We start from the raw sequence: 56,516 nt of genomic DNA on the forward strand, positions 1-56,516 counted from the left end.
GTGCGGAACGTCGTTGTGGTCAGGCGCAACGGCCAGGACGTGGACTGGCACGAGGGCCGGGACCACTGGTGGGCGGACACCGTCGGCGCCGCGTCGGCCGAGCACACCGCCGTCGGGCACGACGCCGAACACCCGCTCTTTATCCTCTACACCTCCGGCACCACGGGAAAGCCCAAGGGCATCCTGCACACCACCGGCGGCTACCTCACCCAGACCGCCTACACGCACAAGGCGGTCTTCGACCTCCACCCGGAGACCGACGTCTACTGGTGCACCGCCGACGTCGGCTGGATCACCGGGCACTCCTACGTCGCCTATGCCCCGCTCATCAACGGCGCCACGCAGGTCATGTACGAAGGCACGCCGGACTCCCCGCACCAGGGCCGCTGGTGGGAGATCGTGGAGAAGTACAAGGTCTCCATCCTCTACACCGCCCCCACCGCGATCCGCACGTTCATGAAGTGGGGCAAGGACATCCCGGCCCGGTCCGACCTCTCCTCGATCCGCGTCCTCGGCTCCGTCGGGGAACCCATCAACCCGGAAGCCTGGATGTGGTACCGCGAGGTCATCGGCGCCAACGCCGGCAAGAACGGCGAACGGAAGGCGAACCCCGCACCGATCGTGGACACCTGGTGGCAGACCGAGACCGGGGCACAAATGATCGCCCCGCTGCCCGGCGTCACGGCCACCAAGCCCGGCTCGGCCCAAGTCCCGCTGCCCGGCATCGCCGTGGACGTCGTGGACGAGCTCGGCGAATCGGTGCCCAACGGCCACGGCGGCTTCCTGGTGATCCGCGAACCGTGGCCGGCCATGCTGCGCGGGATCTGGGGCGACCCGGAGCGGTTCAAGGACACGTACTGGTCCCGCTTCGAGACCATGTACTTCGCCGGCGACGGCGCCAAGAAGGACGAGGACGGCGACCTCTGGCTGCTGGGCCGGGTCGATGACGTGATGAACATTTCCGGCCACCGGCTCTCCACCGCCGAAATCGAGTCCGCCCTGGTGTCCCACCCCGCGGTGGCGGAAGCCGCCGTCGTCGGAGCCGCGGACGAGACCACCGGCCAGGCCGTCGTCGCCTTCGTGATCCTTCGCGGCGACGCCGTGGACTCCGGCGACGACACCGTCCAGGAACTCCGCAACCATGTGGGCAAGGAAATCGGTCCGATCGCCAAGCCCAAGACCATCCTCGTGGTTCCCGAACTGCCCAAGACCCGGTCCGGGAAGATCATGCGCCGCCTGCTCAAAGACGTCGCGGAAGGCCGCGAGGTCGGCGACGCGACCACCCTGGCGGACAACACAGTCATGGCCCAGATCGCCCAATCCCTGAAGAAATAAGCGCGCAACGCCGCGCACGCCCGACGAAGGCGCCGCCCACTTTTGGTGGGCGGCGCCTTCGTCGTCGTACGTGCTAGCGTCCGCTTGCGGCGGAGGCTTTGACGGGATGTTCCAGGCTGCGCATCACCCCGTCCGTGACGTCGTCGATCCCGCCCATGCCGTCAACCTTGGCCAGTATGCCGCGCTCGGCATACTTCGCCACCACAGCTTCCGTCTGCCCGTGGTACAGGTCCAGCCGGTGGCGGATCACGGCCTCGTTGTCGTCGCTCCGCCCGGTTTCCTTGGCACGGTGCAGGAGGCGGGAGACCAGTTCCTCGTCGTCGGCAGTCAACTGCAAGACGACGTCAAGAACCTGGTCGCCGGACGCCAGAATGTCGTCCAGCTCGTCAACCTGGCACGTGGTGCGCGGGTAGCCGTCCAGGAGGAAGCCTGACGTGGCGTCTTCCTGCAGCAGTCTGTCCCGCACCATCTTGTTGGTCACGCTGTCCGGGACGAAGTCGCCGTTGTCGATGTACTTCTTTGCTTCCAGCCCCAGCGGTGTTCCGCCTTTGACGTTGGCTCGGAAGATGTCGCCGGTGGAGATCGCAACGACGTCGAGGCGCTCGGAAATCCGTTGCGCCTGGGTGCCTTTGCCGGATCCGGGCGGGCCAATAATCAACATTCTCGTCATTTGTGGGTCCTTCGTGGTGCCGTCGTTGAAAGGGTGCGTCAAGGACCCGCCGCTGTGGCGGCGGGCCCTTGATCGGCTTTAGAAGAAGCCGAGCTTGTTTTCTGAGTGGCTGACCAGCAGGTTCTTGGTCTGCTGGTAGTGGTCCAGCATCATCGAGTGGTTTTCCCGTCCGATGCCGGAGGACTTGTACCCGCCGAACGCGGCCCCGGCCGGGTAGGCGTGGTAGTTGTTGACCCACACGCGGCCGGCCTGGATTTCCCGCCCGGCGCGGTAGGCGACGTTGCCGTTGCGGGACCAGACGCCGGCACCGAGGCCGTACAGGGTGTCGTTGGCGATGCTGATGGCGTCGTTGTAGTCGCTGAACCGCGCCACTGAGACGACAGGACCGAAGATTTCCTCCTGGAAGATCCGCATCTTGTTGTTGCCCTCGAAGATGGTCGGCTGCACGTAGAAGCCACCGGCCAAGTCTCCGTCGAGCTCAGTCTGGTTCCCGCCGGCGAGGATGTTGGCGCCTTCCTGGAGCCCGATGTCGATGTAGGAGAGGATCTTCTCCATCTGGCCTACGGACGCCTGAGCCCCGATCTGGGTTGTGGTGTCCAGCGGGTTGCCCTGGATGATCTGCTGCGTCCGGGCCACGGCGTCGGCCATGAAGGAATCGTAAATGCCGTCCTGGACGAGGGCGCGTGATGGGCTGCTGCAGACTTCGCCCTGGTTGAAGGCATACAGAGTGAAGCCCTCCAATGCCTTGTCGTAGAAGGCATCGTTGGTGTCGGCGACGTCGTTGAAGAAGATGTTGGGGCTCTTGCCGCCGAGCTCGAGGGTGACCGGGATCAGGTTTGCGCTGGCGTACTGGCTGATCAGTCGTCCGGTGGAGGTTTCGCCGGTGAAGGCGATCTTGCGGATACGCGGGCTGGAGGCCAGCGGCTTGCCGACCTCCGAGCCGAAGCCGTTGACGATGTTCAGCAGGCCGGCGGGCAGCAGGTCCGCGATGAGTTCGGCCAGCACCAGGATGGAGGCCGGGGTGTTGGACGCGGGCTTGAGGACGACGGCGTTGCCCGCGGCGAGGGCCGGAGCCATTTTCCAGACCGCCATGAGAATGGGGAAGTTCCAGGGAATGATCTGGCCCACGACGCCGAGCGGCTCGTGGAAGTGGTAGGCGGTGGTGTCGTCGTCGAGCTGGGACAGTCTGCCCTCCTGGGCCCGGATGGCGGAGGCGAAGTAGCGGAAGTGATCCGCCGCGAGCGGGATGTCCGCGTTGAGGGTTTCGCGGATCGGCTTGCCGTTATCCCAGGATTCGGCGACGGCGAGCATCTCGGTGTTCGCATCGATGCGGTCGGCGATCTTGTTCAGGACGGCCGCGCGCTCGGTAGCCGAGGCCTTGCCCCACGACGGAGCGGCTCTATGGGCGGCATCAAGCGCCAACTCAACGTCCGCGGCTGCGCCTCGGGCAACCTCAGTGAATTGCTTGCCGTTCACCGGGGAGACGTTCTCGATGTACTGGCCGGTGGTAGGAACCACCCATTCGCCGCCGATCCAGTTCTCGTAGCGGTCCTTGAACTGGACCTTGGATCCTTCTTGGCCTGGCTGGACATAAACAGTCATGGTTACTCCTCATGGAAAACAGACGTCTTCGTCCTGGCCGCAATCCTAGAACTTCATAGGTTGCGGCCACGCTGCAGCGGGGGCTGTCAGCTGCTCCTTGGCCCTCCGCTGAGCGGCATCTGCCGGCCATCGATAAGCTCGCTGTGTCGGCACGCGTTGGCGCCCATGCATCAGAGGAGGGGACCGTGATTCTGTTTCTGACGATTGTGAGCGGCCTGGCCTGGACCGTGGTCTACGTCGATGCCATCCGGATCGGCTTCAGGGACAGGAGCTACGCGATCCCGGCCGCCGCGCTGGCGCTGAATTTCTCTTGGGAGGCCATTTACGCCGCCCGCTCCATCGCGACCGGAATTACCGCGCAGGGTGTCTTCAACATCGCGTGGGGACTCGCCGACGTCGTGATTGTGTACACCTTCCTGAAGTTCGGCCGCTCCGAGCTTCCGGCTTGGGTGACCCGGCGGCTCTTCATCGGTTGGGCGCTCCTGCTGGGCGTCACGTCCTTCGCCGTGCAGCTGCTGTTCGTCGCCGAGTTCGGCTGGGACCACGCGGCCCGCTATGCGGCCTTCCTGCAGAACCTGCTGATGTCCGGGCTGTTCATCGCGATGTTCGCCGCCCGCGGCGGCACCCGGGGGCAGACCCTGCTGATCGCAGTGGCCAAGTGGATCGGCACGCTGGCTCCCACGGTGGCGTTCGGCTGGCTGGGGAACTCGGCGCTGATCCTGGGCCTCGGCCTGTTGTGCAGCGTCTTTGATCTGGCGTACATCGGGCTTGTCTGGCGGGCCCGGCGCCCCGTGCTCCAGGCCGGGCCACAGCTGTCCAGGCGGTGACCTTCGGCCCTTTTCCGGAGCAACCGGGACCTGCCAGAGTGGCGGTTATGGCCATGGACGCTGTCGTCAAAACCGTGCACGGCACGCTGCGCGGTGCGGAGGCCGACGGCGTCCGCACCTTCCTGGGCGTCCCCTTCGCGGCACCGCCGACCGGGGCGAACAGGCTCCTCCCGCCGCAGCCGGTGGAGCCGTGGACCGGCGTCCGGGACGCCACGGGCTACGGGGATTCGCCTCCCCAGGTTGCTCCGCCCGTCAGCGCGGGTTTCGACTGGGACACCGGCCTCAGCGGAGGCGACTGCCTGAACCTGAACATCTGGACTGCCAGTGCCGGCGCGGCCGGGCTGCCCGTGATGGTTTGGATCCAGGGCGGCGCGTTCGAATTCGGATCAACGGCGGCCTATGACGGCCGGAACTTCGCCCGCGACGGAGTCGTGTGCGTCGTGATCAACTGGCGCGTGGGCGCCGACGGGTTCCTTTACCTCGACGATGGGCACGCCAACGTGGGCCTGCTCGATCAGATTGCGGCCCTTGAGTGGGTTCGGGACAACATCGCGGACTTCGGCGGCGACCCCGGAAACGTAACTGTCTTTGGCGAGTCGGCAGGAGCGATGAGCATCGGCGTCCTTCTCTCCATTCCCCGGGCCGAGGGCCTGTTCCAGCGGGCCATCCTGCAGAGCGGGGCAGCCCACCATGTGCTCCCCTCCCCGGCCGCCGAACGGATCGGACGGTCCCTCGCCGAGAAACTCGGGGTTCCGCAGACCCGCGAGGCCATTGCCGCCGTCCCAGTCAAACGGCTCCTGACGGCGCAGAGGGAGCTCAAGGCTGAACTGCTGGCGCACCCGGACCCCGAGCATTGGGGCCACGACGTGGTGGCAAGCCTGATGCCGTGGCAGCCGGTGATCGACGGAGACGTCATTCCGCGCCGTCCGATCGACCGGATCGCTGCCGGGGCCGGCGCGCACGTCGGCATAATCGTAGGAACGAACACCGAGGACTGGAAACTCTTCCTGGCCATCACCGGCGTGCTCGCCAGGGTTACGGAAGAGAGCCTGGGCGGAGCGGACAACATTGAAGGGTTCCCCCCGCCCGCCGCCTACGGTCTCCCGGTCCAGGCTGCGCTTGAGGCGTATCGCGCCCATTACCCCGGCGCCGCCCCCGGCGAACTTCTGGCCGCGGTGCAGACTGACTGGTGGGTACGGATCCCGGCGATCCGCCTGGCCGAGGCTCACGCGAACGCGGCGCGCGCCGGCGCGGGAACTTACATGTACGAGTTCGCCTGGGCCGCGCCGGGCCTCGGCGCGGTCCATGCCGTGGAGGTGCCGTTTGTTTTTGACACCCTGGACACACACGCCCGGCTGTTCGGGCCGCTCCTGGGCGAGAATCCCCCGCAGGAACTGGCCGATGCCATGCACGCCGCCTGGGTGTCCTTCGCCACCACCGGCGACCCCGGTTGGCCGGAATACGAACCCGCCAGCAGGGTCACTATGCGTTTCGACGTTGCTCAGGGCGTGGTGAATGACCCCCGGTCCTGGGAACGCGCCCTCTGGGACGGCATCCGCTAGCCGGCCGCGCCCGTGTGCCCGGCCTCGCCTGTGACTGCTGCCGGGCCGTCGTAGGAGAGGTTTTCGTAGTCGGTGTCGTCCGCCTCGTCGAGCATGTCGTCGAGTTCCTTCAGCAGCCACGGATTGATTCGGGCCAGGATTTTCCGGGTTTCCTCGACAGGGACGGCGGCGTAGAGCACCGGCCGGGCGTCGTCGTAGCGGGTGACCGGGGGCTTGTCCGGCCACTTTTCGGCCAGCGCCTTGACCCGTTCGGGCAGCGAATTGTGCGCGTTGTCGGCAATCTTCACCAGCGTGGCGTCGTGGTCCTCGGCGATGTACCGGATGCCGGCCTGGTAGTCGTCCGGGTTCTCATGCAGGCGCTTCGTGACCCGTTCGATGATGTCCACGGCGCGCTCGGAGACACCCATGTCCAGCAGTGCCTGCCGTGTCACAGGGGTGTCCTCGGCGATGTCGTGGAGGTAACCGGCGATCCGGATGTCGTCGTCGAAGTCCGCCAGGGCATCCCCGACGGCGAGCACATGATCCCGATAGGGCCGCTTGAGCTTGTCCTTCTGCCGGTTGTGGGCCACCTCGGCCAGGACCTTGGCTGTCTCGACAGTGAAGCGGGGCTGGGGGTGTGCGGGCTCGGTCATGAATCCAGCCTACGCGCCGCGGCTGTCCGTCCGGGCCCCGATGCCGGTTCCCGGACGTGTTCCCGGATGCGCTCCCGGCATGCCGGGCCACACCCAGGGTTCGCGTGGCAGGGCGGCCGGGTCGAAGACGGCCAGCGCATGTTCCAGTGGGCCGGGCGGGAGGCCGACGGATGCCAGCAGCGTGTCCCGGACCTGGTCCGCGGTCACGCCGGCCAGCGCGAGGTCGGCGAGGGTGACGGCGCCGTCGCGCTTGGCCAGCCGGGCGCCGTCGGCGTTCAGTACCAGCGGCACGTGCGCATATTCCGGAACAGGCATATTCAAAAGCGACGCCAAATACGCCTGCCGCGGCGTGGACGGCAGCAGATCGTCGCCGCGGACCACCTGGTCGATGCCCTGGGCGGCATCGTCCACCACCACGGCCAGGTTGTAGGCGGTCACGCCGTCGTTACGCCGGAGCACGAAATCGTCAACCACCCCCGTGTAATTGCCGTGGAGCATGTCCCGCACAGTCACCTCAGCGACGGCGGAACGGAGCCGGACAGCCGGCGGCCGGGCGGCCCGTTTGGCCTCCCGTTCGGCGCCGGTGAGGTTCCGGCACGTCCCCGGGTAGGCGCCCAGCGGAGCGTGCGGCGCGGACGGTGCTTCCTGGATTTCGCGGCGGGTGCAAAAGCACTCGTAGGTCAGACCGGCCGCCGTCAGCTGCGCGATCGCCTCGGCATACAGGTGCTCGCGGTCCGTCTGGCGCACAACGCCGCCGTCCCAGCTCACGCCGACCGCCGCAAGGTCGCGGAGCTGCTCGGCCTCGGCGCCGGCCCGGGCACGGTCCAGGTCCTCCACGCGCATCAGGAACCGCCGCCCCGAGGACCGGGCGAAGAGCCACGCCAGGATGGCCGTCCGGAGGTTGCCCACGTGCAGTTCGCCGGAGGGACTGGGGGCGAAGCGGCCAGCTGAGGTCATGGGACAAGCCTATGCGGAACAGCACAAGAGCCCCTCAGCTACCGATGACTTCGGGAAATCCGACGTCGGTGGCTCAGGGGCTCTTGCCGCGTGGTGGCGCGTTGTGCGGAGTGACGATGCGTGAACAAGAGTCAGTCAGCGGCGGGTTCCTTGCGGGAGCCTCATCCAGGGTCCGGGTGGTGTGCCGGGGTGTCCGTAGCCTTCGGGATCGTGGCGGTGGTCTCGTTCCCTTTGTTGTCACCATTTGAGCAGAAGCCCTACAGTTGGTGCAACGGACCGGCGCTGGAGTAGCCAATCTGATCAACTACGCCCGGGACAGTGAACAGGAAGTGGTCATTTTGCAAGAACTCGACGCGACGGACCGGCGGATCCTCGCCGCGCTGGACGACGATCCCCGCGTGCCGGTCATGGTGCTGGCGCAGAAGCTGGGCTTGGCCCGCGGAACGGTCCAGTCCCGCCTGGAGCGGATGTCGGCGTCGGGCGCGCTCCGTCCGAACAGCAGCCGGGTGCTGCCGTCCGCCCTGGGCAGGGGCGTGGCGGCCGCGGTGAGCGCGGAACTGGATCAGAGCCACCTCAACGAGGCGATCGCTGCCCTGCGCAATATCCCGGAAGTGCTCGAATGCCACGCCCCGGCCGGCGACACCGATCTCCTGATCCGGGTGGTGGCCAAGAGCCCGGACGATCTCTACCGCGTGTCCGAGGAAATCCGGCTGTGCCCCGGGATCGTCCGGACCTCAACGAGCATGTTCCTGCGCGAGGTTATTCCCTACCGGACCACGGGACTACTCGGCGCCTGAACGCCTCGTCGGGTCCGGCACCCCCGGCCTACCAGTCTTGGTTTAGACCGGCGGCCCGGCGTTGGCCTTCAGGTTCTTCATGACCAGCGTTGACGTCAGGCGTTCGACGCCGGGCAGTGAGGTCAGTTCGCTGTCGTAGAAACGCTGGTAAGAAGGGAGGTCCTCCGCTATGACCTTGAGCAGGTAGTCCGGTGATCCGAAGAGCCGCTGGGCCTCCACGATGTTGGGATTGTCGGCCACCCGGTTCTCGAAGATCTCCATCGTGGAACGGTCCACCTGCCGCAGGGTCACGAACACGATCGCCTCGAAGCCGAGCCCCACGGCGGCCGGATCAATGTCCGCCCGGTAGCCCCGGATGATCCCGGCGGCCTCCAGATCCCGCAGCCGGCGATGGCACGGCGCCACGGTCAGCCCGACCTTGGCCGCCAGGGCCGTAGCAGTCATTCGGCCATCCGATCGGAGGTAACGCAAAATACTTCTGTCAATGTTGTCGATCACGCAATTATCTTACCCAAAAGCCGCGATTCTTCAGTAAATACGCGAACACTTCCGGGCCAAAATTGCCTAGAGTTTTCCTTGTACCCGCTACGAGGTGCCGCACCCCTGGAGCCCGCCATGAACCCCCAGCTTTTCCTCGCCTTCCTGGTTGTCGCCGTCGCACTGGCATGCACCCCCGGCGTCGACTGGGCCTATTCGATCGCGGCCGGGCTCAGGCAGCGCAGCTTCGCACCCGCCGTCGCCGGGCTCTGCGGCGGCTACGCTGTCCACACGGCGCTCCTGGTGCTGGGACTGGCGGCATTGCTGGCCGGGATGCCCGGCGTGCTCGGCTGGCTGACGGCCGCGGGCGCCCTCTACCTGCTCTGGCTGGGCTTCAGCACCCTACGGTCCTGGCGTGGCGCCAGCTTCAGCACCGGCACGGCTGCCTCCGGTGCGGCCGCGCCGGCGAGCCAGTTCCGGATCTTCCTCCAGGGCATGGGCATCAGCGGGATCAATCCCAAGGGCCTGTTGTTCTTCGTGGCCTTGGTGCCGCAGTTCGTCAGCCCTGACGCCGCGTTGCCGGTTCCGGTCCAGTCGGGGCTTCTCGGGCTGACTTTCGTCCTGCTCGTGGGCGTCATCTACAGCTGCGTGGCACTCCTGGCGCGGAAATTGCTGCAGGCCAGGCCGGGCGCAGCACGCCAGGTGACGCTGGCCAGCGGAATCATCATGCTGATCCTGGGCGCCCTGCTGCTCGGCGAACAGATCGTGCCCGCCGTCAGCGCAGCCATGAACCGAGCGTGACGGCAGGAATCCCGGCTACTTGCGCTGCATGTACCACTCGGTGAAGGACGACGCGCGGCCGTCCGCGGTCAACTGGATGACCCACAGGTTGTCGTAGCTTCGGCTGTTGCCCCGGTAGGTTGTCAGGCCCTGCACGAACGCCCGGCCGCCGTCGACCCCCAGCAGCTTCCACTCAAACGTCCAGTCATCCGGCTCATCGCGCCCGGCAAGCCAGTGCTCGACAATATCGTCCCGGCCCCGCCACGGTTCGGCTTCCTGGGGGCTGGTTGCATAGACGGCATCCTCGGTGAACAGGGCCCGGATGTCCTCGGGATCGTTCGTCGTCCACGCCGTGATGTAGTGCTGCATCCAGCGCTCCACCGCATCTCTCATGCCTCGGTTGTACTCCCCGCCAAAGGGGCCCGCAAGAGTAGTCGATACGTGTATTTGGCCACGATCGGGCGCGGAACATTGTCAGTGGTCGTCAGTGCGACCGTATTCGCGGTCCCAGAGTTCGTGCATTTCCGCGTCCTTGCGGATGGCCTTCACGGCCTCCAGCTGAGCCGGTTTGTGGCGCTGCCATTCCCGGGACCCGAGGGTTTTGCGGCCCGCGTCCAGGAGGAGCAGGGCAGTGTCCGTCAGCGCGTCACTGCGGAGGGTGAAGTCTGTCTTCCTGCGCCGCAGGACTTCCTGCAGGGCTGAACGGGAAGCGGTGTAGGCTCCGAGCCTGCGCAGGGAACGCGCGCGGACCAGCAGCAGCGCGGCGGCCAGATCGTCCGCGTTCAGCAGCCCCTCGGTCTCCGCCACTACGTCAACGTCGCGTCCCAGCTCAGCCTCAAGAGAACAGCGGGCCAGGGCCAGCGGCAGCGACGGCGGCAGGCCGGCAAGTGCCGCAAGCGCCGCCTCCGCCTGGCCGGTCTCGCGCAGTGAATGTGACAGGGCCAGGAACACGGCCTCCTCGCTGAAGAGCACCGGAACCTCGATCCGCTCCGCCACCTCCACCCTCGTGACGACGCCGGCCAGGTACGCGGCGGCATAGCGGTTGGCGTCCTCGTCGTTCCGCAGGCTCAGGCCATGCTGCAGCAGCTCGGACGCGCGCAGATGCCCGCCGTGGGAGTACGCCAGCAGCCCGGCCATGAGGTAACAGACTCCGGCCCAGCCGGGGTAGGCGCGGGCCAGGGTGATCAGGCGGTCCGGATCGGTGCTGCCGAAGACGGCGGAGTGCACGGCTTTCAGTCTCTTGGCGGACGCCCGGCCTCCCACCCTGCCCAGGCGGGGCACCCCACCCTCGGCGGCCAGCGTCCCTGGGGCCCGGCCCGCCATGAGTCCGGTCACCACTGAGCCCACGTTGCCGGCCAGGCCGCGGACGGGCGTCCGGACCACTGCCTTGCGGAAGGGCGTCAGGTCGCGGGTGTCCGTGTACGGCCTCCGCTGGTGGTCGGGAATTTGGCCGATGGGAATGCGGCCGTCGGGAATGCGGGGGGCGGATTCGCCAGGTCTGGCGCTCATGCCCCCATGGTAGTAGGCTCCGGCGGGCCGCTGCTAGGCGGCCGCAGCCACCCAGAGGCCGATCACCCAAGTGCTCGCGGCGAGGCACGCGAGGCCGAATTCCACGATCATGCCAAAGCCCGTGGCCTTCAGCGCGGCCCAGCTCGAGGCCACCGCCGTGCCGAACACGCGGGTGCGCTGCAGCTCGCTGAGCAGGAGTCCGGCGGCGAAGCCCACGAAGAGCCCCACCACGGGGATGATGAACATGCCGGCCACGCCCAGCACCAGGCCCACCACCACGGAACGGCTGGGGATGCTGTGCTCTTTTAGCTTCCGGCCGGTCAGGACGGCGCTGGCGGCCATGCCGGCCAGGACGAACACCAGTCCGATCCCAAAGACCACCCAGCCGGTGGTTCCGGCGCCGCCCCACAGTGCCCAGGCCAGCAGGCTCGCCCCGATCAGGATGCTGCCGGGCAGGACGGGAATGATGGTCCCGGCCACGCCCACCAGGATGGCGAGGCCGCAGAGCACAGTCACCAGAGTCTCGGGGTTCATTTGCCCAGTCTAGGCGGGGAACGGACCCACCAGGTTCGCCAACGGCGGCGCTCCACCAAGGGCAGCGCCGCCGTCACCGTGTGGGCCGCAGTGTGCGGATCTACTCGGCTTCGACCGCCGCGGCGACTGCAGCGGAGACGGCGGGGGCCACGCGCGGATCCAGCGGGCTGGGCACGATGTAGTCCGCGGAAAGGTCGTCCTCGGCCAGTTCTGCGATGGCCCGGGCCGCGGCGAGCTTCATGGCCGGCGTGATCCGGCGGGCGCCGGCGTCGAGGGCGCCGCGGAAAATGCCGGGGAACGCCAGGACGTTGTTGATCTGGTTCGGGAAGTCGCTGCGCCCGGTGGCGACCACAGCCGCGTACTTGCTCGCGACCTCCGGCAGGACCTCCGGGTCCGGGTTGGACAGGGCGAACACGATCGAGCTGTGGTTCATCAGCTTCAAGTGCTCTTCGTCCAGCTTTGCGGAGGAGACACCGACGAACACGTCGGCCCCGAGCAGCGCCTCACCCGGACCGCCGACCACTCCGCGCGGGTTGCTGCGGGCTGCGAGCTGGGCCTTCTTGCTTGCCGGATCGGCGGCGATGTCCGCGCGGTCCTTGCTGATCGTGCCGCGGGAGTCCAGGAGGACGACGTCGCCGATCCCGGCCGTCAGCAGGATTTCGGCGACGGCGATCCCGGCCGCCCCGGCACCGGAGACCACCACGCGCAGGCTGTCGAGCGTCCTACCTGTCACCTTGGCGGCATTGGTCAGGGCGGCGAGGACCACGACGGCGGTGCCGTGCTGGTCATCGTGCATGACCGGGCAGTCCAGTGCCTCGATGAGTTTTTCCTCGAGTTCGAAGCAGCGGGGCGCGGCGATGTCCTCGAGGTTGACGGCGCCGAAGCTGGGGCGGAGCCGGACAAGTGTCTCGATGATTTCATCGACGTCGGTGGTGTTGAGGACCAGCGGGATGGAGTCGAGTTCTCCGAAGGCCTTGAAGAGCGCGGACTTGCCCTCCATCACGGGCAGCGAGGCGCTGGCGCCGATGTTGCCCAGACCCAGCACGGCCGTGCCGTCGCTGACCACCACCACAAGGCGCTGGGCCCACGTGAGCGTCTTGGCGAGCTCCGGGTTGGCGTGGATGGCGCGGCTGACCTGGGCGACGCCGGGCGTGTAGGCAATGGAGAGATCGCGCTTGCTGGCGAGCGGGACGGTGCTGGAAATCGAAAGCTTGCCGCCCTCGTGGGATGCGAAGATTTCCTCGTCGCTGAGCACGGCTACTGCCTCAGCCGGGGAAGTGGAATCGGCGGGAATGATCGTTTCAGTGGACACGTCGTTGTCTCCTGGGACTCACCGTGGGCGCACGGCTCATGGAAGCTCAAGCAGGGGTGCTCAAGTTGGTCTGGCTGGGGCGGCGGCGACCAGAGGTGGCGGTCGCCGGTGGAGCCCCCCGATTTGCTGGCGTCAGCCGAATCCGGTCCAGCAATCGTAAACAAGGCATCGTGCCGGTTACGCCGCGCGGCAGACGTGATGCGCCGTGATGAAACGTTTCCCCACAGCTTTAAGTGACCCACATCACGCGCAAGAGGGACTTTTTCGGGTCAATGGTCTAGACCGGTTACGCGGCTTGCGGGGTTCGCTGCAGAAGCGAGCAGGCCTTCTTCAGGTCCCCCTCCGCTTCGAAGAGGGACAGCCGGCGGCAGCGGACGGCCTGGACCAGTCCCGTAACCGTCAGCAGCAGCACCCGGGCCACTGCGGCGTCGCCGCACGCTGCCGTCACTGCCTTCTCGGCTGTCGCATCGATCTCACGGAGCAGCCGCGTGGTGTCGGTGTCCTTGACGTAGACCGCGCGGTTAAGCGCCTGCTCCACGGCGGGCTGCATCAGGCGCATATGGAAGATCTCCATCACCACTCCGGCGAGGGCTTGGGCCGCCACTTTTCCCGCCTCCGGCGAACTCGCCGCGAGCAGTTCGCCCAATTGTTTGCGGTATAGCGCCAGGACCAGCTGGGTGGAGGACGGGAAATAGCGGTACAGCGTCCCCAGCGGCACGTCCGCTTTGGCGGCCACCTCGGAAAGGACCACGGATTCCAGGCCCTTGCGGGCAAACCCCGCGGCAACGTCAAGGATCCGCACGTACCGGAGCCGTTGCCGGGGCAGAGTAGGGGGAGGGGCCATCGGTGGAAGATCTGAGTGTAAATCAGGCATCAGCAGCGTTCCGGGGGGTCGTTTTTCTCGGCAGCCGGGCGCGATCCGCCCACCGCGCTGCCGCGGCAATTCCCGTCCACTATACGCCACGAAACCGGGCGCCCGGCTAGTCGGCCGGGGCCCCGGAAGCCCCTTGAGCGGGGACGCGCGGCTCAGTCCACGCCCTTGATCTTCACCACGAACACGGCGCCGAGAAGCCCAATTACGGCGGCCGCGACATACAGCGCAACATAGCCGCCCCAGAGGGCCACAAAGGGATACGCGATCAGCGGGGCAAGCACTTGCGGCAGTGAATTGGCGATGTTGATGACGCCCAGGTCCTTGCCCCGGTTCAGGGCAGTGGGCAGCACTTGGGTGATGAGGGCGAAGTCCACCGCGAGATAGCAGCCGAAGCCGATGCCGAGCACAGACGCGCCGATCAGCGCGCCCGGCCAGGTGGGGGCGAACGCAAGAATGAGGGAGGCCGCTGCGATCACTGCGGAGGAGATGATGACCAGCGGCTTCCGTCGGCCCATCCGGTCGCTCACCCGGCCGCCGATCACGCTGGTGACGATCACCATGACCGCATACAGGCCCGTGAGGATCAGGACGCCAAACTCGGGCTCGATGCCCTGGGTTTCGCGGACCCGGACGGCGTCGTTGAGGAAGAACAGCAGGTAGAGGGTGACCATGTGGTTGCCGATGTTCACCAGCAGCCGCGTCAGCCAGGCCCAGGCAAAATCCGGGTGGCGGGCCGGGGATATCCAAAAGCCCCGCACAAAACCGGCCAGGCCGAACCGCGGACGGGCCTGCGCGGGCAGAGGAATGTCGTCGTTCTTGAAGTAATAGAGCACGACGCCGGCCAGCAGCGCCACCGCGCACACCACGTATCCGGCGGCGAAGTTTCCCGTGACGGCGGCGGCGATCACCGCGCCGATGAGTATCCCGACCGTCTGGCCCATGGCGGCCAGTCCGCCCACCGTGCCGCGCTGCGGGACCGGCACCCGGTCCGGGATGGCGGCGGTGATGGCGGCGTAGGCACCGTTGCAGCCGGCCTGCACGAGGCACCAGAGCAGCGTCATGACGGCGACGTTCGGCGCCCCGGCCAGCGCGATAAGGGCTGCGGCGCCAAGGACCGCCCCGAACAGCACCCACGGCACGCGGCGGCCCATCCGGGAGGTGGTGCGGTCGCTGAAGGCGCCGAAGAGGGGGTTGGCCACGAGCGATACCGCGGCGCCGGCGCCCGTCACAAGGGCGAGGATGGCTTCCTTGTCCCCTTCACTGAACGCGGCCGCCTGTTGGCCGAGCAGCACCTGGATCGGGCCGAAGAACGCCGCATTGATGCCCAGGTTGACCAGGACCACGCCGGCGGTCCAGACCGGGCGGACACGCCGTTCCGGCTCGGCAAGCGCCGCCGACGTCGGAGCTGCGCTCGGTAGGTCGGACAAGCTCATGTGGTTCCCCCCCGGAACTGGCGACTCAGGCTGATGATCTGTCTGGGGCCAGACTATCGTGGGGATCAAGATCCGCCGTCTACGTTTCAGCCAGGGAGAACCAGTGAACGCATCCGCCGTCAACACCGCCGACCTCTACGATGAGCGCGGCGAGGAGCTCAGCTCCTTGGCCGTGCAGTTCCAGTCCCTCGGCGGCCGGTCGCACTTCAGCGGGCCGGTCCGGACCATTCGGTGCTTCGAGGACAACGCGCTGGTCAAGTCGGTGCTGGCCACTGCCGGCAACGGCTCCGTGCTGGTGGTCGACGGCGCCGGCTCCCTCCGCACGGCGTTGATGGGGGACATGATCGCGGCGAGTGCCGTCGCAAACGGCTGGGCCGGCGTCGTTATCAACGGCGCCATCCGGGACCGGCTCGCTATCGCGGGGCTGCCGCTCGGGGTCAAGGCGCTGGGCAGCAATCCGCGCAAGAGCGCCAAGGAAGGCGCCGGGGCCATCGACGTGCCCCTGGAGATCGACGGCGTGGCCATCCGCCCCGGTGCGATGATCTGGTGCGACCCGGACGGAATCCTGGTCGAACGCTGAGGACTTTCTTCTCTGAGGTCATTTTTCGCCGGGGACATTTTTCGCAGGCGAGGTAGTGGCGGGAACATTTGAGCCAGTAACATAGTTACTGAAAGCAACTATCCGCTTGATCCCCACCCTTCACCTTGGAGCAGTCATGTCCAAAGCCACCTCCGCGCGCGCCGCTGGAGAGGTCCTGACCCACCGTCAGACCATCACCGTCATGGTGGGACTCATGCTCGGCATGTTCCTGTCCTCGCTGGACCAGACGATCGTGTCCACCTCGATCTACACGATCGCCAACGACCTCGACGGCCTTTCCCTGCAGGCCTGGGCCACCACCGCGTACCTCATCACCTCCACGGTGAGCACGCCGCTTTACGGCAAGCTCAGCGACATCTTCGGACGCCGCCCGTTGTACCTCATCGCCATCCTGATCTTCCTCGTCGGCTCGCTCTACGCCGGCTCGGTCCACTCCATGACGGAGCTCGCCATCGCCCGCGGCATCCAGGGCATGGGCGCCGGCGGCCTGCTGGCCCTCGCCCTGACCATCATCGGCGACATCGTGGCTCTCAAGGACCGCGCCAAGTACCAGGGCTACTTCATGTCGGTCTTCGGCATATCCTCGGTCCTGGGCCCCGTGATCGGCGGCGCCTTCGCCGGCACCGAGACCATCCTCGGAATCGACGGCTGGCGCTGGGTGTTCCTGATCAACATCCCGATCGGCCTGGCCGCCCTGACGGTGGTCTTCATGTACCTGCACCTCCCGGCCAAGCATGTGAAGCAGAAGATCGACTACTGGGGCGCGGCCGCCATCACGCTGGCGATCGTTCCGCTCCTTCTCGTCGCCGAACAGGGACGCAGCTGGGGCTGGAGCTCCGCCAACTCCTACCTCTGCTACGGCCTGGGCGTCGTAGGCATCATCGCGTTCCTGCTGGCCGAACGGCATGCCGCCGACTACGCGCTGATCCCGCTCCGGCTGTTCCAGAACATGACGTTCGGCCTGTCCTCGCTGCTGAACTTCATCATCGGCATCGGCATGTTCGGCGCCATCGCAATGCTTCCCATGTACCTGCAGCTGGTCAAGGGCCTGACGCCCACGGAGGCCGGCCTCATGATGATCACCTTCACGGTGGGCATCCTTACGGGCTCCATCACGGCCGGCCGGACCATCTCGGCGTCGGGCACGTACCGGATCTTCCCGATCCTTGGCACGGCGGTCCTGACCGCGGCCGCCGTCGTGATGGGCCTTTCCCTCGGCGTCGACACGCCGCTGTGGGTACCGGGCGCCATCGCCGTGTTCTTCGGTCTGGGCCTGGGCTTCTGCATGCAGCCGCTGACGCTGGCCATGCAGGTCTCCGTTCCGTCGAAGGACATGGGTGTGGGCACCTCCTCCGCCGCGTTCTTCCGCTCCATGGGCGGCGCGGTGGGCACGGCGGTGTTCATCTCGATGCTCTTCAGCCTCGCGGCGGACAAGATCGCCACGGGCATGAAGGACGCCGCGCAGAGTGCGGACTACCTCAAGGTGCTCAAGGACCCGGCCGTGGCGGCAGACCCTGCCAACGCCAAGCTCTACGAGTTCTTCAAAAACGGTGCCAGCAACGATTCGCTGAACGACACCAGCTGGTTGCACACCGCCAACCCGACGCTGACCCGCCCCATCACCGAGGGCTTCGCGCAGTCGATCGACGCCGTCATGCTCACGGCCGCCGTACTGACCGGCATCGCCTTCCTGATCACCTTCGCCCTGCCGAACAAGAAACTCACGGACCCGAAAGTGGCCGCCAGGGAAGTCGCCACGGCCGCAGCCCACTAGGGCGGTTCCGACCGCTGGAACACGAACACGGCAGTACACGTCACGGCAGGCAGTCTTCTGGGCTGCCTGTCGCCGTCGTCTGCCGTAAAACCGGGCCGCCAGACCGGGCCGCCGGACGGGGTGCCCGACGCCGAAAGCCTGCTCTGCGTGACGCCTTCGGTTCCGGCCCGGCAGGCGCAGACGACGGCACCGGCAAAGTGTATGTTTCATCTCACTTTCCGGTGGTTGTGACAGGCGGCACGCCGGGTCCGGTGTAAGACTGGGTAGTTGCGGCGAAGGCCGTGGACCGCGAACTGCCAAGGGAGCCGTATGACCATCACCCAGGACCAGACCGCCGCCAAGATCCCGAAACGGGTCATTTGGCTGGCCGTGGCGGGCGCCGTCGGCGGCTTCCTCTTCGGCTTTGACTCCTCCGTCGTCAACGGCGCCGTCGACGCGATCAAGGACGAATTCGCCCTCAGCGAGGCCGTGACCGGCTTCGCCGTCGCCGTGGCCCTCCTCGGCTGCGCGGCAGGCGCCTACCTGGCCGGCAAGGTAGCCGACCGCTACGGCCGGATCCCGGCCATGAAGCTGGGCGCGCTGCTGTTCCTCGTCAGCGCCATCGGCACCGGGTTCGCGTTCGGCGTCTGGGACCTGATCTTCTGGCGCCTGGTGGGCGGGCTCGGCATCGGCCTGGCCTCCGTGATCGCTCCGGCCTACATTTCCGAGATCTCCCCCCGCCACGTCCGTGGCCGCCTGGCCTCGCTGCAGCAGCTGGCGATCACCACCGGCATCTTCGCTGCCCTCCTCTCCGACGCCCTGTTCGCGACGTCGGCCGGCGGCGCCGACCAGGCCCTCTGGTTTGGTTTGGAAGCGTGGCGATGGATGTTCATGGCCGCCGCCGTCCCCGCCGTCGTTTACGGCTGGATCGCGTACACCCTGCCCGAATCGCCGCGCTTCCTGGTCTTCCAGGGCAAGAACGAGGAAGCCCTCAAGGTCTTCAAGTCGATCGCCCCGAACGAGGACTCGGACCGGCACCTGCGCGACATCAAGAAGGCGATCGACGAGGACAAGCTCGCCGGCCAGAAGGGATCCCTGCGCGGCAAGGCCCTGGGCCTGCAGCCGGTGGTCTGGATCGGCATCATCTTGTCCGTGCTGCAGCAGTTCGTCGGCATCAACGTGATCTTCTACTACTCCACCACCCTGTGGAAGGCCGTGGGCTTCCAGGAAAAGGATTCGCTCACCATCTCCGTGGCCACCGCCATCACCAACATCCTGGTGACGCTCGTCGCGATCGCCCTGGTGGACCGGATCGGCCGCCGTCCCATCATGCTGGCCGGCTCCATCGGCATGGCCCTCTCGCTGGGCACCATGGCCCTCGCTTTCAGCTCGGCCACCGGGTCCGGGGACGCGATCTCGCTGCCCGGCGCGTGGGGTCCGGCCGCGCTGGTCGCCGCCAACGTCTTCGTCATCAGCTTCGGCGCCTCCTGGGGCCCGCTGGTGTGGGTGCTGCTGGGCGAGATCTTCCCGGCCCGCATCCGCGGCCGCGCCCTGGGCCTGGCCGCGGCCGCACAGTGGACCGCCAACTTCGCCATCACCCTGAGCTTCCCCGTCATGGCCGCGGCCTCGCTGCCGTTGACGTACGCCATGTACGCGCTGTTCGCGGCCGCGTCGTTCTTCTTCGTGATGTTCAAGGTGCCGGAGACCAACGGCATGTCCTTGGAACAGGCCGAAACCCTGTTCGTCCCGAAGGGTTCAGCCAAGGAGTCCGCCCAAGACTCCGCGAAGGAGTCCGCCAGGGCCTGAGCCGGCGCCGTGTGAGGTCGCCGCTGCACTCAGCGACGTGAGGTAGCGGCGGCCGCCGAAGACCACGGCAATCGCGGCAACCATGGCCAGCGCGCCGGCGAAGAAGGGCACCTGCGGGCCGAAGTGCTCGCCCAGCTGCGCGGCGGCAAAGGGTGCCAGGGCGCCGCCCATCCAGCGCACGAAGTTGTAGCCGGCGGAGGCCACCGGCCGCGGCGAATCGGAAACGCCCATGGCCAGCTCCGTGTAGATGGTGTTGTTGACGCCTAGGAGCGCACCGGAAATGACCACGAGGACGACGACGGCGGGCACCGAGTGCCCGGCGGCCAGGCCCAGTCCCACGAGGTCCAGCATCAGCAGGACCAGTGTGCCGATGAGGACCCGGACTGCTCCGAAGCGGTTCTGCAGCACGGGGGCGGCAAACACCGAGAAGACAGCGACGGCGACACCCCAGCCGAAGAACACGCCGCCGATTCCGTAGGCGTCCATGCCCAGGATGAAGGGCGTGAAGGCGAGGACGGTGAAGAAGCCGTAATTGTAGAACAGGCCGCTGGCCGCCGTCCTCCGCAGACCCCTGTGACCCAGGGCCAGCAGCGGATCCCGGAGCCGGACCTTCCGCTCGGGCAGCGGGGTCTTGGGCAGCAGCGCAATGAGCGCGATGAAGGCGGAGGCCATCAGCACGGCGGTGCCGAAGAACGGGGCGCGCCACTGCCAGCCGCCAAGCAAAGCACCCAGGAGCGGGCCGAGGGAAATTCCCAGGCCAAGGGCGGCCTCGTACAGGATGATCGCCGTGCCGGGACCACCGCTGGCGACGCCGACTATCACCGCCAGTGCCGTGGCCACGAACAAGGCGTTGCCCAGTCCCCAGCCGGCCCGGAAGCCGATGAGCTCAGCCACACTGCCCGACGTGCCGGACAGCGAGGCGAACACGACAATCACCGCCAGGCCAATCAGCAGCGTCCGCTTCCCGCCGATCCGGGAGGAGACGTAGCCGGTGATCAGCATGGCGACGGCGGTGACCAGGAAATAGCTCGTAAAGAGCAGCGAAACCTGGCTCGGGGAGGCGTCCAGGTTTTTGGCGATCGCCGGCAGGATGGGGTCCACCAGCCCGATGCCCATGAAGGCGAACACCGCCGCGAGGGCCGTCGCCCACACCGCCTTGGGCTGTTTGAGCAGCGAGGCCTTCTCGGCCTCGAGGGTAACTTCGGCTGCCGGCAAGGTGTCGGCGGGGTGGCCGTACATGGGGGCACTCCTCAATGATGGGAAGTTCGGTGGAATATCAGGCCTGGAGCGTCGCGTTGATCCTGCCGATGACCGGAAGGGCGGCGGCGAGGGCGGCACGGTCGTCGTCCGAAAGGCACGAGAGGACGCCGGCCATGACGGAGTTGCGGCGCTCATTGGCGGCGGCGACGGCGGCGAGGCCGGCTTCCGTGAGGGTCACGCGGACGGCGCGGGAGTCGTTGGGGTCCGGTTCCCGGCGGGCGAGGCCGGCACGCTCGAGCTTGATGATCTGTTCGGTGGCGCTGGGCACCTTAACGCCGAGGTTTCGGGCGATTTCGCCCACACGCACTCCACTGGCGGAGGAAGCACGGCCGCCTGTTGCGGGTCCGGCGTCCATCAGCATCTTGAGCAGGCTGAGCTGGGCGGCACTGAGTTCGCCGTCGGCATCCAGACGGCGGACGAGGTAGATGCTGTGGCGGAGGGCCTCGCGGAAGTCCTGGGCGAGAGCAAGAAGGCCGGGGTCAGCCGGTTCACTGGCGTTCATAGTTAGGTAGCCTAACAGTTAGGCAACCTAACGGTCAAGGAAGGCGAGTTGCCCTATCACTCTTGGTCGTTAAAACCGGCGAATGGGAACCATAAGTGATAGGGCAACGGAAAACACGCCGACGCCGGAACTCACGTGAGTTCCGGCGTCGGCCCAGCTAGGGCGTTGATCAGACGACGGCCTTGGCCTCCTCGATAAGGGAGGAGACAGCGGCGAAGAGCGGGTGGTCCGCTGCCAGGCCGGTGATTGTCTCCGTGGCCTCGTCCGGCGTGGACGCGGAGAGGATTTTCGCCAGCTCCACGGCCTCGGCGTCGGCCGGATCGTTGAAGCGCAGGGCCGCAGCAATCGCCCCGAGCAGCGCTTCGGGGACAATTCCGCGTTCGGCCAGCTCGGCAGCGGGGCCGATGAAGCGTTCGTGCCGGCTGAGTTTGCGCAGCGGGGCGCGGCCCACCCGGTTGACGGTGTCCGGCAGGTGCGGGTTGGAGAAGCGGCCCAGGATCTTCTCCACGTACGCCTCCTGATCCCCGCGGTTGAAGCCGTGCTTGGCCACCAGCAGCTCCTTGGTTTCGTCCAGGACGGCGCGCACGTCGGCTGCGACGTCCTGATCGGCCATGGCCTCGGAAATCTTGCCCAGGCCGGCCTCGAAACCGAAGTAGGCTGCAGCCGCGTGCCCCGTGTTGACGGTGAACAGCTTCCGCTCGATGTACGGCTCCAGATCGTCCACGAAGGTCGCGCCCGGTATCACCGGTTCCTTCCCGTCGAACGGCGTACGGTCGATCACCCATTCATAGAACGTCTCCACCGTGACGTCCAGGCCCTGCCCGGCTTCCTGGTTGGGCACAATCCGGTCCACCGCCGTGTTGGCAAACACGGCGGCAGCGTCCAAGGACCCGGCGGCCGGATCCCACTGGGCAGCAACTTCGGACTTGAGGATGTCGGTCGCGTTGATCGCGTTCTCGCAAGCCATCACCTGCAGCGGCGCCAGCCCGGGGGCGCGGGCCGCGATCCCCTTGGCGATCGCAGGCGCCACAAACTTCAGGATGTGCGGCCCGACGGCGGTGGTGACGATGTCCGCCGTGGCGATTTCGGCGACGACGGCGGCTTCCTGGATGCCGGAGTTCAGCGCACGGAAGTTATCGACGGTACGGACTGCGGGATTCTCTCCCACTTCGTGGACCTGGTAGCTGTCCGCGGCGGCCAGCTCGGTGATGAGGGCGTCCGCGACATCGGCGAACACCACCTCATACCCGGCCTCGTGCAGCAGCAGGCCCACGAATCCGCGCCCGATGTTTCCGGCTCCGAAATGAACAGCCTTCACTAGTCGTTGACCTTTCCAAAGAGGGCCAGCACTTCGTCAACCGTGGTGGCCGCCTCAAGCTGGGCCACCTGGGCCTTGTTGGTGAAGACCTTGGCGATCGAGGACAGGATGTGCAGGTGTTCGTTGTTGACGCCGGCCACGCCGACCACGAACTTCACTTCCTTGCCGTTCCAATCAATGCCGTTCGGGTAGCGGATCACCGACACCGCGGACTTCATGATGTGGTCCTTCGCGGCGTTGGTGCCGTGCGGGATCGCAAGGAAGCTGCCCATGTAGGTGGAGACGGATTCCTCCCGTTCGTGCATGGCGTCCACATAACCGGAGTCGACGGCGCCGCGGTCCAGCAGGAGCTGCCCGGCCTCGTCGATCGCGGCGTCCCGCGTGGTGGCGGTGCCGTTGAGGACCACGCTTTCGGCCACCAGGATGCCTGCGGGACCCGTCTCGGCGTCCGGCTCGGCCCCTGCGGGGGTTTCCGGCGTTTCGACGGCGGCAGCAGGGGCCGGGGCGCCGGCCGGGGCCGCTTCGCCGCTCGTGTTGCTTGCCTCGACCAACTCCACGATCTCGTCGTACCGCGGGCTGTTCATGAAGTTGTCCACGGAGACATGCACGGCGCTGGCGGTCGCGGGCTTGGCCCGCTCGGTCAGGTCCTGGTGGGTAATGACGACGTCGTACGTGTCGGTGAGGTTGGCGATGGCGGAGTTCGTGACCTTGACGTCCGGGAAACCGGCGGCCTTGATCTTGTTGCGGAGCACCGAGGCGCCCATCGCACTGGAGCCCATGCCGGCGTCGCACGCAAAGACGATGTTCTTGATCGGGGTTGCGAGGACAGCGACGCCGCTGGCACCCACGCCCTCACCGATCAGGGCCGCGGAAACCGAGCTCTTCTTGCCCTTCAGGGCCTCCATCCGGTGCGTGGCCTGGTCGAGGTCGTCTTCCGCGGGCGCCTTGCTGGCCTTCAGGATCACCGAGGCGATGAGGAAGGACACCGTGGTGGCGAACAGCACGGAGAGCGTCACGCCGACGTAGCTGTCGCGGGCTGTTGAGGCGTAGACCGCGATAATGCTGCCCGGGGCTGCCGGGGACCGGAGTCCGGCGCCGGTGACCACGAGCGTGAAGATGCCGGTCATGCCGCCGCCGATTGCTGCGAAGATCGTCATCGGCTTCATCAGGACGTACGGGAAGTAGATCTCATGGATGCCGCCGACGAACTGGATGACCGCCGCGCCCGGCGCGGACGCCTTGGCCAGACCCTTGCCGAAGATTGAAAAGGCGAGCAGGATGCCGAAGCCCGGACCGGGGTTGGCTTCGAGCAGGAACAGGATGGACTTGCCCTGCTCGAGTGCCTGCTGCGTGCCCAGCGGGGTGAGGATGCCGTGGTTGACGGCGTTGTTGAGGAACAGGACCTTCGCGGGCTCGATGAAGATGCTCGTGAACGGCAGGAGGCCGTTGAGGACGAGGAATTCGACCACGGCGCTGGCACCATTGCTGAATGCCTTCACCACCGGGCCGACCACCAGCATGCCGACGACCGCCATGGCGGCGGCAAGGATGCCTGCCGAGAAGTTGTCGATCAGCATTTCGAAGCCGGGCTTCACGCGGCCTTCCCAGATCTTGTCCAGCTTCATCATGATCCAGGCGGTGAGCGGGCCAAGAATCATGGCGCCGATGAACATCGGGATGTCGGTACCGACGATGACGCCCATGGTGGCCACCGCACCCACCACGCCGCCGCGCACGCCGTAGACCATCCGGCCGCCCGTGTAGCCGATCAGGAGCGGGAGCATGTACGTGATCATCGGCCCCACAAGCTTGCCGAGCTCCGCATTGGGGAAGAAGCCCGCCGGGATGAACAGTGCCGTGATGAAGCCCCAGGCGATGAAGGCGGCGATGTTGGGCATGATCATTCCTGAGAGGAACGTCCCGAATTTCTGGACGTGTACCCGCACGCTGGTGCGTGGTTTCGCAACTGTCTCTGTTGCCATGTGAATTCCTAACCGTCGTTCCCGCTGCTTTGCAGGATGGTCCGATAATTTCGCCGAGCTAGCTGGTGGAGATCCGGTGGAGCCATTCGAGGAAGAGCTTGAGTTCTGAGCTGGAGAGCTGGTCCGAGTGGGACGCCTGGAGTGCTGCGTTCAATGCGATGGCCGCCACAACCACTGAGGATTTTCCGCTGTCAACAGAGCCGTTGTCCCGGGCCTGCTCGGTGGAAACCGCAAAGATCATGGCGTCGCGGGTCATGGAGGAGAGCTCGAGGTTGCGCTCCGGCACCTTTTCCGCGATCAGCATGAGGGTCACGCCCACGTTGGCCGCCAGGATGGACCTGGCCGCCTCTTTGGGCGGGACGTTGAGCTGGCCGGAGACTGCCGCCTTGTTGAGCATCTCCTCCATGAGGGCCTCGGCATCGGCGACGATCGCCGGACGGCTCTCAGGGCGGATATTGCCAAACATGACGAGATACAGTTCCGGCTGTTTCAGCCCGAACTGGACGTGGTTGTCCCACATCCGGCGGATGTCCTCCAGCGGCTGGCCAGAGGGCGCGAAGTCACGTTCGCCCGCGACATATTCGTCAAAACCGGCTGCGACGACGGCGTCGAACAGCCCTTCCTTGTCACCAAAGTGGTGGTACAGGGTCGGTGCCGTAACACCGGCCAGCTGTGTGATCTGGCGGGTCGAGACTGCGGATCCGCCTGAGTTGGCCAGAAGCTCGGCAGCCGCGCGCAGCAGCCGGGCCTTGGGTGGTAGCTGGCCATCGATACTCATAACCGCTACCCTAGCACCTATAGCAACGCTATATGAACTGCATCACATACAATTTTTGCAGGTGCCGTGACCCGCCCGTTGACGTAGCCGTCAGCCGCAGGCACAAATGATCCCCAGGGTCAGCGGCACCTGATTTACCGGCTTAGTGGCCACTGGCCTACGACAGAGAATGAGGACCTTCAGTGCAGAACTTCCCAGGAGTAGGCGTTAGCCCCGGCCGCATCATCGGCACCATCCGGCAGATGCCCAAACCGATCAGCGAACCGCCCGCCGGAGAGCAGCTTCCCGCCGGCGTCACGGCGGAAGACGCGACGGCGGCACTGAAGGCCGCGGCGAAATCCGTCCACGACGAACTCAAGGCCCGCTCCGAGACCGTCACCGGCGACGGCAAGGCCGTCCTCGAGGCCACGGCCCTCATGGCCACCGACACCATGCTGCTCAAATCCGCCGCCAAACTGATCGTCCGCGGCACGTCCGGGCAGCGGGCGATCTGGGAAGCCGGCGCCTCCGTCTCGGAAATGCTGCACAACCTCGGCGGCTACATGGCCGAGCGCGCCACGGACGTCCTGGATGTCCGGTCCCGGATCGTGGCGGAACTGCGCGGAGTTCCCGCGCCGGGAATTCCCGTGTCCTCCGCTCCGTTCATCCTCATCGCCGAGGACCTGGCCCCGGCCGACACCGCCACCCTGGATCCGGAAAAGGTCCTGGCCTTGGTCACCGCCGGCGGCGGACCGCAGTCCCACACCGCGATCATTGCCCGCTCGCTCGGCCTGCCGGCCGTGGTCGCCGCCGTCGGGGTCGACGAACTCGCCGACGGCACGGAGGTGTACGTGGACGGCGCGGCCGGCCTCATCACCGCGAACCCGGATGAGTCCCAGCGGGCGGCAGCAGCCCACTGGGCCGCCACGGCGTCGCTGCTGTCCGCTTTTGACGGGACGGGCACGACGTCGGACGGCCACCTCGTTCCGCTCCTCGCCAACGTCGGCGGCGCCAAGGACGCCGTGGTCGCGGCCGGCCTGAACGCCCAGGGAGTGGGTTTGTTCCGGACCGAGTTCTGTTTCCTCGAGCGGGACACCGAACCGACCGTGGAGGAACAGGCCGCCGCCTACAAGGGCGTCTTCGACGCCTTCCCAGGCAAGAAAGTGGTGCTCCGCACGCTCGACGCCGGCGCGGACAAGCCGCTGCCGTTCCTGACCGACGCCACCGAGCCCAACCCCGCACTGGGTGTCCGCGGCTACCGGACCGATTTCACCACGCCCGGGGTCCTCGAGCGCCAGCTGCAGGCGATTGCGCAGGCCGAGAAGGCGTCCGAGGCCGATGTCTGGGTGATGGCCCCGATGATTTCCACCGCGGAGGAGGCGGCCCGTTTTGCCTCGCTGTGCGCCACGGCAGGGATCAGGACCCCCGGCGTCATGGTGGAGGTCCCCTCGGCCGCCCTGACGGCAGAGGCCATCCTCCGCGAAGTCGGCTTCGCAAGCCTGGGCACCAACGACCTCACCCAGTACGCCATGGCCGCCGACCGCCAGCTCGGCCCCCTGGCCGCCCTGAACACCCCGTGGCAGCCGGCCGTGCTGCGGCTCGTGGGCCTGACAGTGGAGGGTTCGGCGGCCGAGGGGCACAACAAGCCGGTGGGCGTGTGTGGCGAGGCCGCCGCGGACCCGGCCCTCGCCGTCGTCCTCACGGGGCTGGGCGTCACCACACTGTCCATGACCGCGCGGTCCATCGCGGCCGTCGCCGCCGTGCTGAAGACCGTCACCTTGGCCGAAACGCAGGAGCTGGCCAAGCTGGCCTTGTCGGCGCCGAGCGCAACCGAGGCCCGGGCATGGGTCCGGGCAAAACTGCCGGTCCTGGAGGACCTTGGGCTGTAACCGCTGGTCCGCAGGAGGGGCCGCGGGTGGGCCCACCGGCGGGCCCATCCGCTGCGATGCAGCCGCTAGGATGCACTCATGGCACTGATAGCTCCGCGGGTGACGGCCGGCCTCCCGGCCGAGGACGCGCAGAAACTCCGGTACGCCCTCGACGGCAGCGACGACATCACGGTGTTCGTCGACGGCACCGTCCACCGGCTGCCGCCCGCGGCGCGGGACGCCGTCGTTGATTTGCTGGGCCGCTTCAGCCGCGGCGAGTCCGTGACCGTCAGCAGCGTCGAGGAGATGCTGACGACGTCCCGGGCCGCGGAGCTTGCGGGGATCTCGCACACGTACCTGCGGAACATGACCGATCGCGGCGAGATCCCCGTCGAATACCGCGGAACGCACCGACGGATCCGGCTGGCCGACATCATGGCGTGGCTGGAAACTCAGAAGAAGAATAGTACGGGCGCCGGGACACCGGCCGGCCATGATGGCGAGGGCGCCGGTGTTTAAGGAACAGATGCTTCATGAACGGATGCTTCATGAAGCGGTGATAAGGATCAAGCAACGATCCCGCTTCTGGGCGGAAACACTTATATGCCGCGGGTTACGCTTGAATTGTGGGTAAATTCAGAGGGTGGCACATCATGGCAGGGATCGCCGCCATGCTGCTCGCTGGCATCCTCGGAACCGCGATGGGCCTGAACAACACCGCCACTTATTTGGCCAGCGGCGTCGCTTTCGTTGCGGTGTCACTCTGGGTGGACAGCCGGATTTCCCGCCACCGCACCGCCGTCCGCAAGACCGGTCCCGACGCCGGCCAGGACGCGAAACTGGCCCTCGACGATTCCTCCAAGCGCGAGGGCTGACCCGAGGGCTACAGCGCGCCGCTAGATTCTGGGCCGGCCCGCCCAGCGCCGCGCCTTGAGCGCAGCATGCAGTTCCAACCGCACCATTCCCTTCAACGGGTCCACGCCCAGCAGCTGGCGGATCCGGCCCAGCCGGTTGTAAATGCTGCTCCGGTGCAGGTGCAGCTTGGCCGCGACTTCCTGGACCGAACCGTCGTTGTCGTAGAACAGCTCCAGCACCGGCAGCAGCTCGCGGTTGCGGTCATGGTCCTCGAGGATGCGGAAATACACCGATCCCGCGTCCGCCCAGGCCCCCGCGCCGCCGCCGGCCGAGGCCAGCAGCTGGTAGACGCCGGTGGCCCGGCAGTCGACAAGCTCGCCCAGCTGCGGATCCACTGCCGCGGCCTGGGCCGCCTGCCGTGACTGCCGGTAGGCCTCGGCGAGTTCCCGCGGCTTGGCAAATCCCTCGCTCGTACCCAGGATGATCCGCCGGACCGTGCGTCCGGAGCGTTTGGCGAGTTCCAGCTGGTAGTGGACCAGCACCTGGGCGTGGTCCGCGCGTCCTGTGGATTCCTTGAAGAGCACCACCGCGTGGGTCTCGGTACCGGCGCTGAACAGGGCGGCGTCCACGCCGATAGTGGCCTGCAGCGCCGCGGAGCGGTGAATGAGTGTGTCGGCGAAGGGGTCCGAGCCCCCTGCCCAGCCGTCCGCGTCCAGGACGGTCACCAGCTGCCAGGGCCCCTTGCCCTGGACCTCTTTCCAGCCCGCCACGGCCGCCGCCGCGTTGGCCTCGCCGGCGCAGGCGGCCAGGAACTCCTGCTCACGGCGGCGGCGGAACTCGGACTCGGCCGTGTTGGAATCCAGCAGCAGGGAGGACAGCTGCTCCAGCTCCGGCGCCACGTCCTGCAGCTGGGTGAGGACGGTCGCGGCACTTGGTTCCTCGGCGTCGAGCTGGACCCACAGGTACCCCACCCGGAAGCCGCGCACCAGCAGCGGCACGCACACGCGGCCCAGCATGCCGAGATCTTCGTTGGCCGGCACGACGACCGGCCGGACCGCCGTCGCAATCCCGTGGGAGAGCTGCCATGCGATGACGTCCACGGGGACCCGCTTGCTGAGCAGGAAGTTCACCCGGACGCGGTCCGCATGCGATTGGTTCGAGCTGTAGGCGAGGAGCAGACCGTCGAGGTCCTCGAGGGAGAGACCGCGGCCCAGCCGCTGCGCCACCTGCTCCACGAGCTGCTCCACGTCCTGCTGCTGCATCCTGCCAGACTACTGCCCCGGCCGGCCGCACTGCGAATGCATCCGCGACGGACACGAGCCGACACCTGACGCCCGCCGTCTCGACAAATGTCTATTCCCGGATTTGAAAAACCCCGGAATAACGCGGCCAGTGCCCGGCGCCCGGCAGCGGCACCTGTCGCGTGCCTCACAGCGGGATTTATTCTGGAAGTACGAATCCCCCCGCTCATCCAGGCCCACAGGCCTACACCCACTGGAGCTATCAAATGATCATCGGCGTACCCAAAGAGATCAAGAACAACGAGTTCCGCGTCGCCATCACCGCGGCCGGCGTCCACGAATTCCGCACCCACGGCCACGTGGTCCTGGTAGAGCGCGGCGCGGGCCTGGGCTCGGGCATCACGGACGAGGAGTACGCGATCGCCGGCGCCGAGATCGTCGCCGAAGCCGACGACGTCTGGGGCCGCGCCGATATGGTGATGAAGGTCAAGGAACCGGTCAAGGCCGAATACCACCGCTTCCGCAAGGGCCTGATCCTCTTCACTTACCTGCACCTGGCCGCCGAGCCGGAACTGACCCAGGCGCTCATCAACTCCGGCGTCACCGCCATCGCCTACGAGACCGTCCAGGAAGGCCGGACCCTGCCGCTGCTGGCCCCGATGTCCGAGGTTGCCGGCCGGCTGTCCGTGCAGGTGGGCGCCACCTCCCTGATGGCCCCGGCAGGCGGCAAGGGCGTGCTGCTCGGCGGCGTCCCGGGCGTCCGTCCGGCCAAGGTTGTTGTCCTGGGCGCCGGTGTTGCCGGCACCAACGCCGCCGCCATGGCCCTGGGCCTGGGCGCCGACGTCACCATCCTGGACATCAACATCAACCGTCTCCGCGAACTGGACGCCCAGTACCAGGGCCGCCTGAAGACGGTCGCGTCCAATAAGTACGAGATCGAGAAGTCCGTGGTCGACGCCGACCTCGTCATCGGTTCAGTCCTGATCCCCGGCGCCAAGGCCCCGAAGCTCGTCACCAACGAGCTCGTGTCCCGGATGAAGCCCGGCTCCGTGCTGGTGGACATCGCCGTGGACCAGGGCGGCTGCTTCGAGGACACCCACCCCACCACGCACCAGGAACCGACGTACAAGGTCCACAACACGATCTTCTACTGCGTCGCCAACATGCCCGGCGCCGTCCCGAACACCTCCACGTACGCGCTGACCAACGTCACCCTGCGCTACGCCGTCTCGCTGGCGAACCTGGGCGTCAAGGCTGCGTTCGAGCGCGATGCGGCCCTGGCCGCCGGCCTGAACATCGCCGGTGGCAAGGTTGCGCACCGCTCGGTCTCCGAGGCGCATAACCTGCCCCTCGTCGCCGACTGGCACGAGCTGGTCTCCGCGTAACCAGCTGGTCTCCGCGTAGGCGCCACCGCATCGGCTGCCCCGTAACCGCCCTTTTGGACCCCCAAAACGGCGGTATCGGAGCAGCCGACTGCGTTTAACCCCCGATGGCGCGGAGGGCGTTCACCTGGCCACTGCCGTAGAAGCCGTTGTTGCCCGTGCCGCCCTGGCAGAGCTGCGGTGCACCGTTGGACGCAGACGGGAACGGCGCGTACATCGTGGTGTCGGGGCAGGCCATGCCGTCGGCGGTGGTGGTGATCCGCGCCGAAACGGCTCCCGGGTTGCTCACACCGCTGCTGACCACGAGAGCAGCAACCCCGGCGACGTGCGGGGAGGCCATCGAGGTGCCCTGCAGGTAGCAGTACGCGGCACCGGCGTCGACCACCTTGAGCGATGCGGCGCAGGGTGCGGACGCCGGCCAGGTGGACAGGACTCGACCGTTCACTGCGGCGGGGGTGAGCTGCAGACGGCGGTCTCCGCCGGGGGCCACGACATCGGCAGTGCCGACTCCGTAACTTGAATAGTAGGACTTGTTGCCCTTATTGCCGTTGGCCGTCACACCGATGACGCCCGGCAGTTCGACCGGGACCACGGCACAGGCGTTGGTGATCTCCCGCGATACCGGCGTGGAGTCGTCCGGGCTCATGACGTCCCGGGAGGGGTGGGCGAGGTCGTCCGAGAAATTACCCTGGGCTGCAACGACGGTGGTGCCGCTCTGCTGGGCGAAGCGGATGGCACGGCGTTCGGCCTCCCAGATGGCGCGCTGCTCCGGGTCGTTCTTGCAGTTGAAGAGATACGGGTCCGCGAAGTAGCTGTTGTTCGTGACCTGGATCCCCTTGGCGGCTGCCCACATGAAGGAGCAAACGATAGCCTCGGGGTAGAAGAAGCCGCCGGCGTTGCCGGCCTTGATCCCGGCAATCTTCACGTTGGGCGCCACGCCGACCATGCCGATGCCGTTCTTGGCGGCCGCGATGGTCCCCGCAGTGTGGGTGCCGTGGCCGTTGTCGTCCATCCAGGCGGACGGGGACTGGTCAGGGACGCCGCCGACGCAGGAGACACTCTTGGCAAAGTCGACGTTGGGGGCCAGGTCAGGGTGGGTGTAGTCGAGGCCGGTGTCGATGTCGCCGACCACCACGGAAGCGCTTCCGCCGTTGAGGGTGCGGGCGGCGGGTGCCTGGATCTGGTCCATGTCCCACTGCAGGGCTGACAGGTTATCGCTTCCGGGGGCGGGGGTGCCCGCCGTGACGGGCGCCTGGGCGTCGGTGTTGTCCGCGGCGCTGTCGCCGATGGCGACCCCAAAGGCGGCGGTGGAGGCCGCGCCCTGGACTGCCCCGTCCCGGGCCTTCAGCGCGGAACCGAAACCGACGCGGTCCGACTTCACGATCGCCACCCCGATTTCCGGATAGCTGTGGACCACGGTTCCGCCGGCTGTCGTGACCGACTTCAGCGAGGAATCCGACACACTGTTGGCCTTGTACAGGACCACGTAGTTCTGCATTGAGCCCGTTGGGGCATCGGCTGACGCGGCAGGATATGCCGCACCGGCCAACAAGCCCACTGCAAGGCCTACTGTGCTCAGCGGTGCAATGAGCCTTTTGAGTTTTTGCATCGTGCTGCTCCATTTCTGCCAGGGCGGCAGCACACGATAGCGGCCGGCCGCACTGGATTCGCTCTCCAATCGACCGTCGGCGTCTTTGCCGAAGACCGCTTCCGGGGTTCACCCGAACAAGATAGGTGAAGACCCACGACTTAGACCATAGTGACGCAAGTTACAGTTGTGAAGCCTCATCGGTGGATGAATTTGGCCAGTCCGCGGCTAAGCCAGCTCCCGGGCCTGCTCGATCAGCTGCAGCACCTGAAGCGGGCCCGCTGGGTCGACGGGGACGGGCAGCGCCGAGGCGGCACCGCCGTCGGCGATCTTTGCGGCCAGGATCCGGTAGAACTCCGGGTAGGCGCCGCGCTCGTTGGGCAGCCGGTCCAGATGCCCGTCGCGTCCCAGGAGCCCAGCCCAGTCCGGATCTTCCACGCCGTAGTCGGCGTCCAGCGGGCTTCCGCCGGCCACGATGTAGGGCTCCTGCGGGTCCACGCCGTGCTTGGTGAAGCCGCCCTCGCTGCCCAGGATGCGGTAGCGCGGACCTTGCTGGGCGCACAGCATGTTCATCCAGAGGTGGCTGGTTACCCCGGAGCTGTGCCGCAGGGCCACGAAGACGTCGTCGTCAGCCCTCTCGCCGGGCCGCCGGGCCGCCAGTTCAGCGTGGATCACCGTGGCCGGGCCGAAGAGCTGCACGGCCTGGTCCAGCAGGTGGGTGCCGAGGTCAAACAGCACGCCGCCGCCGTCGTCCGCCGTGGCGGCCGCCTTCCACGCCTTGGGGACGTCCGGTGACCACCGCTCGAAGCGGGACTCAAAGCGGGTCACGGTACCGAAGGCTCCCGCGTCCATGAGGGCTTTCACGGTGAGGAAGTCGCCGTCCCAGCGCCGGTTCTGGAACACGGTGAGCACCCGGCCCAGCCGCGCGGCGAGGTCGATGAGTTCCTGCCCCTCGGCGCTGCGCACGGCGAACGGCTTGTCGACGACGACGTCGAGTCCGGCTTCCAGCGCCGCTTTCGCCAGCGGGTAGTGGGTGGCGGGCGGCGTGCCGAGCACCAGCAGGTCCAGTCCGCCGGCGAGCTCCAGGATGTCGGCCGGGGTGTCGACGAGCCTGGCGTCCGGGTAGCTGGACGCGGCGGCGGACTGCCGGCCGGCGTCGGAGGTGGAGATGGCATCCAGCGAATAGGCAGGGTTTGCGGCGATGAAGGGAGCGTGGAAGACGCTGCCCGAGAGGCCGAAACCGGCGACGGCGGTGCGGATAGGCCTGGCTGAATCGTTGCTCATGGTGCCTAGGCTACCGCCCTGCGCGCCTGCAGGACCCGGCAGGTTGCTTGGCGGGCGGCCGGTCAAGCGAACGAGGCCGGCGCCGCCCGGATGCTTCCAGGGGCGCCGGCCTCGGCCGTGCTGGTTGTTAATGCCTACTGTTACTCAGTATTGCTTAGTCGGCAGGGGTTACTTCTTGTCCCAGCCGACGACGCTCCAGTCCGGTGTCTGGAACAGGCTGGCGCCGTAGTTGGCCAGGCCCGTGCGGGCGAAGTAGATCTGCGGGCCGTTCATGACCACGCCCATGGAGAAGTACTTTTCCATGTGCTTCTTCTCGACGTCCATGGCGGCCTTGTTGCGCTGGGCGTCATCCTGGATGGAGGAGAGGTCCTTGATGGCCTTGTCCAGCTCGGCATCGCCGAGTTCGTTCTCGTTGGTGGCGGAGTCGTAGTACTGCTTCACCGCAGATGTGGCGTCGGCGCCGACGGAGTAGCCGCTGATGGTGAGCTGGAAGTCGCGGCTGCCAACCACCTTGCCGAAGTCGGCGTCGCCGCGCTGGTCAATGCCAACTTCCATGCCGGCCGCCTGCAGCTGCTTCTGCAGGGTCTGCACGGTGGCGAGGGCGGTGGGGTCGTCACCGAAGTTGGTGATCTTGAACGACGCTGGGACGCCGTCCTTTTCCATGATGCCCTTGGCGTTGGCCTTGTAGCCGGCCTCGGTCAGAACCTTCTTGGCCGCGTCGGCGCCCGTCTCCTTGACCGGGTAGTTGTCCTGGTAGTACTTCGAGAACGGCATCAGCATCATCGAGCCCGAGCTGTTCTCCTCCCAGTTCAGGCCACCGAAACGGACGGCGCGGATGGCCGGACGGTCAACGGCGGTGAAGATCGCCTTGCGGACGGCGACGTCGGTGAGCGGTGCCTTCAGGGCGTTGAGGTTCAGGCCGCCCGCGAAGAGTCGCTGACCGCGGCGGACCTCGGAGTTCTTGGTGCCTTCAAGCTGCTTGTACTTGGTCAGCGTGCGGCCGTCGGCCATGTCGACCTCGCCGTTCTTGAAGGCGGCGATCTCCGCGCTTGCCTCCAGCTGGCGGAAGATCACCTTGTCCAGGACCGCCTTCTCGCCCCACCACTTGTCGTTCGGAACCAGGGAGACAGTCTTCGCGGCAGAGTCGAACTTGTCGACCTTGAACGGGCCGGCCATCCACTCGGGGTGCATTTCACCGGTGAACCCGGTGTTGAAGATTTCCGGGGTGTTGACGGTCTGCGGGATGAATCCGCCGAAGATGTCGCTGAGCGGGTACACCGGCTGCGTGGTGGTCACAACGACTTCCTTGTCGCTGGTTCCGGCTTTGACGGAGTCGATGAACTCGTAGGCGCCGGACGTGACGATGTCGATGTCCTTGTTCTGGCCGTTGAGCATCTTCCACGTGTTTTCGAACGTGGCGGCGTTGATCGGAGTGCCGTCGTTGTAGGCGGCCTTCGGGTTGACCTTGATGGTGATGGTCTGCTTGCCGTCTTTGACTTCGCTCTTGAAGTCTTCGCAGAAGTTCTTGTTGAGGCTGGCGGTGCCGTCGAAGTCCAGCTTCCAGCAGCCGACGTAGCCGGCCTCGTCGATCGGGTAGTGCAATTCAGTGTTGTCCGCTGAGTTGCCCGCGTTGGAGAAGCCGTTGAAGTCCGGTCCGATGTTGCCCAGGGGCAGCGTCACGGTGCCGCCCTGCTGCAGGTCGGCGGCGTTCTTGGCGTTGACGCTGATGAGCTTGCTGAGATCGCCGGAGGCATCCTGTGCCTTGGCGCTCTGAGCTGTGGTGGAGGCGCCACCGCTGCCGCAGGCAGTCAGCGCAAGCGCCGCCACGACGGCGGTGATGCCACCGATTTTGGTGCGATTCTTCATGAGATCCCCTTCATTTTTTGTGCGAGTGTGATGCATGGGAGGTCTGCCGGACTGCTGGTCCGGATGTTGCTGGCCGGGATGTCTGCTGGTCGGGTCAGTCAGTGGTCTTCGTGGACAACGACCATGTCTGCGTCCAGTTCGCCGTCCGGGTAGAAGCAGGCGAACTGCTGGTCGGTGGCGGCTGGTTCCAGGGCGGGCTCGAGGGTCAGGCACTTCTCCTGCCTGGCCGGCGGCAGGGCCGCAAACACGGGGCAGCGGGTGGCGAAGTTGCAGCCTGCCGGCGCCTCCAGCGGTGAGGGCAGGTCGCCCTGGAGGATGATCCGTTCGCGGGTGCGCTCCAGCTCCGGATCCGGTACCGGGATCGCGGAGAGCAGGGCCCGGGTGTAGGGGTGGCGGGGGTTGTCGAAGACGGCGTCGACGTCTCCGATCTCCACGATCTTGCCCAGGTACATGACAGCAACGCGGTTGGAGATGTGCCGGACCACGGAGAGATCGTGCGCCACCATGAGGTAGCTCAGGCCGAGTTCGGCACGGAGCTTGTCCAGGAGGTTGATGACGCCTGCCTGCACTGACACGTCGAGGGCGGAGACAGGTTCGTCCAGGACAACCAGCCGGGGGTTCACGGCGAGGGCGCGGGCAATGCCGATGCGCTGGCGCTGGCCGCCGGAGAACTGGTTGGGGAAACGGTTGACGTGGTCCGCCTGCAGGCCCACCAGCTCCATGAGCTCCATGATCCGCTTCCGGATGGCCGGCTTGGGCATGCCCAGGTTTTCCATCGGCTCGGCCAGGACCTCGTAGACGGTGAAGCGCGGATCCAGCGCCCCGGTGGGATCCTGGAACACCATCTGCAGTTCCCTGCGCATTCCAGCCTTGGCCCTGGCGTCGGCGGACTGCTTGTTGCTCAGCCCGCCAATGACCACCTCGCCGTCCTGGTCCTTGTGGAATTCCATGATTTCCAGCAGGGTGGTGGTCTTTCCGCAGCCGGACTCCCCCACGATCGAGAAGCACTCGCCTTCGCGGATATCGAAGCTCAGCCCGTCCACGGCTTTCACCGTGCCGATCCTGCGCTTGAGCAGGGCGCCCTTCATCAGGGGAAAGCGCTTCTTTACGTCGCGGAGCTCCAGGACAGTCTTACGCTCGTGCCGCGGAAGGCGGTCGAAGCGGGAGACCGGCACGGCCGGGGCGGCGAAAATGGCGTGGGCGTCGACGTCGGCGAGTGCCTCGGTCTTGATGCACGCGGCACTGTGTCCCGTGCCGGGCTCCACCGTCCGAAGGTCCGGTTCGCCGTCGAGGCAGGCCTCGCTGGCCAGCGGGCAACGCGGCGCGAACGAGCAGCCGGTGGGCGGGTGGGCGAGGTTCGGGGGGATGCCGTCGATCGGGACCAGTGAGGTCTTTTCCGCGATGTCCACGCGCGGTACGGCCCCGAGCAGGCCCATGGTGTAGGGCATCCGCGGGCTGTAGTAGATGTCGTCGACGCTGCCGGTCTCCACCGGCCTGCCGGCGTACATCACCATGATGTCGTCCGCCATGCCGGCGACCACGCCGAGGTCGTGCGTGATCATCACGACGGCGGCGCCGGTCTCCTCCTGCGCGGCATGGAGCACCTCCAGGACCTGCGCCTGGATGGTGACGTCCAGCGCCGTCGTCGGCTCATCGGCGATCAGAACCCGCGGGTTGTTGGCGATCGCGATCGCGATCATGACGCGCTGGCGCATGCCGCCGGAGAACTCGTGCGGGAAGGCCTTGAGCCGGTCCTTCGGGCTGGGGATGCCGACCAACCCCAGGAGTTCGACGGCGCGGGCCTCCTTGGCCCGCTTGCTCATGGTCGGGTTGTGGACGGTCAGGGCCTCGATAATCTGGGTGCCGACGGTATAGACAGGGGTCAGGGAGGACAGCGGGTCCTGGAACACCATCGCGAGGTCGTTGCCGCGGTACTGGCACATGGCCTTGTCGCTGAGACCCAGCAGTTCCTTGCCGTTGAGCCGGACGGAACCGCTGATTTCCGCCGTCGGAGGCAGCAGGCCCATGATCGCCATGGACGTGACCGATTTGCCGGAGCCGGACTCGCCCACGATGCCCAGCGTCTTGCCGGGCAGCACGTCGAAGTCGATGCCGCGCACCGCGTGCACCACACCGTTTTCGGTGTTGAAGCGGACGTTGAGGTCCCGGACGGAGAGAATCGCGCCGGTGGGGGCATGCAGCCCCGCGACGCGGAGGCGCTCGGCGGTGCCCTGGGTGATGGTATTGGCGGTGGTATTGCTGGTCATTTGTTCTTCTTCTGTGTTTTGCCAGTCGGCGTCTCGCCAGTCGGCGTCTCGCCGAGCTGTGTCTTGCCAATACTGGCGCTGCCTCGCTTCGCGCGGCCAACGGAGCTGGAGCTGGGATCGAACGCGTCGCGGAGGCCATCGTTCATCATCGCCAGCGAGCCGGTGAGCAGGAACATCACGATCAACGGAGCCCAGAACATCCACGGAAAGGTGGAGACCTGCGAGGTGGACTGGCCGATCAGCACGCCCAGGCTTACGTCCGGGACCTTGATGCCGATGCCGATAAAGGAAAACGCGACCTCGGCGAGGATGGCGCCGGTGACCCCGCGGGTGACTTCCAGGACCAGCAGGGAGCCGATGTTCGGCACGAGGTGCCGCCAGACGATCCGGCGCGGCGGGATGCCCATGTACTGCGCGGCCTTGACGAAGTCACGCTGCATGAGCGACAGCGACAGGGACCTGATCAGGCGCGCGGTGCCCATCCAGCTGAAGACCAGCAGCACGATGATCAGCAGCAGCCAGCTCGGGATGGTGTTCTTCAGGCCGTTGGCGCCGCCGCTTGTGGCCACCGCGACCACCAGCAGGGCCGGCATCATGATCAGGGCTTCGAGGATGAACAGCATGACCTTGTCCACCTTGCGGCCGAAGTACGCCATGGTGCAGCCGTAGACAGCGGCGATCAGCACGGAGACGACGCCGACGACGACGCCAATCAGGATGGAGACCCTGGTGCCCTCGACGGTCAGGGCGTAGAGGTCGATCCCGGCTTGGGAGGTGCCCAGCAGATGCTCCGCGGAAGGCGGCATGCCGATGTTGAAGGGGTCGATGGCCTCCTTGTCCCAACTGCTGAAGAAGCCGCCGATGAAGGACAGGAGCGTCAGGGTCAGGAAGATGACCAGGCCGGCGACGGCTGTCCGGTTGCGCAGGAAGCGCCGCAGGATGATCCGCGACTTGCCGATCACGACGTCGTCTTTTTCCATCTTTCCTTCGTCGAGGACGGCGGCCGGGTCAATCGTGTTGAGGTTGGTCATGATTACTGCACCCGCACTCTCGGGTCGACGAGCGTGGTGGCGAAGTCAGCGAGGATCGCCCCGACCGCGAAGATGACGGAGCCGTAGGCGAGGGTAGCGGTGGCCGCGTTGACGTCCTGGAGCGCGATCGAATCGATGGACCAGGAACCGACGCCGTGCCAGGCGAAGATCTTCTCCGCGAAGAAACCGCCGGCAAAGATGGCCGGGATGGTGAACGCAATGCTCTGCGCCACGGGGATGAAGGACACCCGCAGGGCGTGGCGGCTGATGGCCTGGTTGCGGGTCAGGCCCTTGGCCCGTGCCGTCCGCACGAAGTCGGCGTTGACGTTGTCCAGCAGATACTGGCGCTGGGCGATCTGGTAGGCGCCCCAGCCCACAATCGTGATGGCGAAAGTGGGCACGGCGTAGTGGGAGAGCATGTCGATGAACTGGTCCCAGCCGCCGCCGTCGAGGCCCGGAGTGGAGATGCCGGTGACGAAGAAGACGCGCTCCCCGACCGTCTCGTTGATGTTGATGGCGCCCAGCTGCACCAGGAAGTAGGCGATCGGGGCGGGAACGATGTACATGAGGTAGCTGTACGAGGTGATGACCCTGTCCGAGGCCTTGTACTGGCGGGCGGCGGTGTAGACGCCGAGGGCGACGCCGATCACCAGGGTCAGGATGATCGAGGCCAGGAACAGCCGGGTTGAGATCCAGACGCGGTCGCCGAACTCGGCGTTGATGAAGGCGCCGTTGGGGCTCCGCCCCCAGTCCCAGCGGGTGAGAATGGCCGTGAGCCAGTCGACGTAGCGCTCCCACGGGTTGAGCGTCGGATCGAGCCCCTTAAGCCGGAAGGAGTTGACCACCTGTTCGGGGGTGGGCCGCGGAATCCGCTCCTGCTCGAGCAGCGCCGGCTGCAGTGTGCTCACCGCCAGGAGATAGCCGGCACTGGTGGTCAGGAAGATCATGAAGACATACGTGATGGCACGTTTGGCGAGATATCGAAACATGGAGCGGCTAGTTCTGGATCGCCGTTGCCTGAGCGGATTTGGGCGCCAAGGCGGCGGCTGCACGAGCCGGCCTGCCTGCCGGGATGACAAGATTATTCACAACTTCGGTCCTTCCGTAGTCCCCCATCCGGCAGCGGGTTCCGCCGCCGGTTCGGGATCATGGGCCAGCTGGTTTCCGGCCGCCCGCAGGCCTTGCGGCTGAGTCCTGGTGGACTATGTTGCGGGTCACATTCCAGAGGAAGCTATCACATCTGCCGGGCCGGACCGCGCTCCCGGCGGCCGCGACACGGCGGCTTCGCCGCAGATCGTTATCAATAACTCCGTGGAATGGATTTGGACTCGCGGAATTGGCAATGCCGCGCTAGTGTCCGCCCACAATGCGCGTGACAAGTTCCCGCCAGGTTTCCGCCAGCCGCTCGGGCGCAATCCCGTGCACGCCGACGGAGTGGAGCAACAGTTCCGGCTCCAGCGCCGCCCCCAGGGCCGACGCCATGAGCCGCGGGTCCGCCGTCACGCCGGCGTCGCGCAGCAGCATCTCAAGGTGGCGATGCCAGAGGACGGCTGGGGGCACATCGAACCTGTTGTAGGCCGAGGCATCGGCGGCCCTGGCCAGCTCCCCGAACTCCAGGGTCCAGGCAATGCGGGCGGCACCTACGGCGATCAGCCGCTCCAGGGGTGGCGCGCCGGGACCCACCGGTGGCGGACCGAACATGAACCGGCCCTGGAATTCGGCCTCGGCGTCGCTGAGGAGGGCCATCATCAGCCCGGCACGGCTGCCGAACCGCCGGAAGACTGTCCCTTTTCCAACTCCGGCGCGCTGCGCCAGCCGGTCCATGGTGAGGGCGTCGACGCTGGATTCCCCAACGATTTCCCGGGCGGCGCAGAGGAGCAGTTCCCTGTTGCGCGCCGCGTCACGGCGCCCGGTTTCTGCGGCGGGCGCGGCGGGGCGCCCTCCCCCGGACTGGGCGCCGGGACGGATCGGGATGAGGCTCACACCGCTGAGTCTAGCGCCTCGGAATATAAACGGACCGCAGTCCGTTTAGCATGGGTGAAGGCCCCCAAAGCCCCACGATCCACCAGCCGCCGGAACCATCCTGCGGCGTGATGCACAGGAGTACATATGTCCAAGAAGACCATCCTCACCCTCGTCGGCAGCCTTCGCGCCGGCTCCACCAACCTTCAGCTGGCCGAGGCCATCGCGCTCAACGCCCCCGAACAGGTGGACGTAGTCATCCACGAGAGCCTGGGCAACATCCCGTTCTACAACGAGGACATCGACGTCGAAGGCCAGGTGCCCGCGGCCGCCGCCGCCCTGCGTGCCGCCGCCAACGACGCGGACACCATCCTGCTGGTCACGCCGGAACACAACGGCACCGTCCCGGCGTCGCTGAAGAACGCCATCGACTGGCTGTCGCGCCCGTTCGGCGCCGGCGCCCTCTCCGGCAAGCCCACCGCAGTTGTCGGAACCGCCTTTGGCCAGTTCGGCGGCGTTTGGGCCCAGGACGAGGCCCGCAAGGCCGTCGGCATCGCCGGCGCCCAGGTCCTCGAGAACGTCAAGCTGGCAGTCCCCGGCTCGATGGTCCGCTTCGCCGAGGTCCACCCCAAGGATGACGCCGAAGTTGTCGAGCAGATCAAGGGCGTGTTCGACGCGCTGGCCGAGGTCCCCGCCGCAGAAGCGGCCTAGGCTTTCCGCACTCCGCTCAACAACACCCCGAGGCCCCCGGCAGCATGCAGCTGCCGGGGGCCTCGGGGATCCCGGCCAGTTGCGGCGGGTGAGGCCGGGTGATGGCCTGGAAACAGTCGTTCGAAAACAATCGTTTCCCCCCGTGCAACATGGGTAGTATCCTTGGGACTGTGACCCACGAAACACTTGATGCCGCCGCAGCAGTACTTCCGGCCGAGGCCATTGACGCAATCGAACGTGCGGCTACGTCCGCCCACCGCCACGAGATCCTGTTCTCGGAGCGCGCAGCAAATATCAAGCAGTCGGCAGTCCGGGACGTTTTCGACATCTCGATGCGCCCCGGCCTCGTTTCCCTCGCCGGCGGAAGCCCGTACCTGCAGTCCCTGCCGCTGGAACGCCTTGGCCAGACCGCCGCGAAGATCATCGCCGAGCAGGGAATGACCGCCCTGCAGTACGGCAGCGGCCAGGGTACCGAGGAACTCCGCGCCCAGATCTGCGAGGTCATGGCAGCTGAGGGAATTCTCGACGCCGACCCCGCGAACATCGTGATTACCGCCGGCTCGCAGTCCGCGCAGGATGTGGCCACCAAGGTCTTCTGCAACCCAGGCGACGTGGTGCTCGTGGAGGATCCCACCTATGTGGGCGCCCTCAACACGTTCGAGGCCTACCAGGTGGAAGTCGAAGCCGTGCCGATGGACGGCGACGGCATCGTCCCGGACCTGCTGGAGGCGAAAATAGCCGCCCTCCAGACCGCCGGCAGAAACATCAAGTTCCTCTACACCATCCCCAGCTTCAACAACCCGTCCGGCATCACCCTGGCCACAGAACGCCGGCAAGCGGTGGTGGATATATGCCGAAACGCGAATATTTTGGTGCTGGAGGACAACCCCTACGGCCTGCTCCGCTTCGACGGCAAGCCGCTGACCCCTTTGCGGGCAGCCAACCCGGATGACGTCATCTACATGGGGTCCTTTTCAAAGATCTTCGCACCGGGCCTGCGGATCGGCTGGGCCCTCGTCCCGGCCCACCTGCAGCGCCGGTATTACCTGGCATCAGAGGCCGTCACCCTGTGCCCGCCGACCCTGAACCAGATGCTGGTATCGGCCTATCTGCGCGACTACGACTGGCGCGGCCAGATCGAGACGTACCGCGGGCTGTACAGGGAACGCTGCGAGGCAATGCTTGCCGCCCTGGCCGAATACATGCCGGACGGACTGAGCTGGACACAGCCCGACGGCGGCTTTTTCGTGTGGGTGACCTTGCCCGAAGGCGTGGACACCTACCCGCTGCTGAAGAAGGCCATCGACGCCGGCGTCGTCTTCATCCCGGGGGCGGCCTTCACCTCGTCGGACGACACGTCGAACAAGATCCGGCTGGCGTTCAGCGCGGTGCCGCCCGAGTCGATCCGTGAGGGCGTGCGGCGGCTCGCGCCGGTCCTGCGGGAAGCGTTGGCCGCACTGTAGCGTGAACAGCGGCAGGGTTCGCTGCGGCGCATGAACAGCGCAAGCCGTCGAACAGCAGGGCCGATCGAACAGGCGCATTGAACAGCATTACTCGTTGAAAGAGGAGCAGTCCATGACCGGAATTATCGTTGTCGGCGTCGACGGCAGTGAAACTGCCCTGCGGGCGGCGCACACCGCGCGCGACCTCGCAGTTTCCGTGGGGGCGACACTTCATGTGGTCAGCGCCTTTGACAGCGACAGGACCCAGGTCTTCGGCAGCGGCAGTGACCAGTGGATCGTTTCCGACGCCGGCAACGCGGAAACGGTGGCGCGGACGGTGGCGGACGGCCTGCGCCGCCCGGACATCGCCGTCACCTACGCCGCCGCCCGGGGCAAGCCCGCCGAGGCCCTGATCCGGGAAGCCGAACGGACCGGTGCCCTGATGATTGTGGTTGGCAACCGACGCATGAGCGGGATCGGCCGGGTCTTGGGGAGCGTTGCGAACAGCGTGGCCCACAACGCCCCCTGCGACGTCTACATCGCCAAGACCGACGCCGACTAAGGCGCTACCGCTTCTCCGGCACCGCGGCCGGCTCCTCGGCCGGAACAGTGGCCGGTTCCGCGGGCTGGAGCATCCGGCGCAGGATTTTTCCTGACGCGGACTTCGGCACGGCTTCGATGAACTCCACGCGGCGGATCTTCTTGAACGGCGCCACCTTGGCCGCCACGAAGTCCATGACGCCCACCACGTCCAGGGCATCGCCGTCCGCTCCGGGCTGGCGGACGACGAACGCCTTGGGCACTTCCTGGCCGTCGGCGTCGAGGGATCCGATCACCGCGGAGTCGGCAATGCCGGGGTGCGTGAGGAGCAGGGCCTCCAGCTCCGCCGGGGCGATCTGGTAGCCGTTGTATTTGATCAGTTCCTTGAGCCGGTCCACGATCGTCACCACCCCGTCCGCCCGCACCGTGGCGATGTCCCCGGTGTGCAGGAAGCCGTCCGCGTCCAGGGTGTCCGCGGTTTCCTGCGGCCGGTTGAGATAGCCGAGCATCACGTTCGGCCCGCGGCACAGGAGATGTCCCGGCGCGCTGGTGCCGTCCGCGGGAACCGGAATATCCTCCCCCGTGGCCGGGTCCACGAGGCGGCACTGCATATTCGGCACGGTGTAGCCCACGGAGCTGACGGGGGCGTCGCCCGCTTCGCGCGGAATAAGGTGAGATACCGGGCTCATCTCGGTCATGCCATAGCCCTGCAGGACCCGGCATCCGAGGCGTTCGGCCAAGCGGGTGCCGAGCTCTCCGTCCAGCGGCGCCGCGCCCGAGAGGGCGGTGTGCACCGAGCCGAGGTCGTACTCGGCAACCAGCGGGTGCTTGGAGAGCGCCACGGCCACGGGTGGGGCGATGAACAGGTAGCTGCACCGGTGATCCTGGATGATCCGCAGGAACTCGGGCAGATCGAATCTGGGCATCGTGACGAGCCTGGCCCGCTGGCGCAGGGCGAGGTTCAGCAGCACGGTCAGCCCGTAGATGTGGAAAAACGGCAGCAGCGCCAGGAGCCGGTCCTCGGGGACCACGCCGAGCAGCCCCCTGGCCTGTTCCACGTTGGCGACCAGATTTCGGTGGCTGAGCATGACGCCCTTCGGCCGGCCCGTGGTGCCGGACGAGTAAGGCAGCACGGCCACATGCGTGGCCGGATCGAACGAGACGCGGGGCGCCGGCGCGCCCATGGCGAGCAAGTCACCCAGCGAGGGGTGGCCGTCGGCGCCGTCGAGCAACACGAGCCGCGAGGCCGGGATCCCGGTCCTTTCGGCCGCCTCCCGGGCGGCCGGCAGCAGCGCCGAGACGGTGAAGAGCCAGCTGGCGCCGGCGTCGGTGAGCTGGGTGGCGATCTCGTCCACGGTGTACAGCGAGTTGATGGTGGTGACCGTGGCGCCTGCCCGGAGCAGGCCGTGGAAGACGGTCGCAAAGGCGGGGACGTTGGGGCACAGGATGGCTGCCACGCCGTGCACCCCGAGGCCTTGGGCGGCCACGGCGCCAGCAAGGGCATCGATTTGCCCGCGGAGCGCCCGGTACGTGGTCTCCGCACCGCTGGCGCCGTCGACGATGGCGACCCGGTCCAGGTCCTCCTCTGCCAGAGCGCCGAAGAGGTAGTCGTAAATGCCGAGACTGGGAACTTCGACGTCGGGGTACGGGCTTGAAAACACGCAACATCTCCTTTGATCCGCGTCCGCCCGGGCTGTCGGCGGCTGGTGTCACTCTAATACCGGGGCGCATCGCCGGGACAGGACGGCGCGGACTTGGCTGTGTTCCGGCTTGACTGTGTTCCGACGTGACTGTGACTTGACGAGGATCACCCCCTCCCGTGGGCAGCCTCACCGCCCAGTGGGCCTGCCGGAACGGACCGGCTCGATAAAATGGGAAGTGCCCTGCGATGGTGCGGACATCCAAGAACCCACCTACCGAGGGAGCCCCATGATCACTCTTCAGCGCCGCCAGCTGGTTGGCCACGACATCCTGCTGGCCCGGCACGGCAACCACATCAGCGCCATGCGCCTGGACCGCAGCACCGGCCGCGTTGTCGCGTTCCTGGACGACGGATCAACCGACAGCGCCCCGAACTTGATTGCCCCGGGTCTGCGTATGCCCGACACCGTGCGCAGCGTGCTCCGTCAGGACTGGAAGTTCCTCACCGGGATCAGCGCAGGCAGCGTGGTGCTCGCGGGCCTGATGTTTGCCGCCTCGGCCGCCGTCGCAGGCATGAGCGGCGATCCCGCGCTGGTCCAGATGCTGACCGCGTACTCGGGAAACTGAGCCGCCCGGGCCAATTGGCCTGATACTGACCGAACCCCGCCGCTGAATAGTTCAGCGGCGGGGTTCCGTCGTTTCGGGGCTTCCGGCCGTTTGGGGCTCCGGCAGTTTTGGGGTCAGTCCAGCAGTAGTGCCGGCTCTTCCAGGATGGCGGCGACGTCCGCCATGAAACGGGCTGAAAGGTCACCGTCCACCACCCGGTGGTCGAAGGAGCCGCCGAGGGTGGTGATCCAGCGCGGAATGACTTCGCCGTCCAGGACCCAGGGCTTTTGCTTGATGGTGCCGAACGCCACGATCGCGACTTCGCCCGGGTTGATGATCGGCGTGCCGGTGTCGATGCCGAGGGCGCCGATGTTGGTCACGGTGAGCGTGCCGCCGCGCATCTGGGCGGGCTGGGTCTTGCCGGCCCGCGCCGTAGTGGCGAGATCGTTCAGGGCCAGGGCCAGCTGCTTGAGCGAGAGGTCCTGGGCGTTCTTGATGTTCGGCACCATCAGTCCGCGGGGCGTGGCGGCGGCGATGCCCAGGTTCATGAAGTGCTTGACGTGGATTTCCGCGGAATCGCTGCCGTCCGGGTTGTCCACCCACGTCGCGTTGACACTCGGGTTCCGCGCCGCGGCCCAAATGACCGCCTTGGCCAGGATCAGCAGCGGGGAAACCCTGATGCCTTCGAAGTCGCGGGAGGCCTTCAGGCGCTTGACGAATTCCATGGTGCGGCTGGCGTCGACGTCGACAAAGATGCTGACGTGCGGCGCCGCGAAAGCCGATTCGACCATGGCTTTCGCGGTGGCCTTGCGGACCCCCTTGACCGGGATCCGCTCGATCCGCTGGTCCTGCGGGCGGCCGGACTTGCCCCAGAACGAGTCCGCCTTGTCCACCTCGGCGTCACGCTGGGCCTGGTAGCTCACCAGGTCCTCACGGGTCACTTCACCGCGGGCGCCGGTGGGCACGACGTCGGCCAGGTTGATCCCGAGGTCCCGGGCGATCTTGCGGACCGGCGGCTTGGCCAGCACCTTGCCGACCAGGCCGCTGATGGCGCCGCCCAACGTGGGGCGCGGGTCAACGGACTCGGCCGGGCCAGCAGCCTCGGCAGCCGGGCGGCCGACCGCGGCCGGGCTGATCCAGATGTCGTGGGCCTCAACCCCCACCCGCTCCCCGGCCTCGCTAACTCGGCCAGGGAACCCGGCGGGCGTGGCCCTAGGCTCGAGCACCGGGGCGGCAGCGCCGGCGCCGGCCGAAGTGGCCGCCGGGGCGGAAATCCGCCGCCGGCGCTTGACGGCGTCGGCCTTGGGACCGGAGCCCACAAGCGGGCCGCCGGCCGGCCTCCCGGCTGCTTCGCCGGCGTCGGACGTGTCAGCCTGCAGCGTGCCGTACATGGGCGCCGCGGGAGCCGCCGGGGCGGGAGATGCCTGGGCAGCAGGCGCCGGGGCGGCCTGCTCCGGGGCGGCGAAGGCGTCGCTCACGCTGATGATCGGCGTGCCGACCTCCACAGTGACTCCCTCGGGAACCAGCAGTTCGGTGACGGTCCCCGCGAAGGGTGAGGGCAGTTCCACCAGGGACTTGGCCGTCTCGATCTCGCACAGGACCTCGTTGATGGCCACGGTATCGCCGGGCTTGACCTTCCAGGCGACGATTTCTGCCTCCGTTAGCCCTTCGCCGACGTCGGGGAGGTTGAACTTGTTGAGCGTCATGGGTCCTCGTCAGTACGCCAGGGCGCGGTCCAGCGCCTCAAGGATGCGGTCGATGTCCGGCAAGTAGTCTTCTTCGACCTTGGCCACGGGATAGGGCATGTGGAATCCTCCGACGCGGATGACGGGGGCCTCCAGTGAATGGAAGGCCCGTTCGCTGATCCGCGCGGCAATTTCGCCGCCGATGCCGCCGAAAGTGGGGGCCTCGTGGGCCACGATCAGCCGGCCGGTCTTCTGGACCGATGCCGTGACGGTGTCGAAGTCGATCGGCGAGATGGAACGGAGGTCGATTACCTCGACGCTGTGGCCGTCCTCGGCCGCGGCCTCCGCCGCTGCGAGGGCCACGGGCACGAGCGGTCCGTAGACAACGACGGTAGCGTCGGTGCCCTCGCGGAGCACATGCGCCTTAAAGGGGTCCGCGGACGCGCCGGGGGTCTCGGTATCGACCTCGCCCTTGAGCCAGTAGCGGCGCTTGGGCTCGAACACGATGACGGGATCCTGGCAGTCGACGGCCTGCTGGATCATCCAATAGGCATCGTGCGGATTGGACGGCGTGATGATGCGCAGGCCGGCCGTGTGGGCGAACAGGGCCTCCGGTGATTCGGAGTGGTGCTCGATCGAGCCGATGCCGCCGCCGTATGGGATCCGGATGACGACGGGAACGGTCAGGTTGCCGTTGCTGCGGGAATGCATCTTGGCCAGCTGGGTGGTGATCTGGTTGAACCCCGGGAACACGAAGCCGTCGAACTGGATCTCGCAGACCGGCTGGTAGCCGCGCAGGGACAGGCCGATGGCGGTGCCGATTATGCCGGACTCGGCCAGCGGGGTATCCACCACGCGGTCGGCGCCGAATTCGGCGATCAGCCCGTCAGTGACCCGGTAGACGCCGCCGAGGGCCCCGATGTCCTCGCCCATCAGCAGCGAGCGGGGGTTGTTGCTCAACGTGGCCCGCAGGCCCTCGTTGATGGCCTTCGCAATGGTCATGGTGGTCATTACTGGGCCGCCCCGTCTGTCTGCCCAGCCTGTGCCGGACCTGATTTTGCCTGTACGGTTTCGGCGTCGGCGAACCCTGCGCTGTATTCCTCGAACCAGGCCAGTTCCTCGGCCACCAGCGGATGGGCCTCCACGTAGGTGTTGGCGAAGGCAGTCCGGATGTCCGGGGTTTCGAGGTCGTAGGTGGTCTTGCGGACATAGGCGGCGAGCTCGTCGCCGTCGGCCTTGACCTGCTCGAAGAAGGAGTCGTCCGCGAGGCCCTCGGCCCGGAGATACTTCTCCAGCCGCGCCAGCGGGTCCTTGGCCCTCCACAGGCCCTCCTCGGCGGACCCACGGTACTTGGTGGGGTCATCGGCTGTGGTGTGCGCCCCGACCCGGTAGGTGAACGCCTCGATCAGGACCGGACCGTTGCCCTCACGGGCCTGCTCCAGCGCCCACTCCGTGACGGCGTGGACGGCGATCACGTCATTGCCGTCCACCCGGATGCCGGGGAAACCGTAGCCCTTGGCGCGGTTAGCGAGCGGGATGCGGGTCTGCACGGAGCTCGGCACGGAGATCGCCCAGTGGTTGTTCTGGCAGAAGAAGACCACGGGCGCCTGGTAGGACGAGGCGAACACCATGGATTCATGGACATCCCCTTCGGAGCTGGCTCCGTCGCCGAAGTACACCATGACGGCAGCGTTGGGCTCCACGGCCTGTCCCGCATCCCCACCGCCGGCGGCGTTGGCGGCCGCCAGCTTCTGGTCCCGCTGGATGCCCATGGCGTAACCCACGGCGTGCGGGGTCTGGGCGGCCAGGACCAGCGTGTAGAGGTGGAAGTTCGTGTCCTTCGGGTTCCAGCCGCCGTTGGAGACGCCACGGAACTGACGCAGGAGCTCGGCCAGGTCCACGTTCCGGGTCAGGGCCACGCCGTGCTCGCGGTAGGTCGGGAAGATGTAGTCCTGCGGCTGGCTGGCCCGGCCGGAGCCGATCTGCGCGGCTTCCTGTCCCGTGAGCGGCACCCACAAGGCCAGCTGGCCCTGCCGCTGCAGGGCGGTGGCTTCCACATCGAAGCGGCGGATCTTGGCCATGTCAGCGTAAAAGCCGCGCAGCGTGTCCGAATCCAGCTTCTCGGCGTACTTTGAGAAAACCGGGTCCGAGCCCAGGGTGCCGTCAGGGCCCAGCAACTGCACCATCGGCTCTGCCGGGGCGCCCAGTTGGGCCTCGGCCTCCGCCTCGAGCTGGTCATCCATCTCGGTTCCGTCGAACTCGGTAGAGGGCAGATGTGTGGCGCCCATACCGTCTCCTTGCTTGCCGCATCCGAATGCGCCGCAATCGCTGGGATATATGCCGGACAGGGAATACATTCCCCGTCCGGCATATATTTTGGCTTACTGGTCCTTACTTTAGCCGCACAGGGCGGACTGAACGCGCCGTGTTAAGCGCTAGGAACGCCGCGGCGGTTTTGTATAGATCGCACAGAGCTCCAGGAACCGGGTGTTGGCTTCCGGTTCGCCGATGCTGACCCGGACGCCCTCGTTGCCGAAGGCGCGCACGGACAGCGCCCGCTCGGCCGCCAGGGCGGCGAATTCCGCGCTGTTTGCGCCCAGATTGAGCCAGACGAAGTTGCCTTGGGCCTCCGGAACGAACCATCCGAGCTCCCGCAGTCCGGCCGTGACCCGGTCCCGTTCGTCCACCAGGCTTTGTACCCTTTCTACAACGTCAGCGAAGTGCTCGATCGACGTGACGGCAGCCGTTTCCGCGATTTGGGACACCGCGAAGGGTGTGGCGGCGACCCGCAGGTGCTGCGTCAGGTCGGGGCGGGAGACGCTGTAGCCCACGCGGAGACCGGCGAGGCCGTGCGCCTTCGAGAACGTCCGCAGGACGACGACGTTGGGGTACTTGCGGTACATGGCGATGCCGTCCACAGCGTCGCCGGCGCGCACGAATTCCTGGTAGGCCTCGTCGATGACCACCACGACGTCGGCCGGAACGGCATTGATGAAGCGCTCCGTTTCCTCCGTGGTCAAGATGGGTCCGGTCGGGTTGTTGGGCGTGCACAGCAGGATCATCCTGGTCCGCGCGGTCACTGCGGCAGCCATGGCGTCCAGGTCGTGCCGCCCGTCGGCCGTCAGCGGGATCCGGACGCTCTCGGCGCCCGCCAGTCCAACGCAGATCGGGTAGGCCTCAAACGAGCGCCAGGCGTAGATGACTTCGTCGGCCTTGCCGTCGTCGTTCTGGCCGGCGAAGGTGGTCAGCAGCTGGTTCAGGGCGCCCAGGCTGCCGGCGCCCGTGACGATGTCCTCGGCGGGAACATCCAGGAAGCGGGCGAGCGATTCGCGCAGCTTGCTGCTGAGCGGATCGGGGTAGCGGTTGAAGTCGGTCTGCGCCGCGATGGCCTGCTGCACTGCAGGGATCGGGGGCAACGGGTTTTCATTGGAGGACAGCTTGTAGCTGACCAGGCCTTCCACGGGGGCGGGCGGTTTTCCGGCCGCGTAGCGGGGGAGGAGGTCTACCACCGGACGGGGCTTGATGCCCCCGGCCGGGTTCTCTGATGAAGTCATGCCAACTAGCCTACTTCGGGTCGCTGCCGCTGTTGGGGGATGCTCGTTGCCGCCAGGGGGAATATGGTCCCTGCCGCTGCCGCCGGGCGTATGACAGCATGGGGCCATGCGCTCATTCATCGTACGAGTCATCATCAACGGGCTGGCCCTGGCAATCGCCTGCTGGATCCTCACCGGGCTGGATATTTCCACCCAGGGCGACGGCACCATCAACGTCATCCTGGGATACCTGTTTATCGGCCTGATCTTCGGCCTGGTTAATGCATTCGTCAAGCCGATCGTCAGCCTTCTGTCGCTGCCGATCACCATCCTCACCCTGGGCCTGTTCACGGTGGTCATCAACGCAGCGATGCTCTACCTGACGTCCTGGATCAGCAGCTACACCGTTGTGCACTTCACCATCGACTCGTTCTTCTGGACTGCCGTGTTCGCAGCCATCATCATCAGCGCGGTGTCCCTCGTGGCCAGCTTCCTTCCCGCCCTCGATCGCTAGGGGCTCCCGGGCCGTTCCGCGGCCCCGAAGCCGTGGGAGGGCCCGGCGCCGCCGGCGTTCCCCGCGGTGCCGGCCGGGCCTCGCGCCGGAGCGAGAACCGGGTGACCGTCGCCGCCCCGCCGGTCCCTACTACTGCGGCCAGCGCAGCCGTGGAGTCCTGCAGCGTGTTGTCCCGGCTCGCCGAGACGAGCGCGGCCCCGTCCGCGTAATTCCCCAGCCGGTGCCCCGGACCCAGGCCGAAGTCCTGCAGCGGCGGCACGGCCAGCGGGTTGGTGAGGGTCACGGTCACCCTGTCCCTGGTGTCCGGGTTGGCCAGTCCGTCTGCTCCCGGCACCCAGTCCTGCTCGTGTTCCAGGTGCAGGCTGCGGATCCCCGGCGCCGGGCTGATGCCGCCAACGGGCGAGCCCGCCGTCAGCACGAATTTGAGATCGTACTCGGCCAGGACGGCCCGGTCCTTGCTGAGGTTCATCGCGTGGATCCCACCCTGGCTGTAGCCGACAGCCACGAGCTGATCGCCGGCCTCGGCTCCGGCCTGCTGCAAGGCCTGCCGGACAGCGCCCGCCGTCGATGCCGAGTCGTAGCCCAGGGCCTCGGCGATGCCGGCGGGGTCAAAGGGGTTGGCGCCTTCCGGCAGGCCGCCCTGCTGGGTTCCCGGGATGACCACCACCCACGCTTTGCGGGTCCCGCCGTCGACCTCTATCACCTCGATCCGGCCACCCTGCTCCCCCACCGCTCCGGCCCGCCGCAACAGCCCGGCCGGTGAGAGGTCGACGTCGGCCGAAAACGTCTCCCGGCCCACGATGTTGACGGGCCTGGGCTTGAGGAACATGAGCCCCGGCGCGTCCGAAACGTCCCGGACCAGGCGACGGATGTCAGTGGGCCCACTCAGGGCTCCGGCGACGGCAGCCAGGGGCCCGGGAAGGCCAAGGAGCGCGGCAAGATTCCGGGGCGCCATGGCGATCCAGTCTTCGGCGATGCTGCGCACCCCCGGTAGGGCGAACGGCTCCGGCGCTGCGCCGTACTCGGAGCCGTGAAGCCCCATCCGCAGCAGCAGGGCATTCCGGGCTTCGGCGTATTCGTACTCGCGGTGGCTGGCGCGGACGTCGTCGCCAATGCGCTGAAGTTGTGACCGGACGCGGCCGACGTCCCGGCCAGCCTCCCCCACGGCGATGATGGCGTTGCTGCCGCTGGAGTAGGAGTCGGATTGATAGGGGAAAAGGGCGCGCCGGGCGGCGTCGGCTTCCATTTCAACCGATTGCAGCTGCCGGACCAGCCCGTCCAGTGCCGCGGCACCGGCCAGCAACTCCTCAAACTGGAAGCTCACCCCGCCGATGCCACCCCGGATTCTCAGACTGCCGTCTGCCGGCGGCGCTGAAACCCCGGGGGTGCCTCCGGAGCCTGCCGGAGTCGCCTCGGCCATCAGGGGCCTATCCGGTCCGCAGGCTGCGCCACGTTCCGGGCGTGCCGGAGCACCACAGCAACAGCATCGAGCAGGGAGTCCCGGCCCCTGCGCAGCGCCGCCGCGTGCAGGGACAAGGCAAGCCGATAGGCGCGGCCGGCCGGTGACTGCCACGTCTGTAGCTCAAGCCGGGCGAGCGCGGCGAGTACCGCGTCCGCCTCATCGGCGCACCTCGCTACGCGCCCAGCGAGCTGCTGGACTTCATAGCTGCGTGACGCGCACTCGAGGGCATCGGCGGCCGTCACGCCAAAAACAGCCACGCTGCCCGCCGGTCCGGGCGCCATCCCACTGGTCGGCGTCATCCCACTGCCCTGAGTCATCCCGCTGCCCTGAGATGACTGCTCTGTGACATCCAACTACTCATGAACCGACGCTAACGGGCGGCCAGGGCCGGCTGAAGTGCGCCGCCCGGCTATGTGGACAACGCCCCGGACGGCCGGCTGGTACCGGCCGGGCAAAGTCACGCGGCAAAGTCATAACGACGGGCGCGCTTAAGGGCCGGCGGCACTTCGTGAAAGAATCGGCACATGCCTGAAACTGCCGCCACAGCTGATACCCGCACGCCGTCCGGACGCCTGGCCCTCGCCGCGTCCGACCACCAGATCGCGCTCGGCCCGCTGGATGGCCGCTACCAGTCCGCCGTCGCGCCGCTGGTGGACTACCTTTCCGAAGCGGCCCTGAACCGCGACCGCGTGGCTGTGGAGGTCGAGTGGCTGATCCACCTGACCGGCAACAGCGTCCTGCCCGGGGCCGGCCCGCTCACTGCGGAACAGCAGCAGCAACTGCGCGCGATCGTCACGGAGTTCGACGCCGGATCCGTCACCGAACTGGCCGAGATCGAGGCGGTGACGGTGCACGACGTCAAGGCCGTCGAATACTACATCGGCCGCCGCCTGCCCGGCATCGGGATCGATCACCTGACCGCCATGGTGCACTTCGGCTGCACGTCCGAGGACATCAACAACCTCTCCTACGCCCTGGGCGTCAAGGGGGCCGTGGAGGACGTGTGGCTGCCCGCGGCCCGCGCCCTCGTTGCCCAGATCAGCGCCATGGCCGAGGACAACCGCGCCGTGCCGATGCTCTCCCGCACCCACGGCCAGCCCGCCACGCCCACCACGCTGGGCAAGGAACTGGCTGTGATTGCGCACCGGCTCAACCGGCAACTGGACCGGATTGCCCGGACCGAATACCTCGGCAAGATCAACGGCGCCACCGGCACCTACGCCGCCCACGTTGCCTCCGTCCCGGGCGCCGACTGGGAGCATGTCTCCAAGAGCTTCGTCGAAGGCCTCGGCCTGGCCTGGAACCCGCTCACCACCCAGATCGAAAGTCACGACTGGCAGGCCGAACTCTATGCCGACGTCGCGCGGTTCAACCGCATCCTGCACAACGTCTGCACCGACATCTGGAGCTACATCTCGATCGGCTACTTCGTGCAGATCCCGGTGGCAGGCGCCACCGGCTCCTCGACCATGCCGCACAAGGTGAACCCGATCCGTTTCGAAAACGCCGAGGCCAACCTTGAGATCTCCTCCGGCCTGCTGGACGTGCTGGGCTCCACCCTGGTCACCTCCCGCTGGCAGCGCGACCTCACCGACTCCTCCTCGCAGCGCAACATCGGGGTGGCGTTCGGCCACTCGCTGATCGCCATCTCGAACGTCGCCAAGGGCCTGGACCGGCTCAAAGTTGCCGAGAACGTGCTGGCCGCTGACCTGGACACAAACTGGGAAGTCCTCGGCGAGGCCATCCAGATGGTCATGCGCGCCGAGGCCATCGCCGGCGTCGAAGGCATGGAGAATCCGTACGAGCGGCTCAAGGACCTGACCCGCGGACAGCGCGTGGATGCTGCCCGGATGCAGGAATTCGTCCAGGGGCTCGGCCTGTCCGCCGACGCCGAAGCCCGGCTGCTGGCCCTGACCCCGGGCAAGTACACGGGCATCGCGGACCAGCTGGTGGACCACCTCAAGTGAGGCTCCTGCTCATCCGGCATGGACAGACGCCCGGGAACGTCCTCGGCCAGCTGGACACCGCCCACCCGGGGCCCGGGCTGACCGAGCTCGGGGAGCGGCAGGCTGAGGCCTTGTCGCGCGCCCTGGCGAACGAGCGGATCCATGCCCTCTACGCGTCCACCCTGATCCGGACGCAGATCACGGCCGCACCGCTTGCCCGGGTGCACGGGCTGGAAACCGAGGTGCTGCAGGGCATTCACGAGATCGAAGCCGGGGCGCTGGAGAAGCTGACGGACCACGAATCACACAAGCGGTACATCGGCACCATTTTTTCCTGGACGGACGGCGACCTGGACCGCCGGATGCCTGCCGGCCCCAGCGGCCGGGACTTCTTCGAGCGCTACGACGCCGCGATCGCCACAATAGCGGCACGGACCAACGGCGGGGGCGGTTCAGGATCCGTGGCCGTGGTCAGCCACGGCGCAGCCATCCGGGTGTGGGCCGGCCTGCGGGCAGGCAACATCGAACCGGACTTTGCCATCAAGCACGTGCTGGACAACACCGGAATCGTGGCGCTGGAAGGCGATCCCGACGGCGGCTGGGAGCTCATCCACTGGGACGACAGCCCTGTCGGCGGCCTGGCGCTGGCGGATCCGACGGCGGAGGACCCCACCGGCCGTCCGGCGTAGCGGGCCGGCCAGTCACCGGCGGGCGAAACCGGCTTGCCGGGACTGGACTGCTCACCTCAACGCGGCGATGATGAAATGAGGCGTGGGGACAGGATGGTCGGCCGCGGCATGCGGTTGATCCCGCGCCGTGGAGGCGCAGAATCATGTCAGGCAAATCGGTACACCCGGGGCATGCGCCCGGAAGCGTTTTCCCCGGCTTCGATAAACAGTTCCTCGCGGCGTACTACGAGCACACGGCGCCCGAGGACCTTCAAGGCTACAGTCCCGAAAACCTGGAGCAGCGGGCCCGGCACCATGCGGAACTGGCGGAGAGCCGCCCGGCAGGCACGGCGGCCGTCGGCATCCTGAACGAAGGCGAAGCCAGCGTCCTGCTGGTCGTTGCCGACGCCTTACCGCACTTGCTCCATTCGCTCACTGCGGAGCTGACCCGCCGCAACGAGTCCATCCGGTTGCTGGTGCATCCCAATTTCCTGGTGCGGCGGGAACCACAAACGGACCGCTTGTTGGAAGTACAGCCCGGGTCCCCGCAGACCGGATCGACGGGCCGAATCATCGGCACAGCGCCGCCCGGCACGGCGCCGCCCGGCTCCGCCCAGTACCCGCCGGATTGGTCGTCCGAAACCTGGATCGCGGCGGAAATAGGCCGCCTGCCGGGGTCGCGTGCCACCGAGGAGCTCACGGACAACGTGCGGCGTGTCCTGGCGGACGTCCAGTTGGTTGCTGATGACGCCCCCGCCATCCACGCCAGTCTCGCCCGCGCCATCAGCTCCCTGGACCGGCTGCCCGCTGGCACGGTTCCTACTCCGGAGCAGCTCGGTGAGCTCCTGGACTGGCTGGACCGCGGCAACTTCACGTTTTTGGGATACGGCGAATATGAATACCCGACGACGGAGGGCACGGATGTAGTGACGGTGCGTCCCGGCACGGGGCTGGGCCTGCTCAGGGACGGGCGGCCGGAGGCCCGCCAGCCCGTTACGGGGCTGCCGCATCCGCAGGTTCTCACGCTCTCCATTTCGGATCTGAGATCGTCCGTCCCGCGCCCGGCTTACCTGGATGAAATCCTCGTCCGGACCTTCGGCAGCGCCGGCACGGCCACGGGAGAAGTCCGGTTTGTGGGCCTCTT

51 protein-coding genes (1 of these 51 running past the window's edge) are annotated in these 56,516 nt (G+C 67.1%); 20 read left to right on the forward strand and 31 right to left on the reverse strand.

Features of this window, described 5'->3' with window-relative positions:
* Positions 1 to 1,335: acetate--CoA ligase (locus MRBLAR12_RS12890; protein ID WP_364746517.1), on the forward strand; the 1,335-nt coding region annotated here is incomplete at its 5' end.
* A 73-nt stretch (positions 1,336 to 1,408) separates the two neighbouring features.
* Here MRBLAR12_RS12890 and MRBLAR12_RS12895 read toward each other — a convergent pair.
* Entirely contained in the window at positions 1,409 to 1,996 is a 588-nt protein-coding gene (locus tag MRBLAR12_RS12895) for an adenylate kinase (protein ID WP_229991993.1), read from the reverse strand.
* Positions 1,997 to 2,083: 87 nt separating this feature from the next.
* Positions 2,084 to 3,607 carry an aldehyde dehydrogenase family protein gene (locus MRBLAR12_RS12900; protein ID WP_229991989.1) on the reverse strand — a complete coding sequence of 508 codons (1,524 nt, stop codon included), beginning with the start codon at positions 3,605 to 3,607 and terminating at the stop codon, positions 2,084 to 2,086.
* Positions 3,608 to 3,792: 185 nt separating this feature from the next.
* On the opposite strand from MRBLAR12_RS12900, the gene MRBLAR12_RS12905 reads away from it, so the two are divergent.
* Together MRBLAR12_RS12905 and MRBLAR12_RS12910 are read left to right on the forward strand one after the other, a co-directional pair.
* Entirely contained in the window at positions 3,793 to 4,434 is a 642-nt protein-coding gene (locus MRBLAR12_RS12905) for a hypothetical protein (RefSeq protein WP_229991988.1), read from the forward strand.
* 47 nt (positions 4,435 to 4,481) lie between these two features.
* Complete coding sequence (locus MRBLAR12_RS12910) at positions 4,482 to 5,996, forward strand: carboxylesterase/lipase family protein (RefSeq protein WP_364746519.1); 1,515 nt, start codon at positions 4,482 to 4,484, stop codon at positions 5,994 to 5,996.
* Here MRBLAR12_RS12910 and MRBLAR12_RS12915 read toward each other — a convergent pair.
* Positions 5,993 to 6,628, reverse strand: coding sequence for an HD domain-containing protein (locus MRBLAR12_RS12915; RefSeq protein ID WP_229991986.1), 636 nt, complete (start codon positions 6,626 to 6,628; stop codon positions 5,993 to 5,995). The two genes, MRBLAR12_RS12910 and MRBLAR12_RS12915, sit on opposite strands and share 4 nt — an antisense overlap.
* Positions 6,629 to 6,637: 9 nt before the next feature.
* Positions 6,638 to 7,585, reverse strand: coding sequence for a tRNA glutamyl-Q(34) synthetase GluQRS (gene gluQRS, locus MRBLAR12_RS12920; protein ID WP_229991985.1), 948 nt, complete (start codon positions 7,583 to 7,585; stop codon positions 6,638 to 6,640).
* A gap of 338 nt (positions 7,586 to 7,923) precedes the next feature.
* Here gluQRS and MRBLAR12_RS12925 point away from each other — a divergent pair, with 338 nt between their 5' ends.
* The gene (locus MRBLAR12_RS12925; protein WP_026266767.1) at positions 7,924 to 8,382 is read left to right on the forward strand and encodes an Lrp/AsnC family transcriptional regulator; all 459 of its coding nucleotides are present in this window, start codon (positions 7,924 to 7,926) and stop codon (positions 8,380 to 8,382) included.
* A gap of 42 nt (positions 8,383 to 8,424) precedes the next feature.
* Here MRBLAR12_RS12925 and MRBLAR12_RS12930 read toward each other — a convergent pair whose 3' ends face one another.
* Positions 8,425 to 8,880: an Lrp/AsnC family transcriptional regulator gene (locus MRBLAR12_RS12930; protein WP_364746522.1), complete on the reverse strand. Its 456-nt coding sequence runs from the start codon at positions 8,878 to 8,880 to the stop codon at positions 8,425 to 8,427.
* A gap of 117 nt (positions 8,881 to 8,997) precedes the next feature.
* On the opposite strand from MRBLAR12_RS12930, the gene MRBLAR12_RS12935 reads away from it, so the two are divergent.
* Positions 8,998 to 9,660, forward strand: a complete 663-nt coding sequence (locus MRBLAR12_RS12935; RefSeq protein WP_229991983.1) for a LysE family translocator — start codon at positions 8,998 to 9,000, stop codon at positions 9,658 to 9,660.
* 15 nt (positions 9,661 to 9,675) lie between these two features.
* Here the strand turns inward: MRBLAR12_RS12935 and MRBLAR12_RS12940 are convergent, their stop codons facing one another.
* The 6 genes from MRBLAR12_RS12940 to MRBLAR12_RS12965 all read right to left on the reverse strand — a co-directional run bounded on the left by MRBLAR12_RS12940 (position 9,676) and on the right by MRBLAR12_RS12965 (position 15,301).
* A complete protein-coding gene (locus MRBLAR12_RS12940; protein WP_229991982.1) occupies positions 9,676 to 10,032 on the reverse strand; it encodes a nuclear transport factor 2 family protein in 357 nt (118 codons plus the stop codon).
* Positions 10,033 to 10,113: 81 nt separating this feature from the next.
* Positions 10,114 to 11,148: a hypothetical protein gene (locus tag MRBLAR12_RS12945; protein WP_364746524.1), complete on the reverse strand. Its 1,035-nt coding sequence runs from the start codon at positions 11,146 to 11,148 to the stop codon at positions 10,114 to 10,116.
* 33 nt (positions 11,149 to 11,181) lie between these two features.
* Positions 11,182 to 11,682, reverse strand: a complete 501-nt coding sequence (locus MRBLAR12_RS12950) for a DUF456 domain-containing protein (protein WP_229991980.1) — start codon at positions 11,680 to 11,682, stop codon at positions 11,182 to 11,184.
* A gap of 100 nt (positions 11,683 to 11,782) precedes the next feature.
* Complete coding sequence (locus tag MRBLAR12_RS12955; protein WP_414645519.1) at positions 11,783 to 12,976, reverse strand: NAD(P)-dependent malic enzyme; 1,194 nt, start codon at positions 12,974 to 12,976, stop codon at positions 11,783 to 11,785.
* Positions 12,977 to 13,280: 304 nt separating this feature from the next.
* The gene (locus MRBLAR12_RS12960) at positions 13,281 to 13,868 is read right to left on the reverse strand and encodes a TetR/AcrR family transcriptional regulator (protein ID WP_229991978.1); all 588 of its coding nucleotides are present in this window, start codon (positions 13,866 to 13,868) and stop codon (positions 13,281 to 13,283) included.
* 152 nt (positions 13,869 to 14,020) lie between these two features.
* Positions 14,021 to 15,301, reverse strand: coding sequence for an MFS transporter (locus tag MRBLAR12_RS12965; RefSeq protein ID WP_229991977.1), 1,281 nt, complete (start codon positions 15,299 to 15,301; stop codon positions 14,021 to 14,023).
* Positions 15,302 to 15,404: 103 nt separating this feature from the next.
* On the opposite strand from MRBLAR12_RS12965, the gene rraA reads away from it, so the two are divergent.
* From rraA to MRBLAR12_RS12980, 3 genes are all read left to right on the forward strand, one after another.
* Positions 15,405 to 15,881 (forward strand): ribonuclease E activity regulator RraA, encoded by a 477-nt coding sequence (gene rraA, locus MRBLAR12_RS12970; RefSeq protein WP_229991976.1) that lies wholly within the window; start codon positions 15,405 to 15,407, stop codon positions 15,879 to 15,881.
* A gap of 136 nt (positions 15,882 to 16,017) precedes the next feature.
* Positions 16,018 to 17,676 carry an MDR family MFS transporter gene (locus tag MRBLAR12_RS12975; RefSeq protein ID WP_229991975.1) on the forward strand — a complete coding sequence of 553 codons (1,659 nt, stop codon included), beginning with the start codon at positions 16,018 to 16,020 and terminating at the stop codon, positions 17,674 to 17,676.
* Positions 17,677 to 17,985: 309 nt separating this feature from the next.
* Positions 17,986 to 19,461, forward strand: a complete 1,476-nt coding sequence (locus MRBLAR12_RS12980) for a sugar porter family MFS transporter (protein ID WP_364746529.1) — start codon at positions 17,986 to 17,988, stop codon at positions 19,459 to 19,461.
* Here MRBLAR12_RS12980 and MRBLAR12_RS12985 read toward each other — a convergent pair.
* The 5 genes from MRBLAR12_RS12985 to MRBLAR12_RS13005 form a co-directional block, all read right to left on the reverse strand.
* Positions 19,411 to 20,700: an MFS transporter gene (locus tag MRBLAR12_RS12985; RefSeq protein WP_364746531.1), complete on the reverse strand. Its 1,290-nt coding sequence runs from the start codon at positions 20,698 to 20,700 to the stop codon at positions 19,411 to 19,413. The two genes, MRBLAR12_RS12980 and MRBLAR12_RS12985, sit on opposite strands and share 51 nt — an antisense overlap.
* Before the next feature lie 37 nt (positions 20,701 to 20,737).
* Positions 20,738 to 21,223, reverse strand: a complete 486-nt coding sequence (locus tag MRBLAR12_RS12990; protein WP_229991971.1) for a MarR family winged helix-turn-helix transcriptional regulator — start codon at positions 21,221 to 21,223, stop codon at positions 20,738 to 20,740.
* A gap of 169 nt (positions 21,224 to 21,392) precedes the next feature.
* Positions 21,393 to 22,541, reverse strand: coding sequence for a mannitol-1-phosphate 5-dehydrogenase (locus MRBLAR12_RS12995; RefSeq protein WP_229991970.1), 1,149 nt, complete (start codon positions 22,539 to 22,541; stop codon positions 21,393 to 21,395).
* Complete coding sequence (locus MRBLAR12_RS13000; protein WP_229991969.1) at positions 22,541 to 24,523, reverse strand: PTS mannitol transporter subunit IICBA; 1,983 nt, start codon at positions 24,521 to 24,523, stop codon at positions 22,541 to 22,543. The genes MRBLAR12_RS12995 and MRBLAR12_RS13000 overlap by 1 nt, the downstream gene beginning before the upstream one ends.
* 58 nt (positions 24,524 to 24,581) lie before the next feature.
* Entirely contained in the window at positions 24,582 to 25,301 is a 720-nt protein-coding gene (locus tag MRBLAR12_RS13005) for a TetR/AcrR family transcriptional regulator (protein WP_229991968.1), read from the reverse strand.
* A 182-nt stretch (positions 25,302 to 25,483) separates the two neighbouring features.
* Here MRBLAR12_RS13005 and ptsP point away from each other — a divergent pair, with 182 nt between their 5' ends.
* From ptsP to MRBLAR12_RS13020, 3 genes are all read left to right on the forward strand, one after another.
* Complete coding sequence (ptsP, locus tag MRBLAR12_RS13010) at positions 25,484 to 27,169, forward strand: phosphoenolpyruvate--protein phosphotransferase (RefSeq protein ID WP_229991966.1); 1,686 nt, start codon at positions 25,484 to 25,486, stop codon at positions 27,167 to 27,169.
* Positions 27,170 to 27,247: 78 nt separating this feature from the next.
* A complete protein-coding gene (locus MRBLAR12_RS13015; RefSeq protein ID WP_229991964.1) occupies positions 27,248 to 27,667 on the forward strand; it encodes a helix-turn-helix domain-containing protein in 420 nt (139 codons plus the stop codon).
* Between the two features lie 134 nt (positions 27,668 to 27,801).
* A complete protein-coding gene (locus MRBLAR12_RS13020) occupies positions 27,802 to 28,023 on the forward strand; it encodes a hypothetical protein (protein ID WP_364746535.1) in 222 nt (73 codons plus the stop codon).
* A gap of 21 nt (positions 28,024 to 28,044) precedes the next feature.
* On the opposite strand, the gene MRBLAR12_RS13025 is transcribed toward MRBLAR12_RS13020, so the two are convergent.
* The gene (locus MRBLAR12_RS13025; protein ID WP_229991962.1) at positions 28,045 to 29,265 is read right to left on the reverse strand and encodes a PucR family transcriptional regulator; all 1,221 of its coding nucleotides are present in this window, start codon (positions 29,263 to 29,265) and stop codon (positions 28,045 to 28,047) included.
* A 245-nt stretch (positions 29,266 to 29,510) separates the two neighbouring features.
* Between MRBLAR12_RS13025 and ald the strand changes: the two genes are divergently transcribed.
* The gene (ald, locus tag MRBLAR12_RS13030) at positions 29,511 to 30,629 is read left to right on the forward strand and encodes an alanine dehydrogenase (protein ID WP_364746537.1); all 1,119 of its coding nucleotides are present in this window, start codon (positions 29,511 to 29,513) and stop codon (positions 30,627 to 30,629) included.
* Positions 30,630 to 30,723: 94 nt separating this feature from the next.
* On the opposite strand, the gene MRBLAR12_RS13035 is transcribed toward ald, so the two are convergent.
* From MRBLAR12_RS13035 to MRBLAR12_RS13065, 7 genes are all read right to left on the reverse strand, one after another.
* Entirely contained in the window at positions 30,724 to 32,235 is a 1,512-nt protein-coding gene (locus tag MRBLAR12_RS13035) for a S8 family serine peptidase (protein WP_229991956.1), read from the reverse strand.
* 207 nt (positions 32,236 to 32,442) lie between these two features.
* Positions 32,443 to 33,498 carry a Gfo/Idh/MocA family protein gene (locus MRBLAR12_RS13040; protein ID WP_364746539.1) on the reverse strand — a complete coding sequence of 352 codons (1,056 nt, stop codon included), beginning with the start codon at positions 33,496 to 33,498 and terminating at the stop codon, positions 32,443 to 32,445.
* A 168-nt stretch (positions 33,499 to 33,666) separates the two neighbouring features.
* Entirely contained in the window at positions 33,667 to 35,364 is a 1,698-nt protein-coding gene (locus MRBLAR12_RS13045; protein ID WP_364746541.1) for an ABC transporter family substrate-binding protein, read from the reverse strand.
* Between the two features lie 98 nt (positions 35,365 to 35,462).
* Positions 35,463 to 37,631: an ABC transporter ATP-binding protein gene (locus MRBLAR12_RS13050; RefSeq protein ID WP_364746543.1), complete on the reverse strand. Its 2,169-nt coding sequence runs from the start codon at positions 37,629 to 37,631 to the stop codon at positions 35,463 to 35,465.
* The gene (locus tag MRBLAR12_RS13055; protein WP_364746545.1) at positions 37,628 to 38,662 is read right to left on the reverse strand and encodes an ABC transporter permease; all 1,035 of its coding nucleotides are present in this window, start codon (positions 38,660 to 38,662) and stop codon (positions 37,628 to 37,630) included. The genes MRBLAR12_RS13050 and MRBLAR12_RS13055 overlap by 4 nt, the downstream gene beginning before the upstream one ends.
* 2 nt (positions 38,663 to 38,664) lie before the next feature.
* A complete protein-coding gene (locus MRBLAR12_RS13060) occupies positions 38,665 to 39,651 on the reverse strand; it encodes an ABC transporter permease (protein WP_364746547.1) in 987 nt (328 codons plus the stop codon).
* Between the two features lie 361 nt (positions 39,652 to 40,012).
* Positions 40,013 to 40,645 (reverse strand): TetR/AcrR family transcriptional regulator, encoded by a 633-nt coding sequence (locus MRBLAR12_RS13065; protein WP_229991950.1) that lies wholly within the window; start codon positions 40,643 to 40,645, stop codon positions 40,013 to 40,015.
* 126 nt (positions 40,646 to 40,771) lie between these two features.
* Here MRBLAR12_RS13065 and MRBLAR12_RS13070 point away from each other — a divergent pair, with 126 nt between their 5' ends.
* The 3 genes from MRBLAR12_RS13070 (at position 40,772) to MRBLAR12_RS13080 (ending at position 43,339) form a co-directional block, all read left to right on the forward strand.
* Positions 40,772 to 41,335 (forward strand): NAD(P)H-dependent oxidoreductase, encoded by a 564-nt coding sequence (locus MRBLAR12_RS13070; RefSeq protein WP_229991949.1) that lies wholly within the window; start codon positions 40,772 to 40,774, stop codon positions 41,333 to 41,335.
* A 170-nt stretch (positions 41,336 to 41,505) separates the two neighbouring features.
* On the forward strand, positions 41,506 to 42,798 hold the full coding sequence (locus tag MRBLAR12_RS13075; RefSeq protein ID WP_364746549.1) for a PLP-dependent aminotransferase family protein: 1,293 nt from the start codon (positions 41,506 to 41,508) through the stop codon (positions 42,796 to 42,798).
* A 112-nt stretch (positions 42,799 to 42,910) separates the two neighbouring features.
* Entirely contained in the window at positions 42,911 to 43,339 is a 429-nt protein-coding gene (locus tag MRBLAR12_RS13080; protein ID WP_229991947.1) for a universal stress protein, read from the forward strand.
* 4 nt (positions 43,340 to 43,343) lie between these two features.
* Here MRBLAR12_RS13080 and MRBLAR12_RS13085 read toward each other — a convergent pair whose 3' ends face one another.
* On the reverse strand, positions 43,344 to 44,978 hold the full coding sequence (locus MRBLAR12_RS13085) for an AMP-binding protein (RefSeq protein WP_364746551.1): 1,635 nt from the start codon (positions 44,976 to 44,978) through the stop codon (positions 43,344 to 43,346).
* A 268-nt stretch (positions 44,979 to 45,246) separates the two neighbouring features.
* Here MRBLAR12_RS13085 and MRBLAR12_RS13090 point away from each other — a divergent pair, with 268 nt between their 5' ends.
* The gene (locus MRBLAR12_RS13090) at positions 45,247 to 45,585 is read left to right on the forward strand and encodes a hypothetical protein (RefSeq protein ID WP_364746553.1); all 339 of its coding nucleotides are present in this window, start codon (positions 45,247 to 45,249) and stop codon (positions 45,583 to 45,585) included.
* Between the two features lie 113 nt (positions 45,586 to 45,698).
* Here the strand turns inward: MRBLAR12_RS13090 and MRBLAR12_RS13095 are convergent, their stop codons facing one another.
* The 4 genes from MRBLAR12_RS13095 to MRBLAR12_RS13110 form a co-directional block, all read right to left on the reverse strand.
* Positions 45,699 to 47,270, reverse strand: coding sequence for a dihydrolipoamide acetyltransferase family protein (locus tag MRBLAR12_RS13095; protein WP_364746555.1), 1,572 nt, complete (start codon positions 47,268 to 47,270; stop codon positions 45,699 to 45,701).
* 9 nt (positions 47,271 to 47,279) lie between these two features.
* The gene (locus MRBLAR12_RS13100) at positions 47,280 to 48,260 is read right to left on the reverse strand and encodes an alpha-ketoacid dehydrogenase subunit beta (RefSeq protein WP_229991943.1); all 981 of its coding nucleotides are present in this window, start codon (positions 48,258 to 48,260) and stop codon (positions 47,280 to 47,282) included.
* Positions 48,260 to 49,537 (reverse strand): thiamine pyrophosphate-dependent dehydrogenase E1 component subunit alpha, encoded by a 1,278-nt coding sequence (locus tag MRBLAR12_RS13105; protein WP_364746557.1) that lies wholly within the window; start codon positions 49,535 to 49,537, stop codon positions 48,260 to 48,262. Before MRBLAR12_RS13105 ends, MRBLAR12_RS13100 begins: the two co-directional genes overlap by 1 nt.
* A gap of 147 nt (positions 49,538 to 49,684) precedes the next feature.
* On the reverse strand, positions 49,685 to 50,803 hold the full coding sequence (locus tag MRBLAR12_RS13110; RefSeq protein ID WP_229991941.1) for a histidinol-phosphate transaminase: 1,119 nt from the start codon (positions 50,801 to 50,803) through the stop codon (positions 49,685 to 49,687).
* Between the two features lie 106 nt (positions 50,804 to 50,909).
* On the opposite strand from MRBLAR12_RS13110, the gene MRBLAR12_RS13115 reads away from it, so the two are divergent.
* Positions 50,910 to 51,296, forward strand: a complete 387-nt coding sequence (locus MRBLAR12_RS13115) for a phage holin family protein (RefSeq protein WP_229991940.1) — start codon at positions 50,910 to 50,912, stop codon at positions 51,294 to 51,296.
* Here the strand turns inward: MRBLAR12_RS13115 and MRBLAR12_RS13120 are convergent.
* Together MRBLAR12_RS13120 and MRBLAR12_RS13125 are read right to left on the reverse strand one after the other, a co-directional pair.
* Positions 51,247 to 52,620 carry a hypothetical protein gene (locus tag MRBLAR12_RS13120; protein WP_364746559.1) on the reverse strand — a complete coding sequence of 458 codons (1,374 nt, stop codon included), beginning with the start codon at positions 52,618 to 52,620 and terminating at the stop codon, positions 51,247 to 51,249. The two genes, MRBLAR12_RS13115 and MRBLAR12_RS13120, sit on opposite strands and share 50 nt — an antisense overlap.
* A 95-nt stretch (positions 52,621 to 52,715) precedes the next feature.
* Complete coding sequence (locus MRBLAR12_RS13125; RefSeq protein ID WP_229991938.1) at positions 52,716 to 53,057, reverse strand: hypothetical protein; 342 nt, start codon at positions 53,055 to 53,057, stop codon at positions 52,716 to 52,718.
* A gap of 225 nt (positions 53,058 to 53,282) precedes the next feature.
* Between MRBLAR12_RS13125 and purB the strand changes: the two genes are divergently transcribed.
* The 3 genes from purB to MRBLAR12_RS13140 form a co-directional block, all read left to right on the forward strand.
* On the forward strand, positions 53,283 to 54,725 hold the full coding sequence (purB, locus tag MRBLAR12_RS13130) for an adenylosuccinate lyase (RefSeq protein ID WP_364746561.1): 1,443 nt from the start codon (positions 53,283 to 53,285) through the stop codon (positions 54,723 to 54,725).
* Positions 54,722 to 55,393, forward strand: a complete 672-nt coding sequence (locus MRBLAR12_RS13135; RefSeq protein ID WP_229991936.1) for a histidine phosphatase family protein — start codon at positions 54,722 to 54,724, stop codon at positions 55,391 to 55,393. Before purB ends, MRBLAR12_RS13135 begins: the two co-directional genes overlap by 4 nt.
* Positions 55,394 to 55,536: 143 nt before the next feature.
* A protein-coding gene (locus tag MRBLAR12_RS13140; RefSeq protein ID WP_364746563.1) for an NAD-glutamate dehydrogenase crosses the window boundary here: on the forward strand, positions 55,537 to 56,516 show its start. The gene runs 3,883 nt beyond the window's last position; the window shows 980 of its 4,863 coding nt (coding positions 1–980); the start codon lies at positions 55,537 to 55,539; the stop codon falls past the right edge of the window.

This window comes from Arthrobacter sp. LAR12-1-1.1 (assembly GCF_040676555.1).
In the GTDB taxonomy this organism is placed as follows: Bacteria; Actinomycetota; Actinomycetes; order Actinomycetales; family Micrococcaceae; genus Arthrobacter.

Bases quoted from the DNA above. Each gene is read 5' to 3' on its own strand.
- MRBLAR12_RS12895 (WP_229991993.1), bottom strand. From the start codon at position 1,996: ATGTTGATTATTGGCCCGCCCGGATCCGGCAAAGGCACCCAGGCGCAA.
- MRBLAR12_RS12900 (WP_229991989.1), bottom strand. From the start codon at position 3,607: ATGACTGTTTATGTCCAGCCAGGCCAAGAAGGATCCAAGGTCCAGTTC.
- MRBLAR12_RS12910 (WP_364746519.1), top strand. From the start codon at position 4,482: ATGGCCATGGACGCTGTCGTCAAAACCGTGCACGGCACGCTGCGCGGT.
- MRBLAR12_RS12915 (WP_229991986.1), bottom strand. From the start codon at position 6,628: ATGACCGAGCCCGCACACCCCCAGCCCCGCTTCACTGTCGAGACAGCC.
- gluQRS (WP_229991985.1), bottom strand. From the start codon at position 7,585: ATGACCTCAGCTGGCCGCTTCGCCCCCAGTCCCTCCGGCGAACTGCAC.
- MRBLAR12_RS12935 (WP_229991983.1), top strand. From the start codon at position 8,998: ATGAACCCCCAGCTTTTCCTCGCCTTCCTGGTTGTCGCCGTCGCACTG.
- MRBLAR12_RS12940 (WP_229991982.1), bottom strand. From the start codon at position 10,032: ATGAGAGATGCGGTGGAGCGCTGGATGCAGCACTACATCACGGCGTGG.
- MRBLAR12_RS12945 (WP_364746524.1), bottom strand. From the start codon at position 11,148: ATGAGCGCCAGACCTGGCGAATCCGCCCCCCGCATTCCCGACGGCCGC.
- MRBLAR12_RS12950 (WP_229991980.1), bottom strand. From the start codon at position 11,682: ATGAACCCCGAGACTCTGGTGACTGTGCTCTGCGGCCTCGCCATCCTG.
- MRBLAR12_RS12960 (WP_229991978.1), bottom strand. From the start codon at position 13,868: ATGCCTGATTTACACTCAGATCTTCCACCGATGGCCCCTCCCCCTACT.
- MRBLAR12_RS12965 (WP_229991977.1), bottom strand. From the start codon at position 15,301: ATGAGCTTGTCCGACCTACCGAGCGCAGCTCCGACGTCGGCGGCGCTT.
- MRBLAR12_RS12975 (WP_229991975.1), top strand. From the start codon at position 16,018: ATGTCCAAAGCCACCTCCGCGCGCGCCGCTGGAGAGGTCCTGACCCAC.
- MRBLAR12_RS12980 (WP_364746529.1), top strand. From the start codon at position 17,986: ATGACCATCACCCAGGACCAGACCGCCGCCAAGATCCCGAAACGGGTC.
- MRBLAR12_RS12985 (WP_364746531.1), bottom strand. From the start codon at position 20,700: ATGTACGGCCACCCCGCCGACACCTTGCCGGCAGCCGAAGTTACCCTC.
- MRBLAR12_RS12990 (WP_229991971.1), bottom strand. From the start codon at position 21,223: ATGAACGCCAGTGAACCGGCTGACCCCGGCCTTCTTGCTCTCGCCCAG.
- MRBLAR12_RS13000 (WP_229991969.1), bottom strand. From the start codon at position 24,523: ATGGCAACAGAGACAGTTGCGAAACCACGCACCAGCGTGCGGGTACAC.
- MRBLAR12_RS13005 (WP_229991968.1), bottom strand. From the start codon at position 25,301: ATGAGTATCGATGGCCAGCTACCACCCAAGGCCCGGCTGCTGCGCGCG.
- MRBLAR12_RS13015 (WP_229991964.1), top strand. From the start codon at position 27,248: ATGGCACTGATAGCTCCGCGGGTGACGGCCGGCCTCCCGGCCGAGGAC.
- MRBLAR12_RS13020 (WP_364746535.1), top strand. From the start codon at position 27,802: ATGGCAGGGATCGCCGCCATGCTGCTCGCTGGCATCCTCGGAACCGCG.
- MRBLAR12_RS13025 (WP_229991962.1), bottom strand. From the start codon at position 29,265: ATGCAGCAGCAGGACGTGGAGCAGCTCGTGGAGCAGGTGGCGCAGCGG.
- ald (WP_364746537.1), top strand. From the start codon at position 29,511: ATGATCATCGGCGTACCCAAAGAGATCAAGAACAACGAGTTCCGCGTC.
- MRBLAR12_RS13035 (WP_229991956.1), bottom strand. From the start codon at position 32,235: ATGCAAAAACTCAAAAGGCTCATTGCACCGCTGAGCACAGTAGGCCTT.
- MRBLAR12_RS13040 (WP_364746539.1), bottom strand. From the start codon at position 33,498: ATGAGCAACGATTCAGCCAGGCCTATCCGCACCGCCGTCGCCGGTTTC.
- MRBLAR12_RS13045 (WP_364746541.1), bottom strand. From the start codon at position 35,364: ATGAAGAATCGCACCAAAATCGGTGGCATCACCGCCGTCGTGGCGGCG.
- MRBLAR12_RS13050 (WP_364746543.1), bottom strand. From the start codon at position 37,631: ATGACCAGCAATACCACCGCCAATACCATCACCCAGGGCACCGCCGAG.
- MRBLAR12_RS13055 (WP_364746545.1), bottom strand. From the start codon at position 38,662: ATGACCAACCTCAACACGATTGACCCGGCCGCCGTCCTCGACGAAGGA.
- MRBLAR12_RS13060 (WP_364746547.1), bottom strand. From the start codon at position 39,651: ATGTTTCGATATCTCGCCAAACGTGCCATCACGTATGTCTTCATGATC.
- MRBLAR12_RS13070 (WP_229991949.1), top strand. From the start codon at position 40,772: ATGTCCAAGAAGACCATCCTCACCCTCGTCGGCAGCCTTCGCGCCGGC.
- MRBLAR12_RS13080 (WP_229991947.1), top strand. From the start codon at position 42,911: ATGACCGGAATTATCGTTGTCGGCGTCGACGGCAGTGAAACTGCCCTG.
- MRBLAR12_RS13090 (WP_364746553.1), top strand. From the start codon at position 45,247: ATGATCACTCTTCAGCGCCGCCAGCTGGTTGGCCACGACATCCTGCTG.
- MRBLAR12_RS13095 (WP_364746555.1), bottom strand. From the start codon at position 47,270: ATGACGCTCAACAAGTTCAACCTCCCCGACGTCGGCGAAGGGCTAACG.
- MRBLAR12_RS13100 (WP_229991943.1), bottom strand. From the start codon at position 48,260: ATGACCACCATGACCATTGCGAAGGCCATCAACGAGGGCCTGCGGGCC.
- MRBLAR12_RS13105 (WP_364746557.1), bottom strand. From the start codon at position 49,537: ATGGGCGCCACACATCTGCCCTCTACCGAGTTCGACGGAACCGAGATG.
- MRBLAR12_RS13110 (WP_229991941.1), bottom strand. From the start codon at position 50,803: ATGACTTCATCAGAGAACCCGGCCGGGGGCATCAAGCCCCGTCCGGTG.
- MRBLAR12_RS13115 (WP_229991940.1), top strand. From the start codon at position 50,910: ATGCGCTCATTCATCGTACGAGTCATCATCAACGGGCTGGCCCTGGCA.
- MRBLAR12_RS13125 (WP_229991938.1), bottom strand. From the start codon at position 53,057: ATGACGCCGACCAGTGGGATGGCGCCCGGACCGGCGGGCAGCGTGGCT.
- purB (WP_364746561.1), top strand. From the start codon at position 53,283: ATGCCTGAAACTGCCGCCACAGCTGATACCCGCACGCCGTCCGGACGC.